The organism is Streptomyces antimicrobicus, from assembly GCF_020532625.1.
Taxonomy (GTDB): Bacteria; Actinomycetota; Actinomycetes; order Streptomycetales; family Streptomycetaceae; genus Streptomyces; species Streptomyces antimicrobicus.
Genome location: NZ_JAJAUY010000020.1, coordinates 1 through 55,914, shown reverse-complemented (window position 1 = coordinate 55,914; position 55,914 = coordinate 1). Strand labels below are relative to the sequence as shown.

57 protein-coding genes and 1 pseudogene (1 of these 58 only partly in view) are annotated in these 55,914 nt (G+C 73.2%); 36 read left to right on the top strand and 22 right to left on the bottom strand.

Annotated features, from left to right (window positions below; all coding sequences use genetic code 11):
• From ftsZ to LG632_RS08170, 6 genes are all read left to right on the top strand, one after another.
• A protein-coding gene (gene ftsZ, locus LG632_RS08195) for a cell division protein FtsZ (RefSeq protein ID WP_226726184.1) crosses the window boundary here: on the top strand, positions 1-561 show its end. 657 nt of this gene lie to the left of the window's left edge; the window shows 561 of its 1,218 coding nt (coding positions 658-1,218); its start codon lies beyond the left edge, outside the window; its stop codon occupies positions 559-561.
• Entirely contained in the window at positions 558-1,310 is a 753-nt protein-coding gene (pgeF, locus tag LG632_RS08190) for a peptidoglycan editing factor PgeF (protein WP_226726183.1), read from the top strand. Before ftsZ ends, pgeF begins: the two co-directional genes overlap by 4 nt.
• Positions 1,297-2,016, top strand: coding sequence for a YggS family pyridoxal phosphate-dependent enzyme (locus tag LG632_RS08185; RefSeq protein ID WP_226726182.1), 720 nt, complete (start codon positions 1,297-1,299; stop codon positions 2,014-2,016). Before pgeF ends, LG632_RS08185 begins: the two co-directional genes overlap by 14 nt.
• 149 nt (positions 2,017-2,165) lie before the next feature.
• Positions 2,166-2,783 carry a cell division protein SepF gene (locus tag LG632_RS08180; protein WP_226726181.1) on the top strand — a complete coding sequence of 206 codons (618 nt, stop codon included), beginning with the start codon at positions 2,166-2,168 and terminating at the stop codon, positions 2,781-2,783.
• A 37-nt stretch (positions 2,784-2,820) separates the two neighbouring features.
• The gene (locus tag LG632_RS08175) at positions 2,821-3,117 is read left to right on the top strand and encodes a YggT family protein (RefSeq protein WP_125642321.1); all 297 of its coding nucleotides are present in this window, start codon (positions 2,821-2,823) and stop codon (positions 3,115-3,117) included.
• A gap of 49 nt (positions 3,118-3,166) precedes the next feature.
• On the top strand, positions 3,167-4,285 hold the full coding sequence (locus LG632_RS08170; protein WP_226726180.1) for a DivIVA domain-containing protein: 1,119 nt from the start codon (positions 3,167-3,169) through the stop codon (positions 4,283-4,285).
• Between the two features lie 76 nt (positions 4,286-4,361).
• Here LG632_RS08170 and LG632_RS08165 read toward each other — a convergent pair whose 3' ends face one another.
• A complete protein-coding gene (locus tag LG632_RS08165; RefSeq protein WP_226726179.1) occupies positions 4,362-4,835 on the bottom strand; it encodes a hypothetical protein in 474 nt (157 codons plus the stop codon).
• A gap of 248 nt (positions 4,836-5,083) precedes the next feature.
• The gene (gene ileS, locus LG632_RS08160; protein WP_226726178.1) at positions 5,084-8,239 is read right to left on the bottom strand and encodes an isoleucine--tRNA ligase; all 3,156 of its coding nucleotides are present in this window, start codon (positions 8,237-8,239) and stop codon (positions 5,084-5,086) included.
• Between the two features lie 556 nt (positions 8,240-8,795).
• Here ileS and LG632_RS08155 point away from each other — a divergent pair.
• From LG632_RS08155 to LG632_RS08135, 5 genes are all read left to right on the top strand, one after another.
• Positions 8,796-10,250, top strand: coding sequence for a TraR/DksA family transcriptional regulator (locus LG632_RS08155; RefSeq protein WP_226726177.1), 1,455 nt, complete (start codon positions 8,796-8,798; stop codon positions 10,248-10,250).
• A 57-nt stretch (positions 10,251-10,307) separates the two neighbouring features.
• Complete coding sequence (lspA, locus tag LG632_RS08150) at positions 10,308-10,874, top strand: signal peptidase II (RefSeq protein ID WP_226726176.1); 567 nt, start codon at positions 10,308-10,310, stop codon at positions 10,872-10,874.
• Between the two features lie 104 nt (positions 10,875-10,978).
• Positions 10,979-11,920 (top strand): RluA family pseudouridine synthase, encoded by a 942-nt coding sequence (locus tag LG632_RS08145; protein WP_226726175.1) that lies wholly within the window; start codon positions 10,979-10,981, stop codon positions 11,918-11,920.
• Positions 11,917-12,387: a GNAT family N-acetyltransferase gene (locus tag LG632_RS08140; RefSeq protein ID WP_226726174.1), complete on the top strand. Its 471-nt coding sequence runs from the start codon at positions 11,917-11,919 to the stop codon at positions 12,385-12,387. The genes LG632_RS08145 and LG632_RS08140 overlap by 4 nt, the downstream gene beginning before the upstream one ends.
• Before the next feature lie 46 nt (positions 12,388-12,433).
• Positions 12,434-14,023: a Na+/H+ antiporter gene (locus tag LG632_RS08135; RefSeq protein WP_226726173.1), complete on the top strand. Its 1,590-nt coding sequence runs from the start codon at positions 12,434-12,436 to the stop codon at positions 14,021-14,023.
• Positions 14,024-14,025: 2 nt separating this feature from the next.
• On the opposite strand, the gene LG632_RS08130 is transcribed toward LG632_RS08135, so the two are convergent.
• Positions 14,026-15,111 carry a mechanosensitive ion channel family protein gene (locus tag LG632_RS08130; RefSeq protein ID WP_226726195.1) on the bottom strand — a complete coding sequence of 362 codons (1,086 nt, stop codon included), beginning with the start codon at positions 15,109-15,111 and terminating at the stop codon, positions 14,026-14,028.
• Positions 15,112-15,159: 48 nt separating this feature from the next.
• Here LG632_RS08130 and LG632_RS08125 point away from each other — a divergent pair, with 48 nt between their 5' ends.
• A complete protein-coding gene (locus tag LG632_RS08125; RefSeq protein ID WP_226726172.1) occupies positions 15,160-15,738 on the top strand; it encodes a dienelactone hydrolase family protein in 579 nt (192 codons plus the stop codon).
• Positions 15,739-15,836: 98 nt separating this feature from the next.
• Here LG632_RS08125 and LG632_RS08120 read toward each other — a convergent pair whose 3' ends face one another.
• From LG632_RS08120 to LG632_RS08100, 5 genes are all read right to left on the bottom strand, one after another.
• Entirely contained in the window at positions 15,837-16,835 is a 999-nt protein-coding gene (locus tag LG632_RS08120; protein ID WP_226726171.1) for a zinc metalloprotease, read from the bottom strand.
• A 189-nt stretch (positions 16,836-17,024) separates the two neighbouring features.
• Entirely contained in the window at positions 17,025-18,680 is a 1,656-nt protein-coding gene (locus tag LG632_RS08115) for an alkaline phosphatase D family protein (RefSeq protein ID WP_226726170.1), read from the bottom strand.
• A gap of 115 nt (positions 18,681-18,795) precedes the next feature.
• Positions 18,796-19,590 (bottom strand): DsbA family protein, encoded by a 795-nt coding sequence (locus LG632_RS08110; RefSeq protein ID WP_226726169.1) that lies wholly within the window; start codon positions 19,588-19,590, stop codon positions 18,796-18,798.
• Between the two features lie 49 nt (positions 19,591-19,639).
• Complete coding sequence (locus tag LG632_RS08105) at positions 19,640-20,335, bottom strand: hypothetical protein (RefSeq protein ID WP_226726168.1); 696 nt, start codon at positions 20,333-20,335, stop codon at positions 19,640-19,642.
• Between the two features lie 107 nt (positions 20,336-20,442).
• Positions 20,443-21,777: a DUF2252 domain-containing protein gene (locus LG632_RS08100; protein ID WP_226726194.1), complete on the bottom strand. Its 1,335-nt coding sequence runs from the start codon at positions 21,775-21,777 to the stop codon at positions 20,443-20,445.
• Positions 21,778-21,959: 182 nt separating this feature from the next.
• Between LG632_RS08100 and dnaE the strand changes: the two genes are divergently transcribed.
• Positions 21,960-25,499 (top strand): DNA polymerase III subunit alpha, encoded by a 3,540-nt coding sequence (dnaE, locus tag LG632_RS08095; protein WP_226726167.1) that lies wholly within the window; start codon positions 21,960-21,962, stop codon positions 25,497-25,499.
• A 65-nt stretch (positions 25,500-25,564) separates the two neighbouring features.
• Here the strand turns inward: dnaE and LG632_RS08090 are convergent, their stop codons facing one another.
• A complete protein-coding gene (locus LG632_RS08090) occupies positions 25,565-25,732 on the bottom strand; it encodes a hypothetical protein (RefSeq protein WP_226726166.1) in 168 nt (55 codons plus the stop codon).
• 199 nt (positions 25,733-25,931) lie between these two features.
• Here LG632_RS08090 and LG632_RS08085 point away from each other — a divergent pair, with 199 nt between their 5' ends.
• From LG632_RS08085 to LG632_RS08070, 4 genes are read left to right on the top strand one after another with little or no spacing between them, the layout of a single operon-like run.
• Positions 25,932-27,251, top strand: coding sequence for an NYN domain-containing protein (locus LG632_RS08085; protein ID WP_226726165.1), 1,320 nt, complete (start codon positions 25,932-25,934; stop codon positions 27,249-27,251).
• 19 nt (positions 27,252-27,270) lie between these two features.
• A complete protein-coding gene (locus LG632_RS08080; protein WP_226726164.1) occupies positions 27,271-28,299 on the top strand; it encodes an ABC transporter ATP-binding protein in 1,029 nt (342 codons plus the stop codon).
• Positions 28,296-29,075, top strand: coding sequence for an ABC transporter permease (locus LG632_RS08075; RefSeq protein ID WP_226726163.1), 780 nt, complete (start codon positions 28,296-28,298; stop codon positions 29,073-29,075). Before LG632_RS08080 ends, LG632_RS08075 begins: the two co-directional genes overlap by 4 nt.
• 34 nt (positions 29,076-29,109) lie before the next feature.
• Positions 29,110-29,766, top strand: coding sequence for a DUF2567 domain-containing protein (locus LG632_RS08070; RefSeq protein WP_226726162.1), 657 nt, complete (start codon positions 29,110-29,112; stop codon positions 29,764-29,766).
• A gap of 32 nt (positions 29,767-29,798) precedes the next feature.
• Here the strand turns inward: LG632_RS08070 and ybaK are convergent, their stop codons facing one another.
• From ybaK to LG632_RS08055, 3 genes are all read right to left on the bottom strand, one after another.
• Entirely contained in the window at positions 29,799-30,293 is a 495-nt protein-coding gene (gene ybaK, locus LG632_RS08065) for a Cys-tRNA(Pro) deacylase (RefSeq protein ID WP_226726161.1), read from the bottom strand.
• Positions 30,294-30,370: 77 nt separating this feature from the next.
• Entirely contained in the window at positions 30,371-31,111 is a 741-nt protein-coding gene (locus LG632_RS08060; RefSeq protein ID WP_226726160.1) for an LON peptidase substrate-binding domain-containing protein, read from the bottom strand.
• Positions 31,112-31,156: 45 nt separating this feature from the next.
• Complete coding sequence (locus tag LG632_RS08055; protein WP_226726159.1) at positions 31,157-32,758, bottom strand: oxidoreductase; 1,602 nt, start codon at positions 32,756-32,758, stop codon at positions 31,157-31,159.
• Between the two features lie 126 nt (positions 32,759-32,884).
• Here LG632_RS08055 and hisD point away from each other — a divergent pair, with 126 nt between their 5' ends.
• The 8 genes from hisD to hisF are packed head-to-tail and all read left to right on the top strand — an operon-like array spanning position 32,885 to position 38,601.
• Entirely contained in the window at positions 32,885-34,207 is a 1,323-nt protein-coding gene (gene hisD / locus LG632_RS08050; RefSeq protein WP_226726158.1) for a histidinol dehydrogenase, read from the top strand.
• Entirely contained in the window at positions 34,204-35,316 is a 1,113-nt protein-coding gene (locus tag LG632_RS08045) for a histidinol-phosphate transaminase (protein WP_226726157.1), read from the top strand. The genes hisD and LG632_RS08045 overlap by 4 nt, the downstream gene beginning before the upstream one ends.
• A complete protein-coding gene (gene hisB, locus LG632_RS08040; RefSeq protein WP_030209395.1) occupies positions 35,313-35,906 on the top strand; it encodes an imidazoleglycerol-phosphate dehydratase HisB in 594 nt (197 codons plus the stop codon). Before LG632_RS08045 ends, hisB begins: the two co-directional genes overlap by 4 nt.
• Before the next feature lie 2 nt (positions 35,907-35,908).
• Entirely contained in the window at positions 35,909-36,076 is a 168-nt protein-coding gene (locus LG632_RS08035) for a CG2302 family histidine operon protein (RefSeq protein WP_226726156.1), read from the top strand.
• On the top strand, positions 36,073-36,708 hold the full coding sequence (gene hisH, locus LG632_RS08030) for an imidazole glycerol phosphate synthase subunit HisH (RefSeq protein WP_226726155.1): 636 nt from the start codon (positions 36,073-36,075) through the stop codon (positions 36,706-36,708). Before LG632_RS08035 ends, hisH begins: the two co-directional genes overlap by 4 nt.
• On the top strand, positions 36,708-37,445 hold the full coding sequence (gene priA, locus LG632_RS08025; protein ID WP_226726154.1) for a bifunctional 1-(5-phosphoribosyl)-5-((5-phosphoribosylamino)methylideneamino)imidazole-4-carboxamide isomerase/phosphoribosylanthranilate isomerase PriA: 738 nt from the start codon (positions 36,708-36,710) through the stop codon (positions 37,443-37,445). Before hisH ends, priA begins: the two co-directional genes overlap by 1 nt.
• Positions 37,442-37,849, top strand: a complete 408-nt coding sequence (locus LG632_RS08020; protein WP_226726153.1) for a RidA family protein — start codon at positions 37,442-37,444, stop codon at positions 37,847-37,849. Before priA ends, LG632_RS08020 begins: the two co-directional genes overlap by 4 nt.
• On the top strand, positions 37,846-38,601 hold the full coding sequence (hisF, locus tag LG632_RS08015) for an imidazole glycerol phosphate synthase subunit HisF (RefSeq protein ID WP_226726152.1): 756 nt from the start codon (positions 37,846-37,848) through the stop codon (positions 38,599-38,601). Before LG632_RS08020 ends, hisF begins: the two co-directional genes overlap by 4 nt.
• 15 nt (positions 38,602-38,616) lie before the next feature.
• Here the strand turns inward: hisF and LG632_RS08010 are convergent, their stop codons facing one another.
• From LG632_RS08010 to LG632_RS07995, 4 genes are all read right to left on the bottom strand, one after another.
• Entirely contained in the window at positions 38,617-38,976 is a 360-nt protein-coding gene (locus LG632_RS08010) for a hypothetical protein (protein ID WP_226726151.1), read from the bottom strand.
• The gene (locus tag LG632_RS08005; RefSeq protein WP_226726150.1) at positions 38,973-39,512 is read right to left on the bottom strand and encodes a DUF6232 family protein; all 540 of its coding nucleotides are present in this window, start codon (positions 39,510-39,512) and stop codon (positions 38,973-38,975) included. The genes LG632_RS08010 and LG632_RS08005 overlap by 4 nt, the downstream gene beginning before the upstream one ends.
• A 317-nt stretch (positions 39,513-39,829) precedes the next feature.
• On the bottom strand, positions 39,830-40,030 hold the full coding sequence (locus tag LG632_RS08000; RefSeq protein WP_226726193.1) for a DUF4253 domain-containing protein: 201 nt from the start codon (positions 40,028-40,030) through the stop codon (positions 39,830-39,832).
• A 287-nt stretch (positions 40,031-40,317) separates the two neighbouring features.
• A complete protein-coding gene (locus tag LG632_RS07995) occupies positions 40,318-40,950 on the bottom strand; it encodes a TIGR03085 family metal-binding protein (RefSeq protein ID WP_226726149.1) in 633 nt (210 codons plus the stop codon).
• A gap of 93 nt (positions 40,951-41,043) precedes the next feature.
• On the opposite strand from LG632_RS07995, the gene hisI reads away from it, so the two are divergent.
• The 11 genes from hisI (at position 41,044) to lgt (ending at position 49,904) form a co-directional block, all read left to right on the top strand.
• Positions 41,044-41,430, top strand: coding sequence for a phosphoribosyl-AMP cyclohydrolase (gene hisI, locus LG632_RS07990; protein ID WP_226726148.1), 387 nt, complete (start codon positions 41,044-41,046; stop codon positions 41,428-41,430).
• 14 nt (positions 41,431-41,444) lie between these two features.
• Positions 41,445-42,947, top strand: coding sequence for an anthranilate synthase component I (locus LG632_RS07985; RefSeq protein ID WP_226726147.1), 1,503 nt, complete (start codon positions 41,445-41,447; stop codon positions 42,945-42,947).
• Positions 42,948-43,051: 104 nt separating this feature from the next.
• Complete coding sequence (locus LG632_RS07980; RefSeq protein ID WP_226726146.1) at positions 43,052-43,705, top strand: TIGR02234 family membrane protein; 654 nt, start codon at positions 43,052-43,054, stop codon at positions 43,703-43,705.
• Between the two features lie 82 nt (positions 43,706-43,787).
• Positions 43,788-44,036: an HGxxPAAW family protein gene (locus LG632_RS07975; protein WP_226726145.1), complete on the top strand. Its 249-nt coding sequence runs from the start codon at positions 43,788-43,790 to the stop codon at positions 44,034-44,036.
• A gap of 112 nt (positions 44,037-44,148) precedes the next feature.
• Positions 44,149-44,634 (top strand): DUF2752 domain-containing protein, encoded by a 486-nt coding sequence (locus LG632_RS07970; RefSeq protein ID WP_226726144.1) that lies wholly within the window; start codon positions 44,149-44,151, stop codon positions 44,632-44,634.
• A gap of 137 nt (positions 44,635-44,771) precedes the next feature.
• Positions 44,772-45,581, top strand: coding sequence for an indole-3-glycerol phosphate synthase TrpC (gene trpC / locus LG632_RS07965; protein WP_226726143.1), 810 nt, complete (start codon positions 44,772-44,774; stop codon positions 45,579-45,581).
• 50 nt (positions 45,582-45,631) lie between these two features.
• On the top strand, positions 45,632-45,832 hold the full coding sequence (trpM, locus tag LG632_RS07960) for a tryptophan biosynthesis modulator TrpM (RefSeq protein WP_226726192.1): 201 nt from the start codon (positions 45,632-45,634) through the stop codon (positions 45,830-45,832).
• A 109-nt stretch (positions 45,833-45,941) separates the two neighbouring features.
• Positions 45,942-47,189, top strand: coding sequence for a tryptophan synthase subunit beta (gene trpB, locus LG632_RS07955; protein ID WP_226726142.1), 1,248 nt, complete (start codon positions 45,942-45,944; stop codon positions 47,187-47,189).
• Positions 47,186-47,995, top strand: coding sequence for a tryptophan synthase subunit alpha (gene trpA / locus LG632_RS07950; RefSeq protein WP_226726141.1), 810 nt, complete (start codon positions 47,186-47,188; stop codon positions 47,993-47,995). The genes trpB and trpA overlap by 4 nt, the downstream gene beginning before the upstream one ends.
• 95 nt (positions 47,996-48,090) lie before the next feature.
• Complete coding sequence (locus LG632_RS07945; protein WP_226726140.1) at positions 48,091-48,891, top strand: DsbA family protein; 801 nt, start codon at positions 48,091-48,093, stop codon at positions 48,889-48,891.
• Between the two features lie 68 nt (positions 48,892-48,959).
• On the top strand, positions 48,960-49,904 hold the full coding sequence (gene lgt / locus LG632_RS07940) for a prolipoprotein diacylglyceryl transferase (protein ID WP_226726139.1): 945 nt from the start codon (positions 48,960-48,962) through the stop codon (positions 49,902-49,904).
• A 52-nt stretch (positions 49,905-49,956) separates the two neighbouring features.
• Here lgt and LG632_RS07935 read toward each other — a convergent pair whose 3' ends face one another.
• The 6 genes and pseudogenes from LG632_RS07935 to LG632_RS07910 form a co-directional block, all read right to left on the bottom strand.
• Positions 49,957-50,778 carry an HpcH/HpaI aldolase/citrate lyase family protein gene (locus LG632_RS07935; protein WP_226726138.1) on the bottom strand — a complete coding sequence of 274 codons (822 nt, stop codon included), beginning with the start codon at positions 50,776-50,778 and terminating at the stop codon, positions 49,957-49,959.
• The gene (locus LG632_RS07930) at positions 50,775-52,082 is read right to left on the bottom strand and encodes a CaiB/BaiF CoA transferase family protein (RefSeq protein ID WP_226726137.1); all 1,308 of its coding nucleotides are present in this window, start codon (positions 52,080-52,082) and stop codon (positions 50,775-50,777) included. The genes LG632_RS07935 and LG632_RS07930 overlap by 4 nt, the downstream gene beginning before the upstream one ends.
• Positions 52,079-52,990 carry a ribokinase gene (gene rbsK / locus LG632_RS07925; protein WP_226726136.1) on the bottom strand — a complete coding sequence of 304 codons (912 nt, stop codon included), beginning with the start codon at positions 52,988-52,990 and terminating at the stop codon, positions 52,079-52,081. Before rbsK ends, LG632_RS07930 begins: the two co-directional genes overlap by 4 nt.
• A complete protein-coding gene (locus LG632_RS07920; protein WP_226726135.1) occupies positions 52,987-54,405 on the bottom strand; it encodes an ADP-ribosylglycohydrolase family protein in 1,419 nt (472 codons plus the stop codon). The genes rbsK and LG632_RS07920 overlap by 4 nt, the downstream gene beginning before the upstream one ends.
• Positions 54,402-55,547: an ADP-ribosylglycohydrolase family protein gene (locus LG632_RS07915; protein WP_226726134.1), complete on the bottom strand. Its 1,146-nt coding sequence runs from the start codon at positions 55,545-55,547 to the stop codon at positions 54,402-54,404. The genes LG632_RS07920 and LG632_RS07915 overlap by 4 nt, the downstream gene beginning before the upstream one ends.
• Positions 55,548-55,557: 10 nt before the next feature.
• Positions 55,558-55,914, bottom strand: a pseudogene (locus LG632_RS07910) (ADP-ribosylglycohydrolase family protein); the annotation flags it as partial.

Below are 55,914 nucleotides of genomic sequence, written 5' to 3'. Positions count from 1 at the left end.
TCGGCGCTCATGGGCATCGGCTCGGCCCGCGGGGACGACCGCGCGGTGGCCGCCGCCGAGATGGCGATCTCCTCGCCGCTGCTGGAGGCCTCCATCGACGGCGCCCGCGGTGTGCTGCTGTCCATCTCCGGCGGATCCGACCTCGGTCTCTTCGAGATCAACGAGGCCGCCCAGCTGGTCAGCGAGGCCGCCCACCCCGAGGCGAACATCATCTTCGGCGCCGTCATCGACGACGCCCTCGGCGACGAGGTGCGCGTCACCGTCATCGCCGCCGGCTTCGACGGCGGCCAGCCCCCGGCCCGCCGGGACAACGTCATCGGCGCCGCGTCCACCAAGCGCGAGGAGCCCCCGGCTCCGGCCCGCACGCCCGAGCCGGTCCGGCCGGCGTTCGGCGGACTGGGCACCGTGACCCCCCGCGAGGAGCCCCCGGCCCCGGCCGAGCCGGCCCCGGTCGCCGAGGTCCCGGTCGCTCCGGCCACCACCGCCCCGCAGATCCCGACCACCCGGCCGTACCAGGACAGCCCGGCCGAGGAACTGGATGTTCCGGACTTCTTGAAGTGACGATAGGACAGCAGCACACCGTGGACGGCGCGCACTTCGCCTTCACCGACAGGTGGGGCGGGGTGAGCGCCGTTCCGTACGAGGAGCTCAACCTCGGCGGAGCGGTCGGTGACGACCCCGCCTCCGTACAGGAGAACCGGGCGCGTGCCGCCCGGTTCCTGGGCCTCGACCCGGACCGCGTCGTCTGGATGAACCAGGTGCACGGCCGGGACGTGGCCGTGGTCGACGGCCCCTGGCCGCTCGGCGCAGAGGTCCCCGCCGTCGACGCGGTGGTGACCGCCCGCCGGGGGCTCGCCCTCGCGGTCCTCACCGCCGACTGCGTACCGGTCCTGATGGCCGACCCCGTCGCCGGGGTCGCGGCCGCCGCCCACGCCGGCCGGCCCGGACTGGTCGCCGGAGTGGTCCCCGCCGCCGTGGCGGCGATGGTCTCGCTCGGCGCCGAGCCCGCCCGGATCGTGGCCCGTACCGGCCCGGCGGTCTGCGGGCGCTGCTACGAAGTGCCCGAGGAGATGCGGGCCGCGGTCGCCGAGGTGGTCCCCGCCGCGTACGGCGAGACCAGCTGGGGCACCCCCGCCGTCGACGTGGTCGCCGGGGTGCACGCGCAGCTCGCGGGGCTGGGGGTGGTGGACACCTCTTTCTCCCCCGTCTGCACGCTGGAGTCGCGGGACCACTTCTCGTACCGCCGTGACCGGGTGACCGGGCGGCTTGCCGGATATGTCTGGTTGGACCCAAGTGATGACGGATCGTAAGGCCGAACTCGCCGCGAACCTGGCGGTGGTGGAGGAGCGCATCGCGTCCGCGTGCGCCGCGGCCGGGCGGGCGCGGGACGAGGTGACGCTCATCGTCGTCACCAAGACCTACCCCGCGAGCGACGTACGTCTGCTGGCGGACCTGGGGGTCCGTCATGTGGCGGAGAATCGCGACCAGGACGCCGCGCCGAAGGCGGCGGCCTGCGCGGATCTGCCGCTCACCTGGCACTTCGTCGGTCAGTTGCAGACCAACAAGGTCCGTTCCGTGGCGGGATATGCGCATGTCGTGCAGTCCGTCGACCGGTCCCGGCTGGTGACCGCCCTCTCGGGCGCCGCGCAGAAGGCCGGCCGGGAGCTCGGGTGCCTGGTGCAGATCGCGCTCGACGCCGAGTCGGGGGAGCGGGGCGAGCGCGGCGGCGCGGCGCCCGACCTGCTCGGGGAGTTGGCGGACCAGGTGGCCGCGGCCCCCGGACTGCGGCTCGACGGCCTGATGACCGTCGCGCCCCTGGCCGGACCGTACGCGGGGCGCGAACAGGCCGCCTTCGAGCGCCTGATGGAATTGTCATCCCGCCTGCGCGCGGACCATCCGGCTGCCACGATGGTGTCGGCCGGTATGAGCTCCGACCTGGAACAGGCGGTCATGGCGGGTGCGACACATGTGCGCGTCGGTACTGCGGTACTCGGCGCGAGACCCCGGCTCGGGTAACGTCGCGAAGAAAGTCGGACCACAGCAGAAAATATGGTCATTCCCGCTGACGGGCGGGGCGGACCGCGTGGATCGTGGGCAGTTGGTGACTTTGGTGACAACGGACATCGGCGGCAGGGCGATCCACCCCAGAGCGGAGGACTCGGAGAATGGCCGGCGCGATGCGCAAGATGGCGGTCTACCTCGGCCTCGTGGAGGACGACCGGTACGACAACCCCGGATACGACCCCGATGACGAGTTCGAGCCCGAACCGGAACCCGAGCGGGTCCGGGAGCGGGACCGCCGGCCCCAGCCGGTGCACCAACCGCCCGTAACGGACGAACCGGTACGAGCCGTTCAGCCTCCCGCGCAGCGCGACCCCGTTCCGTTGTCGGTAGAAAACGGACGACCCGCCCGAATCGCCCCCGTGGCATCCATCACACCTGAACGCCCGAACCTGGAGAAGAACGCCCCCGTGATCATGCCCAAGGTCGTGTCCGAGCGGGAGCCGTACCGCATCACGACGCTTCACCCCCGGACCTACAACGAGGCCCGTACCATCGGGGAACACTTCCGTGAGGGCACTCCGGTGATCATGAACCTGACCGAGATGGACGACACGGACGCCAAGCGTCTGGTCGACTTCGCGGCCGGTCTCGTGTTCGGTCTGCACGGCAGCATTGAGCGCGTGACACAGAAGGTGTTTCTGCTGTCTCCTGCTAACGTCGATGTCACGGCGGAGGACAAGGCCCGCATTGCGGAGGGCGGGTTCTTCAACCAGAGCTGAACCGGATCACGAGGGCAAGGGGAGAGGGAAGCACGGGATGGGCGTCGCACTGCAGGTGGTCTACATCGCTTTGGTGTGCTTCCTCATCGTGCTGATCTTCCGGCTGGTCATGGACTACGTCTTCCAGTTCGCGCGGTCATGGCAACCCGGGAAGGCGATGGTGGTCGTTCTTGAGGCCACCTACACTGTCACCGATCCACCGCTGAAGCTTCTGCGGCGGTTCATCCCGCCGCTACGCCTCGGGGGCGTGGCACTCGACCTGTCCTTCTTCGTTCTGATGATCATCGTTTACATCTTGATCAGTCTCGTGAGCACAGCTGCGAGAAGCGTGTGAACGATTTGGTCTTGCCGACTGCCGACGACTACGTAGAGGTGAAGAAGACATGCCGCTGACCCCCGAGGACGTGCGGAACAAGCAGTTCACGACCGTCCGCCTCCGAGAAGGCTACGACGAGGACGAGGTCGATGCCTTTCTCGACGAGGTCGAGGCCGAACTGACGCGCCTGCTGCGCGAGAACGAGGACCTGCGGGCGAAGCTGGCCGCCGCGACGCGCGCCGCCGCCCAGAACCAGCAGCAGCAGGGTATGCGCAAGCCGGAGCCGCAGGACCAGCGCGGTCCGGGCGCCCCGGTGCCGGCCGCCATATCCGGCCCGCCGCAGCAGCCCCAGATGGGTCCGCCGCAGCTGCCGGGCGGCGCGCCCCAGCTGCCGGCCGGTCCCGGTGGTCACGGTCCGCAGGGTCACGGTCCCCAGGGCCCCGGCCCGATGGGCGGCCCCATGCAGCACAGCATGGGTGGTCAGAACCAGCTCGGCCAGCCGATGGGTCAGCCCATGGGGCAGCCCATGGGTCAGCAGATGCAGCCGATGGGCCAGCCCATGGGCATGCCGCAGCAGGGCCCCGGTGGCGACAGCGCCGCGCGCGTCCTCTCCCTCGCCCAGCAGACCGCCGACCAGGCGATCGCGGAGGCCCGTTCCGAGGCCAACAAGATCGTCGGCGAGGCCCGTTCGCGCGCCGAGGGCCTGGAGCGCGACGCGCGCGCCAAGGCCGACGCCCTGGAGCGGGACGCCCAGGAGAAGCACCGCGTCGCGATGGGCTCCCTGGAGTCCGCCCGCGCCACGCTGGAGCGCAAGGTCGAGGACCTGCGGGGCTTCGAGCGCGAGTACCGGACGCGTCTGAAGTCCTACCTGGAGTCGCAGCTGCGCCAGCTGGAGACCCAGGCCGACGACTCCCTCGCCCCGCCGCGCACTCCGGCCACCGCCTCGCTGCCGCCGTCCCCGGCGCCGTCGATGGCCCCGGCCGGTGCCATGGGCCACAGCATGGGCGGCCCGTCCCCGATGGGTGCCCCGTCCCCGATGGGCGGCGGTCCCTCCTACGGTGGCCAGCAGCAGATGTCCCCGGCGATGACCCAGCCGATGGCTCCGGTCCGGCCGGCCGCGCCGCAGCCGATGCAGCAGGCGCCCTCGCCGATGCGGGGCTTCCTGATCGACGAGGACGACAACTGATCGACCGATCGATCCTCGGTCGACCTTCTGGGCCGGGCCCGGTTCCCTGCGGGGTACCGGGCCCGGCCCATGTCCGTCACCGGGAGCCCGACCCCGGGTCCGGCCAGAGCGAGCCGACGCGGGCGCTCCCGGTGGGCGTGAGGACGTAGTCGGCGGGTCCGGAGCCGGTGAGCCGGAACGTGCTCATGGTGTCCGGGCCGGTGAAGCAGAAGACGGTGCCGTCGGCCGGGTCGAAGCACAGGGCCGCCGTGCCGTCCGGGGCGGGCCCCAGCCGGCGGGAACCGGAATCGGTCCGGTGCACGTGCAGCGCGGTGGGCGTGGCGTGCAGGACGGACCCGTCGGGCAGCGGGGCCGCGCCCCTGACCGGGCGGTCGGCGTCGTGCGGCCACCACGCGGGCCGGTGGACGGTCAGGGTCACGGGCTCGCCGGGCCGCCCGACGATGTGCTGTTCGCCACAGGGGGAGTGGTGGACCCAGTGCAGACGGTCGGGCGCCTCGGCGAACATCAGGGTCATCCGGGTCCGGTCGCGCACCGGGATCTGGTGGCGCACCTCGGGGAAGGCCTTCTCCCACGGCTGACGCGCAGGAACGTCAGATGTCCATTGCGCACCTTTTCCGGTATTTCTGCGACATGCATAAACGTCCCCGTTCTCGGCCAGGAAAAAGGCCCGCTCCGCTCCGGATCCGACAATGGCCGCCCCTTTGATCCGCTGTTCCATGGGCCGATCCTTTCGGAACGCACGACGGCCCGGCAGCCCCCGAAAGGGTTGCCGGGCCGTGCGGGACGTGCTGACGCCTTTTACGCCTTGCGCAGGCGGAAGGCCAGGCCGAGGGCCTCGTCCGTGAACGTGTCGCCGTAGCTGTCGTCGGCCGCGCCCGAGGCGAAGTCCGTGGCCAGGACCTCGTCCGCGATCAGCGCCGCGTGGTCGGTCAGGGCCGCGGTCAGCTCGGCGTCCGAGGCGGTCCAGCGCAGGGCGATGCGGTCCGCGACGTCCAGGCCGGAGTTCTTCCGGGCCTCCTGGATCAGCCGGATCGCGTCACGGGCCAGGCCCGCCAGCCGCAGCTCCGGGGTGATCTCCAGGTCCAGGGCCACCGTGGCGCCCGAGTCGGAGGCGACGGACCAGCCCTCGCGCGGGGTCTCGGTGATGATGACCTCCTCCGGGGAGAGGGTCACCGTCTCGCCGTTCACCTCGACCGTGGCCTCGCCGGAGCGCAGCGCCAGCGACAGCGCCGCCGCGTCGGCCGCGGCCACCGCCTTCGCCACGTCCTGCACGCCCTTGCCGAACCGCTTGCCCAGCGCGCGGAAGTTGGCCTTGGCGGTGGTGTCGACCAGCGAACCGCCGACCTCCGACAGCGAGGCCAGCGAGGAGACGTTCAGCTCCTCGGTGATCTGCGCCTGCAGTTCGGGCGAGAGCGCCTCGAAGCCGGCCGCCGCGACCAGCGCCCGCGACAGGGGCTGCCGGGTCTTCACGCCCGACTCGGCGCGGGTGGCGCGGCCCAGCTCCACCAGGCGGCGGACCAGCAGCATCTGCTGCGACAGCACCGGGTCCACCAGCGCCGCGTCGGCCTGCGGCCACGACGACAGGTGCACGGACTCCGGCGCCTCCGGCGTGACCGGCACGACCATGTCCTGCCACACCCGCTCGGTGATGAACGGGGTCAGCGGGGCCATCAGCCGGGTGACCGTCTCCACCACGTCGTGCAGGGTGCGCAGCGCCGCCGCGTCGCCCTGCCAGAACCGCCGACGCGAGCGCCGCACGTACCAGTTGGACAGGTCGTCCACGAAGGCCGACAGCAGCTTGCCCGCGCGCTGGGTGTCGTAGGCCTCCATCGCCTCGGTGACCTCGGTGACCAGCACGCCGAGCTCCGACAGCAGCCAGCGGTCCAGCACCGTACGGTCGGCCGGGGCCGGATCGGCCGCCGACGGCGCCCAGTTGGCGGTGCGCGCGTACAGGGCCTGGAAGGCGACGGTGTTCCAGTACGTCAGCAGGGTCTTGCGGACGACCTCCTGGATCGTGCCGTGGCCCACGCGCCGCGCCGCCCACGGGGAACCGCCGGCCGCCATGAACCACCGCACCGCGTCGGCGCCGTGCTGGTCCATCAGCGGGATCGGCTGGAGGATGTTGCCCAGGTGCTTGGACATCTTGCGGCCGTCCTCGGCGAGGATGTGGCCGAGGCAGACGACGTTCTCGTACGAGGACTTGTCGAAGACCAGGGTGCCGACCGCCATCAGCGTGTAGAACCAGCCGCGGGTCTGGTCGATGGCCTCCGAGATGAACTGCGCCGGGTAGCGCGTCTCGAAGAGCTCCTTGTTCTTGTACGGGTAGCCGTACTGCGCGAACGGCATCGAGCCCGAGTCGTACCAGGCGTCGATGACCTCGGGCACGCGCACCGCGGTGTGCGCGCAGCCGGCGCCGGTGCAGGGGAAGGTGACCTCGTCGATGAACGGGCGGTGCGGGTCCAGGCCCGAGTGGTCCTGGCCGGACAGCTCCGACAGCTCCGCGCGCGAGCCGACACAGGTCAGGTGGCCGTCCTCGCAGCGCCAGATCGGCAGCGGGGTGCCCCAGTAGCGGTTGCGGGACAGCGCCCAGTCGATGTTGTTGTTCAGCCAGTCGCCGAACCGGCCCTGCTTGACCGACTCCGGGTACCAGTTGGTCTTCTCGTTCTCCCGCAGCATCGCGTCCTTGACGGCGGTGGTGCGGATGTACCAGGACGGCTGCGCGTAGTAGAGCAGCGCGGTGTGGCAGCGCCAGCAGTGCGGGTAGCTGTGCTCGTAGGCGATGTGCTTGAAGAGCAGGCCGCGGGCGTCGAGGTCGGCGGTCAGCTTCTCGTCGGCCTTCTTGAAGAAGACGCCGCCCACCAGCGGGACCTCCTCGCCGAAGGTGCCGTCCGGGCGGACCGGGTTCACCACGGGCAGGCCGTAGGCGCGGCAGACGGCGAGGTCGTCGGCGCCGAAGGCCGGGGCCTGGTGGACCAGACCGGTGCCGTCCTCGGTGGTGACGTACTCGGCGTTGACCACGAAGTGGGCCGGGGCCTCGAAGGGGACCAGCTCGAACGGGCGCCGGTAGGTCCAGCGCTCCATCTCCTTGCCGGTGAAGCTCCGGCCGGTGGCCTCCCAGCCCTCGCCGAGCGCCTTCTCCAGCAGCGGCTGCGCCACGACGATCTTCTCGGTGCCGTCGGTGGCGACGACGTACGTGACCTCGGGGTGCGCGGCCACGGCGGTGTTGGAGACCAGGGTCCAGGGGGTGGTCGTCCAGACCAGCAGCGAGGCCTCGCCGGCCAGCGGGCCGGAGGTCAGCGGGAAGCGGACGTAGACCGAGGGGTCGACGACCGTCTCGTAGCCCTGGGCGAGCTCGTGGTCGGACAGGCCGGTGCCGCAGCGGGGGCACCAGGGGGCGACGCGGTGGTCCTGGACCAGCAGGCCCTTGTCGAAGATCTGCTTCAGCGACCACCACACGGACTCGACGTACTCCGGGTCCATGGTCCGGTAGGCGTCGTCCAGGTCCACCCAGTAGCCCATGCGGGTGGTCAGCTCGGCGAAGGCGTCGGTGTGGCGGGTCACGGACTCGCGGCACTTGGCGTTGAACTCGGCGATGCCGTACGCCTCGATGTCCTGCTTGCCGTTGAAGCCGAGCTCCTTCTCGACGGCGAGCTCCACGGGCAGGCCGTGACAGTCCCAGCCGGCCTTGCGGGCGACGTGGTAGCCGCGCATGGTGCGGAAGCGCGGGAAGACGTCCTTGAAGACGCGGGCCTCGATGTGGTGGGCGCCGGGCATGCCGTTGGCGGTCGGGGGGCCCTCGTAGAAGACCCACTCCGGGCGGCCCTCGGACTGCTCCAGGGTCTTGGCGAAGGTCTTGTTGTCCTGCCAGAACTCCAGGACGGCGTGTTCCAGGGCGGGCAGGTCCACCTGGGCGGGTACCGGGCGGTACTGCGGCGGGTTCGGCTGCGTACTCATCGGCTGTGGTCTTCCTCCGGCGGTGTCGGGTCCGTCCGGAGGGACGAGAGGCCGCATTCCTGCGCGGCTCCCGCGGTACCACCCTCCTTGGCCGCCGGACGGGTCCGGTGGCCCCCTCATTAGGGCTGCGAGCCGGTTCTACTGGCCCTCGGCGGGTGCCTGGGCGTTCTTCCGGCGGCTCCGGGGTGATGCTTCACGTCGCGCTCGCCCCCGGGCTCTCACCGTCCCCGGGTCGCTCCTGGCTGCGTCCGACGCTACTCGTCCCCATCCATGCCTTTCGCTGGGCCCAGTGTACGGGCCGGGGCGGAGCTCGGCAGACCGGTTTTCGCGGGGCGCCGGGGTGGTGCGTGCGGGGCGTGCGGGTGACCCGGACGGTCAGATGCGCCCGTACGGGCTCCGGCATGCCCCGGGTGGCGGATTACCGGGCGCGGAGCTGGGCACAACGGATGCAGGTTGGCCTCTGCGGGTGCGCGCCCCGTTGCCGCGGGGTGGGAGTCGATTTATCGTCCCAGCACGATTCGCGAGCAAGATCACAATATGTGAAGGGGCCGCGGCCATGGTGGCGAAGAAGACGGCATCCACAAGATCGACGACCACCAAGGCCTCCGGCGGGGGCTCGAAGGCCTCGGCCGGGGCCACGGCTGACAAGAAGGCGGCGAGCAAGGTGACCACCACGGCCGAGAAGGCCCCCGCCAAGAAGGCGACCTCGCCCAAGGCCGCCCCCGGCGCCGCCACGAGAACCGCGCCGAAGGCCGCGGCCGGGACCAGGACGGCCGCCGGGAAGACGACGAAGAAGGCCGCGACGAAGAAGGCCGCGGTCAAGAAGGCCGTGGCCAAGAAGTCCGCAGCGACCAAGGCCGTGGCCAAGAAGTCCCCGGCGACCAAGACCGTGGCCAAGAAGGCCGCGGCGGCCAAGGCCGCGACCAAGAAGGCTCCGGCGAAGAAGGTCGCTGCCGAGAAGGCTCCGGCCAAGAAGGCTCCGGCGAAGAAGGCCGCTGCCGAGAAGGCTCCGGCCAGGAAGGCGGTCGTGGCCAAGAAGGCGGCCGCCGAGAAGGCCCCGGTCAAGGCTGCCGTCAAGAAGGCGGCCAAGAAGGCGGCCGAGAAGGCCGTGGCCGGGCCGGGCGGCGCGGCTGCGGCGCTGGCCGAGCCGGTGCTGCCCGAGGTCGTGACCGGGGCGGTGGCGGCCCGCAAGACGCTGGCGCACGCGCCGGCCACGCACGCGGCCGACTTCGCCGAGGTCCACGACCTCGCGGTCACCGGCGGCACCGCCGCCCGCAAGACCCTGGCCCACGCCCCCGAGCCGCCGCCGGCCAAGGCCGGCAGGGCCACGGCGGCGTGGGCGGCGGCCCCCAAGGCGGCCGCCCGGACGGCCCCGGCCAAGAAGCCGGCCGGCAGGAAGGCACCGGCCAGGAGCACCAGGACGGTCAAGGCGACGGCCAACGCCAAGGAGGCCGAGGCCGAGGGGGCGGCGTCCGCCGCCGAGGGGTCCACCGAACAGACGGGAGCGGGGAACGTGGTAGCCAAGAAGAACACCGGTTCGGGCACGTCGAGGAAGGCCGCCGCGGCCGCGAGCAGCGGCCTGCCCAAGACGCGCGCGGTCCTCTCGGTCCCGCCCGGCGAGCTCGCCGTACGCGAGGGCGAGGAGCCCTGGACCGCGCAGGAGGTGGCCGAGGCCCGCACCGAGCTGCAGGCCGAGGTCGACCGGCTGCGCGCCGAGCTGCACGCCTCGGAGGAGGCCATCTCCGGCCTCATGCGCGACTCCGGGGACGGCGCCGGCGACGACCAGGCCGACACCGGCACCAAGAACATCACCCGCGAGCACGAACTGGCCCTCGCCTCGAACGCCCGCGAGATGCTGGAGCAGACCGAGCGGGCCCTGGAACGGCTGGACGCGGGGACCTACGGCCTGTGCGAGAGCTGCGGCCGACCCATCGGCAAGGCCAGGATGCAGGCCTTCCCGCGAGCCACCTTGTGCGTGGAGTGCAAGCAGAAGCAGGAGCGGCGACACTGACCCCGGCCGTCTGACGTACCCTCGTCCTCAGTTGTCGAGCTAGTTCGAGGGACTCACGTGGCAGAGGCGGAGCGCATCATCGATACGCCGGAGGTCGGGGACGACACGCAGCCGCAGCCGGTGACCGCGGAGCCCAGGGGGCGCCGGCGGATCACGGCGCTGCTCGTGGTGGCCCTGCTGGCGTACCTCCTCGACCTCGGCAGCAAGATGCTGGTGGTCGCCAAGCTGGAGCACCAGCCGCCGATCCGGATCGTCGGGGACCTGCTGAAGTTCGAGGCGATCCGCAACCCGGGTGCCGCCTTCGGCTTCGGCGAGGCCTTCACGATCATCTTCACCATCATCGCGGCCACCGTGATCGTGGTGATCGTACGGCTGGCCCGCAAGCTCTACAGCCTGCCCTGGGCCATCGCCCTCGGCCTGCTGCTCGGTGGTGCGCTCGGCAATCTGACCGACCGGATCTTCCGCTCGCCCGGCGTCTTCCGCGGGGCCGTCGTGGACTTCATCGCGCCCTCGCACTTCGCCGTCTTCAACCTCGCCGACTCGGCGATCGTGTGCGGCGGCATCCTGATCGTGCTGCTGTCGTTCCGCGGTCTGGACCCGGACGGCACCGTCCACAAGGACTGACCGCGAGGACCGACGAGGGACGACGGGCGCCGGCGAGGGCCTGCGGGCCGCGGCCAGGGCCGGCGCGGGACGGGGCCGGCGGGGAAGTCCGGCATACTCGACGGGTGAGTACGATTCCCGAGATCCGCACCCTGCCCGTTCCCGACGGCCTCGAAGGCGAGCGCGTCGACGCCGCCATCGCCCGTATGTTCGGATTTTCCCGGACCAAGGCCGCCGAGCTCGCCGCCTCGGGCAAGGTCTCGGTCGACGGCAGCGTCGTCGGGAAGTCCGAGCGCGTGCACGGCGGCGCCTGGCTGGAGGTCGAGATGCCCGCGCCGCCGCGGCCCGTCGAGATCGTCGCCGAGCCCGTCGAGGGCATGGAGATCGTCCACGACGACGAGGACATCGTCGTGATCATGAAGCCGGTGGGTGTCGCCGCCCACCCCAGCCCCGGCTGGACCGGCACCACCGTCATCGGCGGCCTGGCCGCCGCCGGCTACCGGATCTCCACCTCCGGCGCCGCCGAGCGCCAGGGCATCGTGCACCGCCTCGACGTCGGCACCTCCGGCCTGATGGTCGTCGCCAAGTCCGAGCGCGCGTACACCTCGCTCAAGCACCAGTTCCGCGAGCGCATCGTGGACAAGCGCTACCACACCCTGGTCCAGGGCCACCCGGACCCGATGAGCGGCACCATCGACGCGCCCATCGGCCGCCACCCCAGCGCCGACTACAAGTGGGCCGTCACCTCCGACGGCAAGCCCTCGATCACCCACTACGACCTGATCGAGGCCTTCCGCGCCGCCTCGCTGCTCGACATCAAGCTGGAGACCGGCCGCACGCACCAGATCCGCGTGCACATGTCCGCCCACCGGCACCCCTGCGTCGGCGACCTCACCTACGGCGCCGACCCGACCATCGCCAAGCGGCTGAAGCTGACCCGCCAGTGGCTGCACGCGGTCCGGCTCGGCTTCGAGCACCCGGCGGACGGCCGGTGGGTGGAGTTCGAGAGCGGTTACCCGGCCGACCTCCAGCACGCCCTGGACGTCATCCGGGCGGAGAGCGAGTGACCGCCCCCTACGGGATCCGGGTGGCCCGCAGCGAGGCGGACCGCGCGGCGTGCTTCGCCGTCCGCACCGAGGTCTTCGTCGTCGAGCAGCGGGTGCCGGAGTCGATCGAGTACGACGCCTACGACGCCGGGGCGGTGCACGTCCTGGCCGTGGACCGCGACGGCAGCCCGATCGGCACCGGCCGGCTGCTGCACGGCGCGCCCGCCGAGGCCAAGACGGGCTCGGCCGGGGTCGGCTCGCTCGGCCGGCTGGCCGTGCTCAGGTCCGCCCGGGGCACCGGCGTGGGCGCCGCCCTCGTCCGGGCGATCGAGGCGGAGGCGGCCCGGCTGGGCCTGACCGCCGTGGACCTGGGCGCGCAGGTCCACGCCCTGGGCTTCTACGAGGCGCTCGGCTACGTGGCGTACGGCCCGGAGTTCGAGGAGGCGGGCATCGCCCACCGCGCCATGCGCCGCACCCTGACCCCGTAGCCGGGCCTTACCCCCGTACGAGGGCGGACCTGGCACCCTGGGGCGGATGGATCAGCTCGCCCTGTTCTTCGTGCTGCTGCTCGGCGCCGTGGTCACCGTGCCGCTCGGCGACCGGCTCCGGCTGCCCGCGCCGGTCCTGATGACCCTCGGCGGGATGGTGCTGGCGCTGGTGCCGGCGGTGCCCAACGTCGACTTCCCGCCCGAGCTCATCCTGCCGCTGGTGCTCCCGCCGCTGCTGTACGCCTCCGCCCAGCGGACCTCCTGGCGGCAGTTCGCCGCCAACCTCCGGCCCATCCTGCTGCTCGCCGTGGCGCTGGTCTTCGTCACCACCGCCGCCGTCGCCGCGGTCGCCCACGCCGTGGTGCCCGGTCTGCCGATCGCCGCGGCCGTCGCCCTCGGCGCGCTGGTGGCCCCGCCCGACCCGGTCGCGGCCACCGCCGTCGCCGGCTCGCTCGGGCTGCCCCGGCGGCTGGTGTCGATCTTGGAGGGCGAGGGGCTCTTCAACGACGTGACGGCCATCGTGCTCTACCACGTGGCGGTGGCCGCCGCCGTCAGCGGCACCTTCTCCTGGCCGGACGCGCTCGCCGACTTCGTGCTCTCGGCCGTGGTCGCCGTGGTGGTCGGACTCGCCCTCGGCTGGGCCACGAACGCGCTGATGGGGCGGCTGGGCGACGCCGCGCTGCAGATCGGGCTGACCCTGCTCGTCCCGTTCGTGGCGTACGCCGTGGCCGAGGAGCTGGGCGGCTCGGGCGTGCTCGCCGTGCTGACCACGGCGCTGTTCCTGGCGGAGTACGCCAACGACGCCGACGACGTGCTGGGCCGGCTGGCCGGGCACACCTTCTGGGAGGTCGTCGACATGCTCGTCACGGGTGTGGCGTTCGGCCTCATCGGCCTGGAGCTGCACCACGTCTTCGGCACCGCGGAGGGCCGCGCGTGGGCCATGACCGGCTGGGCGGCGGCGGTGGTGGCCACCGTGGTCGGGGTGCGGCTGGTGTGGCTGCTGCCCGCCTCGTGGCTGGCCCGCCGGCTGCACACCCGGCGCGACTACGCCGAGGAGATCCCGCTCAGCTGGCGGGAGAGCGTGATCATGTGGTGGTCCGGCATGCGCGGGGTCGCCTCGGTGGCCCTGGCCCTCGCCCTGCCGTACACGGTCGACGGCGGCGCGCCCTACCCGGACCGGGACGAGGCGGTCTTCATCGCGTTCGCCGTCATCATGACCACCCTGGTCGTCCAGGGCCTGACCCTGCCCTGGCTGGTGCGCCGGCTCGGCGTGGTCGCCGACACCGGCGCCGAGCAGGCCTTCCGGCGGGAGCTGGCGCTGCGGGCCGCCAAGGCCGCCAAGCGCAGGCTGAAGGAGATCGAGCAGGTCGAGGACCTCCCCGAGGACCTGCTGGAGCAGCTCCACCGCCGGGCGTACGACGTCGGCGCCCGGATCAGCCCCGACCTGGTCGACGAGGAGCGCCGCGAGGCGTACGCCGGGCGGGTCCGGCGGCTGCGCCACATCCAGCGCATCCAGCGCGAGATGATGTCCGCCGCCCGCCACGAGGTGCTCGCCGCCCGCAGCGAGCCCGGCGCCGACCCCGAGATCGTGGACCGGGTCCTGCGGCACCTGGACGTGCGCAGCCTGCGGCTGTGAGCTCAGCCGGCGGGTCCGGTCCCGCTGACCGGCGCCGCGGCGTCGTCGGCCGCGGGTGGCGGGAGGGCGCGGGAGAGCGCGACGCGCGGCAGGGCGTACGGATGCTCCGCGCAGAGCCAGCCGATGAGCTGCTCGCGCACCGCGCAGCGCACCGTCCACAGGTCGTCGCCGTCCCCGGCCGAGACCACCGCGCGCACCTCCATGGTGTGCGGGCCGGTGTCGGTCACCGCCAGGGTGCCGGTGCGGCCGTCCCACTCCGGGATCGCGGCCAGGACCTGCGTGAGCCGCTCCCGCATCAGCGCCACCGGGGCGGTGTGGTCCAGGTGCAGGAACACCGTGCCGGTCATCTGCGCGCCGCCGCGCGACCAGTTCTCGTACGGCTTGCCGGTGAAGTAGGAGACCGGCATGGTGATGCGCCGCTCGTCCCAGGTCCGGACGGTCAGGAAGGTCAGGGTGATCTCCTCGACCCGCCCCCACTCCTTGTCCACCACGACCGTGTCCCCGATCCGGACGGTGTCGCCGAAGGCGATCTGCAGGCCGGCGAAGACGTTGCCGAGCGTGGACTGCGCGGCGATGCCCGCCACGATGCCCAGCAGTCCGGCGGAGGCCAGGACCGAGGCGCCCGCCGTCCGCATCGTGGGGAAGGTCAGCAGCATCGCCGCCAGCGCCACCACCACGACCACCGCCATCACCACCCGGTGGATCAGCGTCACCTGGGTCCGCACCCGGCGGACCCGGGCCTCGTCCGGGGTGGCGGCCGCCCACCGCACGTAGACCGTGTCCACGGCGGCGTTCACGACGCGCACCAGCAGCCAGGCCGCGGCGGCGATCAGGACCAGGGTCAGGGCGTGCCCGACCGCCGCGCCGTGCCGGGGCAGCAGTCCGGACTGCCGGTACGACCCGCGCAGCAGCGCGGTGCCGAGCACCAGTTGGAACGGCACCCGGCAGCGGCGCAGCAGTCCCCACAGCGGGGTCTCGCTGTGTGCGGCGTCCACCCGGCGCAGCACCAGGTCGAGCAGCCGGCCGACGAGCAGGGTGAGTACGACCGTCCCACCGATCACGATCAGCGGGCGCAGTACGGTCTCCATCTCCATGCCTGTGAACGTAACCGAAGGGGGTCGGCGGAAACTGGCACGATGGGAGGCATGGACATCATGCTCTTCCATTCGACGTACGGGCTGCGGCCCGCAGTGCAGGACGCGGCCGCCCGGCTGCGCGCCGCCGGGCACACGGTCGTGGTGCCGGACCTGTTCGAGGGACGCACCTTCGACACCGTCGAGGAGGGCATGGCGTTCCGGGACGAGGTCGGCCGGGACGAACTGCTGAAGCGGGCGGTCCTGGCCGCCGCCCCGTACTCCGACCGGGGGCTGGTGTACGCGGGCTTCTCGTTCGGCGGCTCCGTGGCCCAGCAGCTCGCCCTCGCCGACGAGAAGACGCGCGGGCTGCTCCTGCTGCACGGCACGGCCGACATCGCCGACGACACGGCGGTGGACGAACTGCCCGTCCAGCTGCACGTGGCCGACCCGGACCCGTTCGAGCCGCACGACTGGCTGACCGCCTGGTACCTGCGGATGCGGCGGGCCGGGGCGGACGTGGAGGTGCACCGCTACCCCGGAGCCGGTCACCTGTTCACGGATCCGGAGCTCGCGGACTTCGACAAGGAGGCCGCGGAGCAGGCCTGGGCGGCGGCGCTGGCCTTCCTCGACAGCCTGTAAGGAGCCTCGGCCGCAGGACGCCGAAGGGCACGGCCCGGCGCGCGCCGGACCGTGCCCCTGTCTGCACCGCCGAGCCGCTCCAGCGGCCCGAAGGGCACTCAGCCCGCGCGGTAGGCGCTCCACATGGTCTTCATGCGGGAGACCTGGCCGGCGGTGAACTGGTACATGCACGCGTCGTACGTGTAGTCCATGAAGTTGTGGATCGGGTCCACGCCCGCCTTGCTGGCGCAGGAGTCGCGGCCGGTCGGGCACTCGTACGCGGCGCTCTTCTCGGCCGGGGTGTCGGAGACGGAGTCACCGCTTCCGTTGCAGCCGCCCTGGAAGGTGTGGTACAGGCCCATCCAGTGGCCGACCTCGTGGGTGGCGGTGTCGCCCTCGTTGTAGTTGGCGGCCGCGCCGCCGGGCAGCGAGGAGTCGAGCAGGACGACGCCGTCCATCTTGGGCTGCGAGGCGTAGGAGCTCGGGAAGGTCGCCCAGCCGAGCAGGCCGCCGCCGAGGTTGGCCGTGTAGATGTTCAGCGCGTTGGCGCCGCCCTTGCGCAGGGCGTTCTTCATGTCCTTCTCGGCCTGGCTGCCGCTGCCGACGTTGTACCAGGTCGAGTTGTCCGTGTAGTCGGTGGAGACCAGCTGGAACTGGTAGCCCGAGTCCACGTTGCCGGTGCCCTGGCCGGCGTACGCGGCGTTCAGGACGGCGATCTGGTTGTTGATGTCGGTGGCCGTCAGCTTGCCGGTCGTGCCGGAGTGGATGACGTGGAAGTACACCGGGATGGTGGTCGCCGTGGCGCCGGTCGCACCGGCCATGCGCAGCCCGTCCAGCTTCTGGGGGGTGAGCTGGGAGAGCTTCTTCTTCAGGTCGGCGTCCATGGCCTGGACCTGAGCCTCGGTCACCTCGTTGGGCTCGGCGGCGTGGCCGCCCTGCGGCTTGGCGACACGGGCGTTGGCGGAAGCCCCGGACTCGGCGCACTGCTCGGCGCCCGTGGGGGCGGCCGCGACGGTGGCGGGCGCGGAGAGCGGGGCGAACGTCAGGGCGCCGGTCAGTGCGGCAGCGCCCAGCAGACGGCGGCGGAGCAGGGGGGATATGCGGGCAGAAGCGCGCACGTGGAACTCCTCGCAAGCGTGGTGGGGGCGGAGGGTTTTCCTCACGCTGGCGCGAAGCTTATGTGTGTATGACATGCGCTGGTCAAGGCTTGTGCGTAAAAGATTTGTTGCCGAAGACGCACAAGGGGCACCTGGTGTTTGCCCAGATGCCCCTTCGAGCCGAAGAATTGACACTCCGTCAGTAAATGATCACACCGGGCGGTAGACCCGCTCCACCTTCTGGGTGCCGTTCAGCGTGCGGTACGACCGGCTCCACGCCGAGGTGGCGTTCTGCTGGGTCTTGTCCGACACGACGTAGTAGTCCATCTGGGACGCCTGGGCCGTCACGTCCAGCACGCCGTAGCCGTGCGCGTCCATGTCGAGCCACTTCACGTGCCAGTTGGCCGCCTTGACGGCCGCCTCGGCGACCAGGGAGGCGGTGTCGGCCGGCACGTGCAGGAGGTCGTCGATGTTGTCGGAGGTCACCGACGTCACGACGAACTCGGTGGCGGCCGTGCCCGATCCCGGGTACGTCGCCATGTTCATCGGCACCTCGTTGGCCCAGGCCATGTGGATGTCGCCGGTGAGGAACACCGTGTTCCGGATGCCCCGGTCCTTGAGGTGGTTCAGCAGCTCCTTGCGGTCGTCGGTGTACCCGTCCCACTGGTCCACGTTGACCGCGAGCCCGCCCTCGGGCAGGCCGAGCAGCTTGGCCAGCGGGCCCAGCAGGTGCGCGGGCAGCGAGCCGAAGGCCACCGGCGAGATCATCACCGACGTGCCGACCAGCTTCCAGGTGGCGTCGGACGAGGCCAGCCCCGACTTGAGCCAGTCGAGCTGGGCGCGGCCGGTGATGGTGCGCTCGGGGTCGTCCACCGAGCCGTTGCCGAACTTGGTCTGCTGCGAGCGGAAGCTGCGCAGGTCGAGCAGGTGCAGATCGGCCAGGTTGCCGAAACGCAGCCGGCGGTAGACGGTGCCCGCGACGGAGGGGCGCACCGGCATCCACTCGAAGTAGGCCTGCTTGGCGGCGGCTGCCCGGGCCGCCCACTCGCCCTCGCCGCCCGCGGTGTGGTTCTCGGCGCCGCCCGACCAGGCGTCGTTGGCGAACTCGTGGTCGTCCCAGATCGCCACGACCGGGTGGGCGGCGTGCAGGGCCTGGAGGTCGGGGTCCGTCTTGTAGCGGCCGTGCCGGATGCGGTAGTCGGCCAGGGTGGTGATCTCGTGGCGGGGCTCGTGCTGGCGTACGGCGTACTTCGCCTCGGGGTACCCGCCGCTCTGGTACTCGTAGATGTAGTCGCCCAGGTGCAGGACCGCGTCCAGGTCGGTGCGGGCGGCCAGGTGGCGGTAGGCGGAGAAGTAGCCCGACTCCCAGTTGGCGCAGGAGACCACGCCGAAGCGGACTCCCGGCGTGCTCGCGTCGTGCGCGGCGGTGGTGCGGGTGCGCCCGACCGGCGAGACGGTGCCGCCCGCGGTGAACCGGTAGAAGTAGGTGGTCTGCGGGCGCAGTCCGCGCACGTCGGCCTTGACGGTGTGGTCGGTGGCCGCGCCGGCGGTCACGGTGCCCCGCGCGACGATCCGGGTGAAGCCCTTGTCCTCGGCGACCTCCCAGGCCACTTCGGTGTCCGGGCCCTTGCCCGAGCCGGGCAGGGCGTCGGCGGTGGGGGTCACCCGGGTCCACAGCAGGACGCCGTCGGGCAGCGGGTCGCCCGAGGCGGTGCCGTGCAGGAACGCGGGCGCGGTCGCGGCCGCGTGGGCGGGCCCCGCCAGGGCGGCGGCGAGCGGGGCGAGCGCGGCGGTGGCGGCGGCGGCCTTGACGACCGAACGGCGGCGCGGCGACGCGCTGGGTGAAGAAGGGAGTTGACTGGTCACGACCAAGAACATTACTGACCGGTACGGTTCCAGGAACACCCCCGTGCAGGCGACGGGCGGGCGAACTCCAGGAGTTCGCCCGCCCGTTGGTCCGGACCTGGGAAATCGGCCCAGGTCAGCCCTGCAGCGCCTTGTCGATCGCCTCGGTGAACGCCTGCGCGGTCGACGGGGTCTCGATCTTCTTCCCGTCCATCTTCAAGGTCGGGGTGCCCGTCACGCCCGACTTGTTGAAGGCCTTGGACATCTCCAGCGCCCAGCGGTCGTAGGTGCCGTTCTCGACGGCCGCCTTGAACTCGGCGTTGCCCTTCAGGGCCGGGACCTGGTCGGCGATCTTGAGCAGGTAGTCGTCCTTGGCGAACTTGTCGTCCGTCTCGCTCGGGTGGTTCTCCGCGGAGTACAGGGCGTTCTTGTACGCCAGGAACGCGTCGGGGCCGACGTTCAGCGCGGCGCCCAGGGCGCTCAGCGCGTTCTTCGAACCCTCGCCCTTGGCGGCGTTGTCGATGAAGGTCGCGCCGACGTACTGCAGCTTGAACTTGCCGGCTTCCACGTCCTTCTTGACCTGCTCGCCGACCGCCTGCTCGAACGCGGCGCACGCCGGGCAGCGCGAGTCCTCGTACAGCTCCAGCGTCTTCTTCGCCTCCGGCTTGCCGATGACGACGGTGGTGCCGTTCTCGCCCTCGGTGTTCTTCGGCTTGACCAGCTCCGCCGTGGCGGCCTTCTCCCAGTGGCCCGGCTCGTTCGCCTTGACGACGGCGAAGGCGATGCCGCCGGCCAGGGCCAGACCGGCGACGACCGAGACGCCGGCGACGAGCTGGCGGCGGACCTTGGCCTTCTTCGCCTGGGCCTCGCGCTCGGCGCGCAGCCGCTCGCGGGCGGCCGCCTTGTTGGCCTGGCTGTTACGTGCGCTCATGGTGGTTCTCCGTGGGGTGCTCTGACGGTGGAAAAAAGGGGGGACTGTCCTACGCGGGGGCCCGGCCGAGGCCGAGCACCCCCGCGGGCGGTCCCCGCCGCCCCACGGAGTGGGCGGGGAAACGGGTGCGCGGCCGCGGCGCCGCCGAGGTGCCCCGCGCCGCGCGCGGCGCCGGCCGGACCGCCGGGGCGACCGCCGCCACGGCCAGCCGCAGCGGCCGGAACGCGAAGGCGGCCACCGCCCGCAGCACCTGCCCGAGCGCCCGCTCGCCGTGCCGCAGCCACAGCGCCGCCAGCAGCCCGACCGAGACGTGCGCCCCCAGCAGCAGCCAGGGGGTCCACGGGCCGGGGGAGGTGAGCAGCGCCGCCGCGTCGGCGGGCCCCGCGACGTCGGACAGCGGTCCGCCGACCGGGGCGCCGCCGCACAGCTCCTCCAGGCCGATGGCGCGCAGCGGGCCGGAGACCGGCCCGCCCGCCGGCCCGTAGCAGACGTGCTGGCCGGAGGTGAACACCGTGTCGGCGGCCAGCTCCAGCGGGACCAGGGCCCCGGCGATCGGGCCGAAGCCGCGCTCCCGGCCGGCCAGCGCGAAGGCGATCACGAAGACCCCGGCGAAGGCGCCGGTGACCAGCGCGGGCGGCAGCGGCACCCGGGACATCAGGACGTGCGACCCGGCCGAGAGCAGCACGACCACCGCGCTGAACAGCGCGGCCCGCAACGCCCTGAGCCCGGTCCCTGATATGTCCATCGCCGCGAGTGTGCCACGGGAGCCTGTGAATCCGTGCCCCAGGTCCCGCACCGGCGGCCGCATCCGGCCGGGAACCGGCCCCGGCGGCGCCTGCCGCAACGGCCGGCTCAGCGGACGAGCCGGCCGTTGCGGAAGAGGTCCACGAAGATCTGGTGGTCGGCGCGGGCCCGCGCCCCGTACGCGTGGGCGAAGTCGACCAGCAGCGGGGCGAAGCCCTCCTCGTCGGCGGCGATCGCCGCGTGGATGGCGCGCTCGGTGGAGAACGGGACCAGCGACTGGCCGCTCTGGTCCTCGTCGGCACAGGCGTGCATGGTCGCCGTGGCCCGGCCGAGGTCGGCGACCACGGCCGCGATCGCCTCCGGGTCGTCGAGGTCCGACCAGTCCAGGTCGACCGCGTAGGGCGAGACCTCCGCCACCAGCTGGCCGGCCCCGTCGAGCTCGGTCCAGCCCAGCCACGGGTCGGCGTGCGCCTGCAGGGCCCGCTGGGAGATCACCGTGCGGTGGCCCTCGTGCCGGAAGTACTCCCGCACCGCCCGGTCGGTGACGTGCCGGGACACGGCCGGGGTCTGGGCCTGCTTGACGTAGATCACGACGTCGTTCTCCAGGGCGTCGCTGTGCCCCTCCAGCAGGATGTTGTACGAGGGCAGGCCGGCCGAGCCGATGCCCACGCCCCGGCGGCCGACCACGTCCTTGACCCGGTAGGAGTCCGGGCGCACCAGGGACTCCTCCGGCAGGGTCTCCAGGTACCCGTCGAAGGCGGCGAGCACCTTGTAGCGGGTGGCCGCGTCCAGCTCGACCGCGCCGCCGCCGGCCGAGAAGCGGCGCTCGTGGTCGCGGATCTCCGTCATCGAGTCCAGCAGCGCGAAGCGGGTCCGCGAGCGGGCCGCGCGCAGGGCGTCCAGGAGGGCGCCCTCGGCGGTGTCCAGGGTGAAGGAGGACAGCTCGGACCCGTCACCGTGCTCGGCGCCGGTGGCCAGGTGGTGGATCCGCTCCCGGTAGGCGGCCGCGTAGACGCGCACCAGGCCGCTGATCTGCTCGTCGCTGAGCGCCTTGGTGTAGCCGATCAGGGCGATCGAGGCCGCGAAGCGCTTGAGGTCCCAGGTGAAGGGGCCGACGTAGGCCTCGTCGAAGTCGTTGACGTTGAAGATCAGCCGGCCGTGGGAGTCCATGTACGTGCCGAAGTTCTCGGCGTGCAGATCGCCGTGGATCCACACCCGGCCCGTCCGGTCGTCCAGGTACGGGCCGCCGTGGCGCTCCCGCTCCAGGTCGGCGTAGAAGAGGCAGGCCGTGCCCCGGTAGAAGGCGAAGGCCGAGGCCGCCATCTTGCGGAACTTGACCTGGAAGGCGGCGGGGTCGGCCGCGAGCAGCTCGCCGAATGCGGTGTCGAACACATCGAGTATCTGCTCGGCGCGCTGCTCGTTCGTCGTCTCGGGGACCGCCATGGCGGGTGCCTCCTGGTGCACGGGCTGGTACAGGTTCTGACCGGCGGGACGCCGGTGGAGGTTCTCCTGGTTCTGCAACGGCCCGACCGTACCGCTCGGTGCCCCGGCTCTGTCACTCGTGGGACGTAGGATTCGAAGCTGCCCCGCCTCCCGGCCACCGACCACCCCAGGAGTCCGCCGCCGTGACCAAGACGCCGTTCACGCACCTGCACGTCCACACCCAGTACTCGCTGCTGGACGGTGCCGCGCGGCTGAAGGACATGTTCGCAGCCTGCAATGAAATGGGCATGACGCACATCGCCATGTCCGACCACGGCAACCTGCACGGGGCGTACGACTTCTTCCACAGCGCCCAGAAGGCCGGCGTCACCCCGATCATCGGCATCGAGGCGTACGTCGCCCCCGAGTCCCGGCGCAACAAGCGCAGGATCACCTGGGGCCAGCCGCACCAGAAGCGGGACGACGTCTCCGGTTCCGGTGGTTACACCCACAAGACGATCTGGGCGGCGAACAACACCGGCCTGCACAACCTCTTCCGGCTGTCCTCCGACGCCTACGCCGAGGGCTGGCTGACCAAGTGGCCCCGGATGGACAAGGAGACCATCGCCCAGTGGTCCGAGGGCCTGATCGCCTCCACCGGCTGCCCCTCCGGCGAGGTGCAGACGCGGCTGCGCCTGGGTCAGTTCGACGAGGCGATCAAGGCGGCCTCCGACTACAAGGACATCTTCGGCGAGGGCCGGTACTTCCTGGAGCTGATGGACCACGGCATCGAGATCGAGCGCCGGGTCCGCGACGGCCTGCTGGAGATCGGCAAGAAGCTCGGCATCCCGCCGCTGGTGACGAACGACTCCCACTACACCTACGCCCACGAGGCCGGCGCGCACGACGCGCTGCTGTGCATCCAGACCGGCAAGAACCTCTCCGACCCGGACCGCTTCAAGTTCGACGGCACCGGCTACTACCTGAAGTCCACGGAGGAGATGTACGCCATCGACTCCTCCGACGCCTGGCAGGAGGGCTGCGCCAACACCCGGCTGGTGGCGGAGCAGGTCGACACCGAGGGCATGTTCACCTTCCGCAACCTGATGCCGAAGTTCGACATCCCGGAGGGCTACACCGAGGTCACCTGGTTCCGCGAGGAGACCATGCGGGGCATGCACCGCCGCTTCCCCGGCGGCATCCCCGAGGACCGCATGAAGCAGGTCGAGTACGAGATGGACACGATCATCTCGATGGGCTTCCCGGGATACTTCCTCGTGGTCGCCGACTTCATCATGTGGGCCAAGAACCAGGGCATCGCGGTCGGCCCCGGCCGAGGCTCCGCGGCCGGCTCGATCGTCGCCTACGCCCTCGGCATCACCGACCTCGACCCGATCCCCCACGGCCTGATCTTCGAGCGGTTCCTCAACCCCGAGCGCATCTCGATGCCCGACGTCGACATCGACTTCGACGAGCGCCGGCGCGTCGAGGTGATCAGGTACGTGACCGAGAAGTACGGCGCCGACAAGGTCGCCATGATCGGCACCTACGGCACCATCAAGGCCAAGAACGCGATCAAGGACTCGGCGCGCGTCCTGGGTTACCCGTACGCCATGGGCGACCGGATCACCAAGGCCATGCCCGCCGACGTCCTCGGCAAGGGCATCCCGCTGTCCGGCATCACCGACCCCAGCCACCCGCGGTACTCCGAGGCGGGCGAGGTCCGGGCGATGTACGAGAACGAGCCGGACGTGAAGAAGGTCATCGACACCGCCCGCGGTGTGGAGGGCCTGGTCCGCCAGATGGGCGTGCACGCCGCCGGTGTGATCATGTCCAGCGAGAAGATCACCGACCACGTGCCCGTCTGGGTGCGGCACACGGACGGCGTGACCATCACCCAGTGGGACTACCCGAGCTGCGAGGCGCTCGGCCTGCTGAAGATGGACTTCCTGGGCCTGCGCAACCTCACGATCATGGACGACGCCGTCAAGATGGTGAAGGCCAACAAGGGGATCGACATCGACCTCCTGGCCCTCCCGCTCGACGACCCCAAGACCTTCGAGCTGCTCCAGCGCGGTGACACCCTCGGCGTCTTCCAGTTCGACGGCGGCCCCATGCGCTCGCTGCTGCGCCTGATGAAGCCCGACAACTTCGAAGACATCTCCGCCGTGTCCGCCCTGTACCGGCCGGGCCCGATGGGCATGAACTCCCACACGAACTACGCGCTGCGCAAGAACAAGCAGCAGGAGATCACCCCCATCCACCCGGAGCTGGAGGAGCCGCTGCGGGAGGTCCTGGACGTCACCTACGGCCTGATCGTCTACCAGGAGCAGGTGCAGAAGGCCGCCCAGATCATCGCCGGCTACTCGCTCGGCGAGGCCGACATCCTGCGCCGCGTCATGGGCAAGAAGAAGCCCGAGGAGCTGGCCAAGAACTTCACGATCTTCCAGGCCGGCGCCCGGAAGAACGGCTACTCCGACGAAGCCATCCAGGCGCTGTGGGACGTGCTGGTCCCGTTCGCCGGCTACGCCTTCAACAAGGCGCACTCCGCCGCGTACGGCCTGGTGTCGTACTGGACGGCGTACCTGAAGGCCAACCACCCGGCCGAGTACATGGCCGGCCTGCTGACCTCGGTCAAGGACGACAAGGACAAGTCCGCGGTCTACCTGAACGAGTGCCGCCGCATGGGCATCAAGGTGCTCCCGCCGAACGTGAACGAGTCGGAGTCGAACTTCGCCGCCCAGGGCGACGACGTGATCCTCTTCGGCCTCACCGCCGTGCGCAACGTCGGCCAGAACGTCGTGGACTCGATCATCAAGACCAGGAAGTCGAAGGGGAAGTACAGCTCCTTCCCCGACTTCCTGGACAAGGTCGAGGCCGTGGTCTGCAACAAGCGGACCATCGAGTCGCTGATCAAGGCCGGCGCCTTCGACGAGATGGGCCACACCCGCAAGGGCCTGGTCGCCCAGCACGAACCGATGATCGACAACGTGGTCTCGGTCAAGCGCAAGGAGGCCGAGGGGCAGTTCGACCTGTTCGGCGGCATGGGGGACGAGGAGAGCAGCGAGCCGGGCTTCGGACTCGACGTGGAGTTCTCCGACGTGGAGTGGGAGAAGTCCTACCTGCTCGCCCAGGAGCGCGAGATGCTCGGCCTCTACGTCTCCGACCATCCGCTGTTCGGGCTGGAGCACGTGCTGTCGGACAAGACGGACGCGGGGATCTCCCAGCTCACCGGCGGTGAGCACGCCGACGGCGCGGTCGTCACCATCGGCGGCATCATCTCGGGTCTCCAGCGCAAGATGACCAAGCAGGGCAACGCCTGGGCGATCGCCACGGTGGAGGACCTGGCCGGCTCGATCGAGTGCATGTTCTTCCCGGCCACCTACCAGCTGGTCTCCACCCAGTTGGTCGAGGACGCCGTCGTCTTCGTCAAGGGGCGCCTGGACAAGCGCGAGGACGTGCCCCGGCTGGTCGCGATGGAGCTGATGGTCCCCGACCTGTCGTCCGCGGGCACGAACGCGCCGGTGGTCCTCACCATCCCCACCGTCAAGGTCACTCCTCCGATGGTCACCCGGCTCGGCGAGATCCTCAGCCACCACAAGGGCAACACCGAGGTCCGGATCAAGCTCCAGGGGCCGCGCTCGACCACCGTGCTGCGGCTGGACCGGCACCGGGTGCAGCCCGACCCGGCCCTGTTCGGCGACCTGAAGGTGCTGCTCGGGCCCTCCTGCCTGGCGGGCTGAACGCACGGGACGCCCCCGGCCGGTGCCGGGGGCGTCCTGCGTCGAGCGTCGTTGCGGAGCCGGCCTCAGTTGTGGCCGAACCTCTTCTCCTTGCGCTTGTGCGCCATGTCCATCGGGCTCGGGCCCGAGGAGTGACTCTCGGACGAGGTCTCCGACTGACCCTTGCTCATGTCCTGCTGAGACCGGGGCTGCTGCTTCTGGGAGGGCTGCTGGCGGTTCTTGTTCTTGGCCATGGGGGAGCCTCCTGGGAAGGTTGTAGGGGCCAGGGCCGCCTTCACCCTCACATACCGCCCCGGAGCGCGCATTTTGGATCTTTACCGCGCGTAGCAGGTGGAACCCTTGGTTCCGCCACGCCGGTGATCGAGTTCCGGCCGCCGACACCCCGGCGTTCGGGCAGACTCGGGGGCAACCAAGACCGCTCCCCGAAAGAGGGTGGATCGCGTGGACCGCTGCGTCGTCCTGGTGGACGCCGGCTATCTGCTGGGCGCCGCCGCCAGTCTGCTCGCCGGGGAGCCCTCCCGCTCCCGCATCACCGTCGACCACGCCGCCCTCATCCAGGGCCTGCGCGAGCGGGCCGAGGCCGACACCGAGCAGCCGCTGCTGCGCATCTACTGGTTCGACGGGGCACCCGACCGGGTGCCCCAGCCCGAGCACCGGCGGCTGCGCGTGATGTCCCGGGTCACCGTCCGGCTGGGTGCCCTGACCCGCAGCGACGGCCGCTGGGCCCAGAAGGGCGTGGACGCGGCCATGCACGCCGAGCTCACCGAACTCGCGCGCAACCGGGCCTGCTCCGACGTCGTCCTGGTCACCGGCGACGGGGACCTCCTGCCGGGGCTGATGTCGGCCAAGGAGCACGGCGTCGCCGTGCACCTGTGGGCCGTCCAGGCCGCCGACGGCGACTACAACCAGTCCGAGGACCTGGTGGCCGAGGCCGACGAACGGCGGGTCCTGGACCGGGCCTGGATCACCCGGGCCGTCCGGGCCAAGGACCTGAGCGGACTGTGCCCGCCCCCGCCCGCGCCCCGGCCCGAGATCGCGGCCATCCTGTCGGCCCCGCTGCCGGAAGCGGCCCTCGCCGAGGCCGCGCGCAACGGCTCGGTGCCGGTCGGACCCGGCGTCACCGGCGTACCGGTGGGGCCGCCCCGGAGCACCGCCCCGGACGACGGACCGGGCGACCCGGCCACCCCGGCGCCGGCCCCGGGCCCCGGCAGCAGAGTGCCCACCCCCAAGGACCTGGCCGGCCTGCGCGCGCCCGGCACCGGAGCCGCGCCCGCCCCCGCGCCGACCGCCGCCGGCAGCGCCCTGCGGTGGTCCTCCGACAAGGGCTGGATCGACCGGCCCGGCCCGCTCGGCGAACCGGCCGAGACCGCCTCCCTGCCGACCCTGGCCCAGCTGACCAGCGCGGAGCAGCGCTGGGCCGACCGGGAGGAGGACATCACCACCGTCGGCGGCGACCCCTTCGAGGTCGGCCAGGTGTTCGCCCGGCGCTGGATGGAACGCCTGCCGGAGACCGGCCACCTGCAGAAACTGGCCACCCTCTACCCGCGCATCCCGCACCGGATCGACGGCGAGCTGCTGCGCTACGCCGCCCGGTTCGGCCTGCTCGCGCACAAGGACGACCAGATCGACGAACACGACCGGTACGCCATCCGGGCCGGCTTCTGGCGGGAGATCGACGTCCGGGCCGCGGCAGATCACGTGGCCGCCGCACCGGGCGTCCCGGCCACCCCGGCGGCCGGGGAGGCGCCGTAACCCCGTAGGCTGCTCCCTCGTGAGTACGGGCACAGCACAGGCGGGGCACACCGCGGCAGGAGCCACGGGCGACGCTGTCTGCGTGGTGCGTGACCTGGTCAAGACCTACCCCGCGGTGCGGGCCGGGCGCGGCGCGCCGGCCCTGCCGGAGACCCGGGCGACCGACGGGATCTCCCTGGACGTCCGGCGCGGCGAGATCTTCGGCCTGCTCGGCCCGAACGGGGCCGGCAAGTCCACCCTGGTACGCCAGCTGACCGGCCTGCTGCGGCCCGACTCCGGCACGGTCGAGCTCCTCGGCCACGACCTCGTGCGCCACCCCGAGCGGGCGGCCCGGCTGCTGGCCTACCTCGGGCAGGAGTCCACCGCCCTGGACGAGCTCACGGTGGCCCTGGCCGCCGAGACCACCGGGCGGCTGCGGGGCCTGCGGGCCCGCGAGGCGCGGGCCGCGCGGGACGAGGTCCTGGAGGAGCTGGCCCTGACGCCGCTCGCCCACAAGCCCCTGAAGAAGCTGTCCGGCGGCCAGCGCCGGCTCGCCTGCTTCGCGGCGGCCCTGGTCGGCGAGCGCCCCGTGCTCGTCCTGGACGAGCCCACGACCGGCATGGACCCGGTGGCCCGGCGCGCGGTGTGGTCCGCCGTGGACCGGCGGCGCGCGCAGTGCGGGGCCACGGTGCTGCTGGTCACCCACAACGTGATCGAGGCGGAGACGGTCCTGGACCGGGTCGCCGTCGTGGACCGCGGCAAGGTCATCGCCTGCGACACCCCGGCCGGGCTGAAGGCCCTGGTCTCCGACGAGGTCCGGCTGGACCTGGTGTGGCGCCAGGCGCCGCCGCTGGACGTCCCCGAGGTCGCCGCCCTGCGGCCGAAGGCCACCGAGGCGGGCCGCCGCTGGCTGCTCCGCCTGCCCCAGGACCAGGCCCGCGCGGCGGTCGCCGCGGTGACCGGCGGCCCCGCCTTCGCCGCCCTGGACGACTTCACCCTGGCCACGCCGAGCCTGGAGGACGTCTACCTGGCCCTCGGCGGCCGGACGAAGGGTTTGGTAAGGACATGACCGACCAGTGCGTGGCCCCGGCGGCGCCCCTGGCGCCCCGGGCGCGGCTGTGGCCCGCGCTCGGGGCCGTCTACCGGGCGCAGCTGTCGCGGGCCCGGGTGGCGCGGATCCCGCTGCTGTTCGTGGCCACCTTCCAGTCCGTCGGGATCATGGTCCTGATGCGGGGCGTGGTGGACGGCGGGTCCGAGGCGCGGGCCGTCGTCGCCGGCTCCTCCGTGCTCGTCGTCGCCTTCGTCGCGCTGAACCTGCTCGCCCAGTACTTCGGCCAGCTCAGGGCCGGCGGCGGCCTCGACCACTACGCCACCCTGCCGGTGCCGCCCGCCTCCGTGGTGCTCGGCGCGGCGGCCGCCTACGCCTCCTTCACCCTGCCCGGGACCCTCGTCACCGCCGTCTTCGGCTGCCTGCTCTTCGGCCTGCCCATGGGCGGTCTGTGGATCCTGCTGCTGGTGGTCCCGCTGGCCGGCGCCGCCCTGGCCGGGCTCGGCGCCGCCCTCGGACTGCTCGCCCCGCGCCAGGAACTGGCCACGCTCGCCGGTCAGCTCGGCATGTCCGCCGCGCTGCTGCTCGGCGTCCTGCCGCCCGAGCGGATGCCCGAACTCGTCGTGCGGGCCCGCGACCTGCTGCCCTCCACCTACGGCGTGGAGGCCTTCGCCCGGACCTTCGCCGCCTCGCCCGACTGGGGCGCGGTCGCCCTGGACCTCGCCGTCTGCGGGGCCGTCGGCGTGCTCTCGCTGGCCCTCGCCACCTGGGCGTACCGCCGGGCGGCGGTCCGCTGACGCCCCGCCCGGCGCCACCTGGCACGATGTGGGGGTGACCGAAGCCGTGACCCCGCCGCAGCCGTCCCCCGCCGCACCCGAGCCGACGCCCGAGCAGAACCCCGGGCGGATCACGGCGGCCGACGTCCGCGACGGCGCGGCCGTGGCCCTCGCCGTCGGGGTCTGCGGCCTCCTGCTCGGGGTGCTGTGGGCGTGGCTCGCCCCGCGCATGCGGTTCGTCTCCAACGGACAGGCCGTCTTCCTGGCCGACACCGAGAGCGAGGCCCGCATCGGGGCCGACGGCACCTTCCTGCTGCTCGGCGCCGGCCTGGGCCTGCTCAGCGCGGTCGCCGTCTTCCTGTGGCGCCGCCGCGGCGGGGTCCCGCTGGTCGTCGGGCTGGCCCTGGGCTCGGTCTTCGCCTCGTTGCTCGGCTGGCGCCTGGGGATGCGGCTCGGCCCGTCCCGCGACCTCGCCGCGGCCGCCGCCGAGGCGGGCAAGGGCGTCCCCTTCGACGCGCCGCTGCAGCTGCTGGCGTACGGCGTGCTGCTGGCCTGGCCGATGGTGGCGGTCGCCGCCCACCTGGCCATGACGGCCCTGTGGACCCCGCGCGACCCGGCGCCCGGCCACGAGCTGCCGCCGTACGGCGCCGGCTACCCGCCGCCGCATGTGCACGGCGGCCCGGTCCCGGCGGACAGCGAGCCCCCGCGCTGATCGGGGCGGGCGGGGCGGCGCCCGCCCGGCCGTCAGCCGCGGGCGATCGGGGCCAGCACGGCACCCGTCAGGGCCGCCAGGTCCGTCGGGGCCAGCTCGACCTCCAGCCCCCGCCGCCCCGCCGAGACGCACACCGTCGCCAGGTCCGCCGCCGAGGCGTCCAGGACCGTACGCAGCCGCTTGCGCTGGCCGAGCGGGGAGATGCCGCCGCGGACGTAGCCGGTGGTGCGCTCCGCCAGCGCCGGGTCCGCCATCGCGGCCCGCTTGCCGCCGACCGCCGAGGCCAGCGCCTTGAGGTCCAGCGAACCCGACACCGGCACCACCGCCACGGTCAGTTCGCCGTCCACGTCCGCGACCAGCGTCTTGAAGACCTGCGCGGGGGAGACCCCGAGGGCCTCGGCCGCCTCCTGCCCGTAGCTGGGGTGGGCCGGGTCGTGCGCGTAGGAGTGCACCGTGTGGGCGACCCCCGCCGCCGTGACCGCGGTCAGCGCGGGCGTGCCCGCCGCGGCCTGTCGCTTCTTCGCCATCCGAGGCTCTCGCTCCCGTCGGTCCGGCCGGGGCCGGGACCCGGCCGCAAGCCGGGTCCGGGTCAGGGCCGGTCAGGTCAGTTGGGGTGGGTCGGGGTCCGGGTCAGGTCCGTCATCGGCAGCGACGGCAGGTGCCGGATCACGGCGGTCTCGGCCCGCAGCAGCTTCAGCTCCTCCGCCAGCCGGGTCGCCGTGTCCGGCGCCTGGAGCAGCCGCTGCTTCGACGGGACGTCCAGCACGGCCGCCGCCGCGACCAGGTACGACACCACACTCGGCTCGTCCGGCAGCTCCGAGGCCGACGCCAGCGAGCGCTCCCGCGCCCCGGCCAGCCGCTGCTGGTAGGCGCGGAAGGCCCGCAGCACCCCCTCGGCCAGCGCGCCCGCGCCGTCGCCGGGATCCTCGGCGAGCTCCTCCAGCTCGGCCGTCAGGAACGGCCCGGACGCGTCCACCGACAGCAGCCGCACCCGGGTGGTGCCGGTGGCCAGCACCTCGAAGCTGCCGTCCTCGCGCTCCCGGATGGTCGCGGCGTCCGCGATGCAGCCCACCCGGTGGAACGCCTGGATGGGGTCGGGGCCGAAGCCGGCCGCGGGCCCCTTCTCCGGCAGGGCGGTCTGGTCGGGCATCCCCGGCGCCGTCGGCGCCACCTCACGGCCGTCGCGGATCGCGACGACGGCGAACCGGCGGGGTTCCTCGTCGCCCGTCCGCAGCAACTCGCGCATCATGGCGCGATAACGCTCCTCGAAGACGTTCAGCGGGAGCACGAGTCCCGGGAACAGCACCGAGTTCAGCGGGAACAGGGGCAGGCGAACGGTGGTCACGACGCACAGGGTAATGGGCCCGCGACCCGCCGAGCCCCTCGCGGTCTACCCCCGGCGCAGCAGCCGGGACGCCCCCGCCGCCACCGTCGTCGCCAGGATCCACCCCAGCATGACCAGGGCCGAGCCCGCCCACTGCCACGGTCCGGTCAGCCGCCAGAACCCCTGCTGGCCGAGGTCGACCACCGGCAGCAGCAGGTCGAGGGCGAACAGCGTCGGGTTCCACTCGGGCGACTCGCCCGGCTTGATCGCGGAGGGCCGGTGGCCGGAGAACAGCAGCGCCCCCGCCGCCCACAGCACCGCCATCCACATGGCCGCCCGGCCGGGCCGGTACCCGTAGGCCACCGTCCAGTCCTGGAGGTACCCCCACAGCTTGGCCGCCGGTGGCAGCGTGCGCCGGCGGCGGCGCTGCTTGGCCAGCAGCACCTCCCGGGCGTCGGCGTCCTCGCCGCTGGCCCGCAGCACGCTCGCCAGCCGCTCGTAGGGCTCCGGCGAGTACTCCGGCGTCGCCGCCTCCAGCCAGGCCAGCCGGCGGCCCAGCGGGAAGTGGCCGCGCGGGGCGAGGTTCTCGTAGACGAACCCCTCGATCGACAGCCGGCCCGGACCCGGCCAGCTCGTCGACAGGTCGACCAGCTTGACCACCTTCGCCCCGGACACCACCACCCGGCCGCGCTCCGGCCCCTCCCCGACGAAGCGGAACTCGGGGGTCTGGATCCGCCGCAGCGACACCTCCTGGTCCTCGTCGAGCACGAACCGGGCCCCGTAGAAGTCGACCGCGTCCCCGAACCGCCCGTCGTCCAGCCGCAGCCCGCCCCGGCACTCGAACGGCCGGACCCGCCCGCCCCGGACCGGCGCCGGGGTCTGGCCCAGCCCGAACGGGGGAGTGGAGGTCGGGTCGCCGCCGGTCGCGTCCAGGGCGACCGAGGTCAGGTACAGGGTCCGCTCGACGGTCAGCTGCGGCGCGTTCAGCGCACGCCGGCCGTACGGATTGGCCAGCCGCGCCCCGCGCAGGCTCATCGACACCCCGACCTTCGCCCCGCGCAGGCTGACCTCGCCGTGCGTGGTCAGCAGCTCGGCCTGGAAGTCCTGGGCCACCGACATCCCGTCGGCCGACAGCGCCTTGCCCTTGCTGTCGCGCTCCAGCACGGCCTGGCTGATCAGCAGGTCCGTGCCGATCTGCGCGTCCGTCAGGCGGATCCCGCGCGCCACCCGGCAGCGCGGCAGGTGCAGGTCGCCCTCGGTGTGCAGCCTGGCCGCGTCCAGCCGGGGGATCGCACAGCTGATCATGCGCAGGGTGCCGAACCGGGTCTCGGAGAGCTGCACCTCGCGGTCGAAGCGGCAGGACTGGAGTTCGACGTACGGGTCGACGGTGCCGCCCGAGAGGTCCAGCCGACCGGTGATCCGGGCCCCGCGCAGCTTCAGCGAGGACACCCGGCCCGGCAGCGGCGGCGGGCCGTGGAGCAGCAGCAGGCCCACAACGTCCGCGCGGACGGTGCGCTCCGGGCCCCAGACCCGGTCCGACATCGGGTCGTCCTGCGCCGGGATCCGGCTGCTGAGATCGCATACGCGACCGAACCGGAAGGCCTCCCACATCCGCCGCTCGGCATCCGTCAGGTCCGCCGGCTGCACGTCGGTGCGCACCTCGGTCATGGCGGTCCCCCCTCCGCTCGTCACCCCGTGTACTCGAACGCTAATGCCCGGCAGTGACAGCCGGGGCGCGTATCAGCCAGTGATACGGAGAGACGGTGGTGGGAGGCGGTCTGAGAGAATTGGGGCGTGATCTCTCGTATCGACCTGCGCGGTGACGCCCTCCCCGAGGGCGGCGCCCTGCGCGACCTGCTGCCCCGTGCCGAGTTCGACGTGGAAGCCGCCCTGGAGAAGGTGCGGCCCATCTGCGAGGACGTCCATCATCGGGGCACGGCGGCGCTGATCGAGTACGCGCAGAAGTTCGACGGGGTCACCCTGGAGCAGGTACGGGTGCCCGTCCGGGCCCTGCACGACGCCCTGGAGCAGCTGGACCCCGCGGTCCGCGCGGCCCTGGAGGAGTCGATCCGGCGCGCCCGGACCGTCCACGCCCAGCAGCGCCGCGCCGAGCACACCACCCAGGTGGTCCCCGGCGGCACCGTGACCGAGAAGTGGGTCCCGGTCGGACGCGTCGGCCTGTACGCCCCCGGCGGCCGGTCCGTGTACCCCTCGTCCGTGGTGATGAACGTGGTCCCCGCCCAGGAGGCCGGCGTCGAGTCCGTCGCGCTCGCCTCCCCGCCGCAGGCGGAGTTCGGCGGCCTGCCGCACCCGACCATCCTGGCCGCGTGCGCGCTGCTCGGCGTGGACGAGGTGTACGCCGCCGGCGGCGCCCAGGCGGTGGCGATGTTCGCGTACGGGACCGAGGAGTGCGCCCCGACGAACATGGTGACGGGCCCCGGCAACGTCTGGGTGGCCGCCGCCAAGCGCTACTTCACCGGGAAGATCGGCATCGACACCGAGGCCGGCCCGACCGAGATCGCGATCCTCGCGGACTCCACCGCCGACCCGGTGCACGTCGCCGCCGACCTGATCAGCCAGGCCGAGCACGACCCGCTGGCCGCCGCCGTCCTGGTCACCGACTCCGAGGAGCTGGCCAAGGCCGTCGAGACCGAGCTGGAGACCCAGGTCGCCGCCACCAAGCACGTCGAGGACCGCATCAAGCCGGCCCTGGCCGGCAAGCAGTCCGCGATCGTCCTGGTCGACGACCTGGAGGCGGGCCTGCGCGTGGTCGACGCGTACGGCGCCGAGCACCTGGAGGTCCAGACCGCCGACGCCGCCGCGTGGGCCGCCCGGGTCCGCAACGCCGGCGCGATCTTCGTCGGCCCCTGGGCCCCGGTCTCCCTCGGCGACTACTGCGCCGGCTCCAACCACGTCCTGCCCACCGGCGGCTGCGCCTGCCACTCCTCGGGCCTGTCCGTGCAGTCCTTCCTGCGCGGCATCCACATCGTCGACTACACGCGCGACGCCCTCGCCGAGGTCACCCACCACGTGGTGACGCTGGCCGAGGCCGAGGACCTGCCGGCGCACGGCGCGGCCCTCAAGGCCCGCTTCGGATGGAAGGTGCCGACGGCATGACCGGTTTCGGCCTCGACGACCTCCCCCTGCGCGACGAGCTGCGCGGCAAGTCCCCGTACGGCGCCCCCCAGCTCGACGTGCCCGTGCAGCTGAACACCAACGAGAACCCGTACGAGCTGCCCGAGCCGCTCGTACGGCGGATCGCCGAGCGCGTCGCCGAGGCGGCCCGCACCCTCAACCGCTACCCCGACCGGGACGCGGTGGAGCTGCGCACCGAGCTCGCCGCGTACCTGACCCGCACCGGCAAGCACCCGGTCGGCAAGGAGAACGTCTGGGCGGCCAACGGCTCCAACGAGGTCCTCCAGCAGCTGCTGCAGGCCTTCGGCGGGCCCGGCCGCACCGCGATCGGCTTCGAGCCCTCGTACTCCATGCACGCGCTCATCGCCCGCGGCACCGGCACCGGCTGGATCTCCGGTCCCCGCCGGGAGGACTTCACGATCGACGTGGCCGCGGCCCGGCGGGCCATCGCCGAGCACGCGCCCGACGTCGTCTTCATCACCTCCCCGAACAACCCCACCGGCACCGCCGTCGACGCGGGGACGGTCCTCGCCCTGTACGAGGCCGCGCAGGCCGCCAAGCCCTCGCTGGTGGTCGTGGACGAGGCGTACGTGGAGTTCTCCCACCGGGACTCCCTGCTGCCCCTCATCGAGGGCCGGCCGAACCTGGTGGTCTCCCGGACCATGTCCAAGGCCTTCGGCGCGGCCGGCCTGCGCCTGGGCTACCTCGCCGCCCACCCGGCCGTCGTGGACGCCGTCCAGCTGGTGCGCCTGCCGTACCACCTGTCGGCCGTCACCCAGGCCACGGCCCTGGCCGCGCTGGAGCACACCGACACCCTGCTCGGCTACGTCGAGCAGCTCAAGGCCGAGCGCGACCGGCTGGTCGCCGAACTGCGCGCCATCGGCTACGAGGTGACCGAGTCCGACGCGAACTTCGTGCAGTTCGGGCGGTTCGAGGACTCGCACACCGCCTGGCAGCGGATCCTCGACCAGGGCGTCCTGGTCCGGGACAACGGCGTACCGGGGTGGCTGCGGGTCACCGCCGGCACCCCGCAGGAGAACGACGCGTTCCTGGAAGCGGTTCGCGCACTGAAGAAGGAGCAGCAGGCATGAGCCGCATCGGACGGGTGGAACGCACCACCAAGGAGACCTCGGTCCTGGTCGAGATAGACCTCGACGGCACCGGCAAGGTCGACGTGTCGACCGGCGTCGGCTTCTACGACCACATGCTCGACCAGCTCGGCCGCCACGGCCTGTTCGACCTGACCGTCAAGACCGACGGCGACCTGCACATCGACTCGCACCACACCATCGAGGACACCGCCCTGGCCCTGGGCGCCGCCTTCAAGCAGGCCCTCGGCGACAAGGTCGGCATCTACCGCTTCGGCAACTGCACCGTGCCGCTGGACGAGTCCCTCGCCCAGGTCACCGTCGACCTCTCCGGCCGCCCGTACCTCGTGCACACCGAGCCCGAGAACATGGCGCCGATGATCGGCGCGTACGACACGACGATGACGCGGCACATCCTGGAGTCCTTCGTCGCGCAGGCGCAGATCGCCCTGCACGTCCACGTCCCGTACGGCCGCAACGCGCACCACATCGTGGAGTGCCAGTTCAAGGCGCTGGCCCGGGCCCTGCGCTACGCCAGCGAGCGCGACCCGCGGGCCGCCGGCATCCTGCCCTCGACGAAGGGCGCCCTGTAGTCGTGAACGGCCTGTCCACCGTCCTGATCGTCGTCGGCCTGTTCCTGGCCGGCGGCGTCTACTCCTTCCACAAGCAGCAGCTGCCCAAGTCGGTGGTCCTGCTGCTCGCCATCGGCTCCGCGATGTGTCTGGTCGCCGGGGTCCTGCGCATCCGAGGAATCTGGGAATGAGCAAGAAAGTAGTCGTCTTCGACTACGGCTTCGGCAACGTCCGCTCCGCCGAACGCGCCCTCGCACGGGTCGGCGCGGACGTGGAGATCACCCGCGACTACGACCAGGCGATGGACGCCGACGGCCTCCTGGTCCCCGGCGTCGGCGCCTTCGCCGCCTGCATGCAGGGCCTCAAGGCCGCGCGCGGCGACTGGATCGTCGGCCGCCGGCTCTCCGGCGGCCGTCCGGTCCTGGGCATCTGCGTCGGCATGCAGATCCTCTTCGAGCGGGGCATCGAGCACGGCGTGGAGACCGAGGGCCTCGACGAGTGGCCCGGCACGGTCGAGCCGCTGCGCGCCCCGGTCGTCCCGCACATGGGCTGGAACACCGTCCGCGCCCCCGAGGACAGCCAGGCCTTCGCCGGGCTGGACGCCGACGCCCGCTTCTACTTCGTCCACTCCTACGCCGTGCGGGACTGGACCCTGGAGATCGGCAACCCCAACATCCGGGCCCCCAAGGTCACCTGGGCCACGCACGGCGAGCCGTTCGTCGCCGCCGTCGAGAACGGCGCCCTGTGGGCGACGCAGTTCCACCCGGAGAAGTCCGGGGACGCCGGCGCCCAGCTCCTCACCAACTGGATCGAGACCCTGTGATGACCGCGACCGCGAAGACGCTCGAACTCCTGCCCGCCGTGGACGTCCGCGACGGCCAGGCGGTCCGCCTCGTGCACGGCGAGTCCGGCACCGAGACCTCCTACGGCTCCCCGCTCCAGGCGGCCCTGGCCTGGCAGTCCGCCGGCGCCGAGTGGCTGCACCTGGTCGACCTCGACGCCGCCTTCGGCACCGGGGACAACCGCGCCCTGGTCGCCGAGATCACCCGGGCCATGGACATCAAGGTGGAACTGTCCGGCGGCATCCGCGACGACGCCACGCTCGCCGCCGCCCTGGCCACCGGCTGCACCCGGGTCAACCTGGGCACCGCCGCGCTGGAGACCCCCGAGTGGGTCGCCAAGGTCATCGCCGAGCACGGCGACAGGATCGCCGTCGGCCTGGACGTCGTCGGCACCACCCTCAAGGGCCGCGGCTGGACCAGCGAGGGCGGCGACCTCTACGAGACCCTGGCCCGGCTGGACTCCGAGGGCTGCGCCCGGTACGTCGTCACCGACATCGGCAAGGACGGCACCCTGACCGGCCCCAACCTGGAGCTGCTGCGGAGCGTCTGCGCCGCCACCGACAAGCCGGTCGTCGCCTCCGGCGGCGTCTCCTCGCTGGACGACCTGCGGGCGCTGTCCGGGCTGGTCGGCGAGGGCGTCGAGGGCGCGATCGTCGGCAAGGCGCTGTACGCCAAGGCCTTCACCCTTCAGGAGGCGCTGGAGGTGGTCTCCGCATGAGCGCGCCCGACAACGGCGTCCGGCGGATCTCCTCCGGCGGCCCCTGGGAGGACGTGATCGCCTACTCCCGCGCGGTCGAGCTGCCCGGCGGCCTGGTGCTGGTCTCCGGCTGCACCTCCGTGGTCGACGGGGCCGTGGCCTACGGCAACCCGTACGAGCAGACGATCAACGCCTTCAACGTGGCCCTCGGGGCCCTCGCCCAGGTCGGACTGGGCGCGGAGCACGTGGTCCGCACCCGGATGTACCTCACCCACGCCCGGGACGTCGACGAGGTGGGCCGCGCCCACAAGGAGCTCTTCGACGCGGCCCGCCCGGCCAGCACGATGGTGATCGTGGCCGGGCTGGTCGACCCCAACCTGGTCGTCGAGGTCGAGGTCGAGGCGTACCGAGGAGGTGCGGCATGACGCTGGCGGTACGGGTGATCCCCTGCCTGGACGTGGACAACGGCCGGGTGGTCAAGGGCGTCAACTTCCAGAACCTGCGCGACGCCGGTGACCCGGTGGAGATGGCCAAGCTCTACGACGCCGAGGGCGCCGACGAGCTCACCTTCCTGGACATCACCGCCTCCTCCGGGGACCGAGAGACCACCTACGACGTGGTGCGCCGCACCGCCGAGCAGGTGTTCATCCCGCTCACCGTGGGCGGCGGCGTCCGCACCGCCGAGGACGTGGACAAGCTGCTGCGGGCCGGCGCCGACAAGGTCGGGGTGAACACGGCGGCCATCGCCCGCCCGGAGCTGATCCAGGAGATCGCCGAGCGGTTCGGCCGGCAGGTGCTGGTCCTGTCGGTCGACGCCCGCCGCACGCCGTCGGGCTCGTTCGAGGTCACCACGCACGGCGGCCGCCGGGGCACCGGCATCGACGCCGTCGAGTGGGCGCACCGGGCGGCCGAGCTGGGCGCCGGGGAGATCCTGCTGAACTCGATGGACGCCGACGGCACCAAGGACGGCTACGACATCGAGATGATCGCGGCGGTCCGCAAGCACGTGAGCGTCCCGGTGATCGCCTCGGGCGGCGCCGGCAGGCTCGGCGACTTCGCGCCGGCGGTCGCCGCCGGCGCGGACGCGGTGCTGGCGGCCTCCGTCTTCCACTTCGGCGACCTGCGCATCGGCCAGGTCAAGGACGCCCTGCGCGAGGCCGGCCACCCGGTGCGCTGACCCCGGGGCCGCCGCTCAGGCGGGGCCCAGCAGGGCGATGATCCCGTTGACCAGGTCCACGACGGGCTGGCCGAGGGCCGCGGTGGTGGCCGCGACCCCGGCCACCCGCCGCAGCGCCCGCCGGCGCTCCGGGACGGGGCGGGCGGCGGAAGCGATCACGGGCAGGGCCTCGGCGAGCTCCTCCTGGTCCTCGGCCGCGATCTCGTCCCGGTGCTGCCTCAGCAGCTCCAGGAGCTGCTCGACGGCCGCCCGCTGGTCGTCGGGCAGCTCCCGCGACACCGGCGGGGACCAGTGGTGCTGGATGCCGACGTTGTGGTGCCCGCCGTGCAGGTTGACCACGTCTCCGTAGTGGTACGAGCTGCCCTCGGCCGTCACTTGGCCACCCCCGTGTGCCCCGACCCGCCGTAGATGTTCACGCTGTCCCCCAGGTGGTAGTTCTTCGGATTGATGCTCAACCGCTCGACCCGTACGGAGAACTCCGTCTCCGGATGTTCGATGGCGTGCACGATCAGCCCGACCAGCTGCCGCAGCTGCTCCTTCTCCGGCAGGGTCACCAGCGCCGTGGAGGGACCGGAGGTCTCCACGCCGAGGGCGTGCCGGGAGGGGGTGGCGAGCCGGGCGACCAGCGTGATGACCAGGCCGATCGCCGCCATGCCGCCGATGATCCACAGCCCGTCGGCGTTCTCGTCGCGCTCGGAGTACGACGAGGTGCTCTCGTTCGCGGTCTGCAGCAGCACGAACACCACCACCGTCCCGCCCAGCCACTTGAGGAACGACACGAACGCCCCCCACCGGTCGGGACGCAGGGTGAAGGTGTGCACCCGGGCGATGTTGTGCAGCGGGTACGCCGCCTCGCCCACCCACAGCAGCCGCCTGCTCACCTCCAGCTGCACCCCGTCGTGGGACCGCATCGGCGGCGGCACCGGCGGAGGCGGCGGTGCCGCAGGAGGCGGAGCGGCCGGAGGTCTGGACGGAGGTGGCGGTGTGACCGGAGTGGATTCCATGGCGCCCCCGTAACGCGCTCGACTGGCGTGAACCGGACGACCCATTAAGCAGGCCAGGGCGGGGCCGGACAAGCGTGCGTTCAGGCCAACTCCGGCCGCGACCGCAAAAGGTGGGGGGCGCCAGGCCCAGCCGAACCCGACGATCACGGGGTCCTCCGCGTCACCACCGGCCGGGCAGCGACGCGCCGGCTCTTGAGGCCGTCATACGTCGGCCGCGAAGCGGCTCAGTCCCACCACAGCGACCAGACCGTCGATCGGACCATGCCGTCGCCGGCGGTCCACGGGTCCTGCACGGTGTCGTGGCAGTAGCCCAGCAACTCCGTGGCCGCCTGCGCCGCTGCCCGAGGATCCAACGGCGGTCTGTCGACGACCAGCTCCAGGTACGCACCCTGGGCGAGGAAGAGCTGGGCGAGCCCCGGCCCCAGATGCCTTCCTCACCGGACGCCCAGTGCGACACCCCTGGCAGCGGCTGCGCGAGCACCGGGCACACCCGCGCCACTCGTCCCACACGCCACGCACCCGGTTCCGGGCCACCGACACGCCGACCACCTCGACGCCTGCAGCGGTAGTGGCCCGCTGCAGAAGCGCCGAGGGCAAGCGTGCGCGCAAGAGGTGAAAAAGCTCGTCGGCGGAAAGGCGCGGCCGAGGGAGGAACGTGTTCATGATGTCCGGACCCTACGGTCCGCCCCCTCACGACGCACTCCGACCGTTCCTAGATCCCCAGCCTGGCCGTGGTCAGCCGGGCCACGGCCTCCTTGTCGCCGTCCAGTTCCACCGCGGCGGCGTCCTGGCGGCCGAAGCAGAACAGGGTCAGCTCGCCGGGCTCACCGGTCACCGTGACCACCGGGGTGCCCTTGTGCGCCACCACCGTCTGGCCGTCGGGGCGGCGCAGCACCAGGCCCACCGGCGAGCGCCGGCCGGTCAGCCGGGCCAGCTTCTCCAGCCGGGACCACAGCGCGGCCGAGAAGACCGGGTCCAGCTCGCGCGGCGTCCAGTCGGGCTGGGCCCGGCGCACGTCCTCGGCGTGGACGTAGAACTCCACCGCGTTCGCCGCCTCGTCGATCTGCTTCAGCGCGTACGGCGACAGCCGCGGCGGCCCGGTGCGGATCAGCTGGATCAGCTCCTCGTACGGCTTGGCCGCGTACTGCGCCATCGCCTGGTCCAGCCGGGTCTTGAGCACGTTCAGCAGCAGCCCGCCGGCCGCGTCCGGGCGCCGCTCGCGCACCACCACGTGCGCGGCGAGATCACGGCAGGTCCAGCCCTGGCACAGCGTGGGCGCCTCCGGCCCGGCCGCCTCCAACAGGTCCGCCAGCAGCAGGCGTTCGCGCTTCGCATGGGTCGACATGCCGGCAAGCCTACGTCCGGGGACCCGCCGCTGCGTGCCCATCAGGCGGACAGCGGCCCGTCGCGCCCCCGTGATCGCGGCACAATGGCCCTCATGAGTACGTCCCCCCGCCCCAGCGGGCCCCGCAGCGCCCTCGACCCGGCCATCGCCGCCCGCCTCAAGCGTTCCCCGGACGGCCTGGTGCCCGCCATCGCCCAGCAGTACGACACCGGCGAGGTGCTCATGCTCGGCTGGATGGACGACGAGGCGCTGCACCGCACCCTGACCACCGGCCGCTGCACCTACTGGTCCCGCAGCCGCGGGGAGTACTGGGTCAAGGGGGACACGTCCGGCCACGTCCAGCACGTGAAGTCCGTCGCCCTCGACTGCGACGCCGACACCGTGCTCGTGAAGGTCGACCAGGTCGGCGCGGCCTGCCACACCGGGGCCCGCACCTGCTTCGACGCCGACGTCCTCCCGCTGACCGCCGACGCCGAATAGGTAGGCCCCACCCCATGGATCTCGAGACGTTCCGCAAACTCGCGGCCGACCGCCGTGTCATCCCCGTCAGCCGCAAGCTGCTGGCGGACGGGGACACCCCCGTCGGGCTCTACCGCAAGCTGGCCGCCGAACGCCCCGGCACCTTCCTGCTGGAGTCCGCCGAGAACGGGCGCTCCTGGTCCCGCTACTCCTTCATCGGGGTCCGGTCCGACGCCACCTTGACCGTCCGGGACGGCCAGGCCCACTGGATCGGCACCGCCCCCGTCGGCGTCCCCACCGACGGCGACCCGCTCGACGCCCTGCGGGCCACCGTGCAGGCGCTGCACACCCCGCGCGACCTGGCCGGGTTCTTCGACGGGGTGGTGCCCCCGTTCACCGGCGGCATGGTCGGCTACCTCGGTTACGACATCGTCCGCCGCCTGGAGCGCATCGGCGACCACGGCCGTGACGACCTGCGGCTCCCCGAGCTGACCATGCTCCTCACCTCCGACCTGGCGGTCCTCGACCACTGGGACGGCACGGTCCTGCTGATCGCCAACGCGATCAACCACAACGCCCTCGACACCGGGGTCGACGAGGCCTACGCCGACGCGGTGGCCCGGCTCGACGCCATGGAGGCCGACCTCGCGCGGCCCGCCCCGTACACCCCGACGCCGCTGCCGGCCTCCGAGCTGCCGGAGTTCAGCGCGCTGTGGGGCGGCGAGGCCTATCAGGCGGCCGTGGAGGACATCAAGGAGCGCATCCGCGCCGGCGAGGCCTTCCAGGTGGTGCCCTCGCAGCGGTTCGAGACCCCCTGCGCGGCCTCCGCGCTGGACGTCTACCGGGTCCTGCGGGCCACCAACCCGTCCCCCTACATGTACCTCTTCCGCTTCGAGAACGGCTTCGACGTCGTCGGCTCCAGCCCCGAGGCGCTGGTGAAGGTCGAGGACGGGCGGGCCATGGTGCACCCCATCGCCGGCACCCGGCACCGCGGCGCCACCCCGCAGGAGGACCACGACCTCGCCGAGGAGCTGCTCGCCGACCCCAAGGAGCGCGCCGAGCACCTGATGCTGGTCGACCTCGGCCGCAACGACCTGGGCCGGGTCTGCGAGCCGGGCTCCGTCGAGGTGGTCGACTTCATGTCGATCGAGCGGTACTCGCACGTCATGCACATCGTCTCCACCGTGACCGGCCGGATCGCGGAGGGCAAGACGGCCTTCGACGTGCTCACGGCCTGCTTCCCCGCCGGCACCCTCTCCGGCGCGCCCAAGCCGCGGGCCATGCAGATCATCGAGGAGCTGGAGCCCTCCCGCCGCGGTCTGTACGGCGGCTGCGTCGGCTACCTCGACTTCGCGGGGGACTCCGACACCGCCATCGCCATCCGCACCGCGCTGCTGCGCGACGGCACGGCGTACGTCCAGGCCGGCGCCGGTGTGGTCGCCGACTCCCGGCCGGAGGCGGAGGACCAGGAGTGCCGCAACAAGGCGGCCGCGGTGCTGCGCGCCGTCGGCGCCGCCAACCGGCTGCACGGCGCCTGAACCACCCGCCCGCGTCCGGCGCCCGGGCCCGTTCGGGTGCCGGGCGTCCGCCCGGGGCCGCCCCCGGCGGACACCGGGCCGGGGCCTGGGGGGACACTGGGTACGTGAGCGCCGTACCCCCACCCCGAACCGATGACTCCCGGCCCGCCGCCGCCCGCTCCGGGCGGCGCAGCGTGGCCGCCGCCCTGCTGCTCGGCGCCCTCGGCGCCACCGTGGTCCTGCTGGCCTCGGGGCGCACCTGGGCCCGTGGCACCGCCGACGTCGGCGGCGGCTCGTTGCCGCTCGCGGCCGACGGCCGGATGGTGACCGGGGTGCCGGCGGCCCTGGCGATCGTGGGGCTCGCGGCCCTGGTCGCCGTCTTCGCCGTGCGCGGCAAGGGCCGGCTGCTGGTGGCCGGCCTGCTGGCGCTCAGCGGGCTCGGCGCGGCGGTGGCGGCCGTCGCCGGGGCCTCGGACCGGCAGGCGCTGGACCACGAGGCGGCCCGTACGACCGCCGACGCGGCCGCCACGGTGGCCGGACTCACCCATACGGCGTGGCCGTACGTCACGGCCTGCGGCGCCGTCCTGATCCTGGCCTCCGGGCTGCTGGCCCTGCGCTTCGGCCGGTCCTGGCCCGCCATGGGCGGGCGCTACGAGCGGGCCGGCGGGCCGCGCACCGGGCGGCCGGCCCCCGTGGACCCGGACCGGCCCGAGGACCTGTGGAAGGCCCTGGACCGCGGCGAGGACCCCACCCGCCGCGGCGAGGGGCCCACCCACTGACGACCGTCACCGCAGGGTGCGGAAGAATGTTTTCCGAGCGTTCCACACAGCGCGCGTTCGACAGAGCAACGAGGAGCTATTCATGGCGGGCAGCAACCACGGACACACCCCGGCCGCCTGGACCGGTGTCATCATCGCCTTCATCGGTTTCTGCGTCTCCGGCGCCTTCATGGTGCTGGCGAACCCGCTCGGGTTCTGGGCGGGCCTGGTCGTCGTCGCCCTCGGTGGTGTCGTCGGCCTGGCGATGAAGGCCGCGGGCATGGGTGCCAAGAAGCCCGTCCACGACGACCTCGCCAAGGCCATCGCCGCCACGAAGGCCGCGCAGGCCTGACGGCTCGCGTGAGGATCACGGACGGCTCGCGTACGGGCGTTCGTACGAAGTCGCCCAGGAGGCGCGGCCCGGTCGGGCCGCGCCTTTCGTGCCGTACGGGGAGAATCAGCGCGTGACCGACCCTCGTCCCGCTCGCGGTGCCGCCCCCGGTGCCGCCGCCCCCGGTCCCACCGCTCCCGGTGCCGCCGCGGCCCCGCCCGGCCGGGCCCGGCGGCTGGCCGCCCCGGCCCTGACCGCCGCGGCCGTGGCCGGCGCGTTCGCCTACGTGGGCCTGGTCGATCCGAACGAACCCGGCCACTACCCGGTCTGTCCGATGTTCCGGCTGACCGGAATCCTGTGCCCCGGATGCGGCGGACTGCGCAGCGCGCACGCGTTCGCCCACGGCGATCCGGTCACGGCCCTCGGGGACAACGCGCTCGCCGTCACGGCGTACGTCGCCTTCGCCGGCTACCTCGTCCTGTGGCTGGTTCGTGCCGCCCAGGGCCGCCCGGCACCGCGTCCGGCGCTGCGGCCCTGGCACTGGTGGGTGCTGGGCGGTGCGGCCCTGGCCTTCACCGTCGTCCGGAACCTGCCCGTCGGATCGGCCCTGGCTCCCTGAGCCTCGTAGGAACCTCCGATTCCGAATGTCCAGCCAGTGGGACGCCGTCAACCACGTGCGGAGCGCGACGCCCCACGCGGATACGATGTGACTGCTGACCTTGAACCAGCCGACCGACCCGGAAGGGGGCCGCTCGCGTGAGTGTGCTCGACGAGATCATCGAAGGGGTCCGCGAAGACCTTGCCGAACGGCAGGCCCGCGTGAGCCTCGACGAGCTCAAGGAGCGTGCCGCCAAGGCGCCCCAGGCCAAGGACGGCGTCGCGGCCCTGCGGGGCGACGGCGTCAAGGTGATCTGTGAGGTCAAGCGGTCCAGCCCGTCCAAGGGCGCGCTGGCCGCGATCGCCGACCCGGCCGGGCTCGCCGCCGACTACGAGGCGGGCGGCGCGGCCGTCATCTCCGTCCTGACCGAGCAGCGCCGCTTCGGCGGCTCGCTGGCGGACCTGGAGGCCGTCCGCGCCCGCGTGGACATCCCGATCCTCCGCAAGGACTTCATCGTCACCGCGTACCAGCTGTGGGAGGCCCGTGCCTACGGCGCCGACCTCGCGCTGCTGATCGTGGCCGCCCTGGAGCAGGAGGCCCTCGTCTCCCTCATCGAGCGCGCCGAGTCCATCGGGCTCACCCCGCTCGTCGAGGTCCACGACGAGGAGGAGGTCGAGCGCGCGGTGGCCGCCGGCGCCCGGATCATCGGGGTCAACGCCCGCAACCTCAAGACCCTGGAGGTGGACCGCTCGACCTTCGAGCGCGTCGTTCCCGAGATCCCCGCGGGGATCGTCAAGGTCGCCGAGTCCGGCATCCGCGGCCCGCACGACCTGATCGCCTACGCCAACGAGGGCGCCGACGCCGTCCTGGTCGGCGAGTCCCTGGTCACCGGCCGTGACCCGAAGTCGGCCGTGGCCGACCTCGTCGCCGCCGGCGCCCACCCCGCCCTGCGGCACGGGCGGAGCTGAGACCGGTCGTGTCCGCCTCCCACCGCACCCGCCGCCGCACCCCGGGCGCCCTGCGCCCGGGGCCGGTCGGCGCGCGTACGGTGGCGGTGGCGGCCGGCCGCGACCCGCACGCCCCGCTCGCCCGCGGCTGCAAGCCGCGCGGCTGCCGGGCCCCGGCCCGGCGCGTGCTCGGCCGCCGCGTGCGGTACGTGATCGGCTCCGAGCCCGGCCAGGTCAACGGCATGCGATGGCGCCGCGGAGCCGCGCGGTAGCCGTCCCCCGCCCGCACCCGGTGCAGCCGCGCTGCAGCGGGGCGCGAGGGCCGCGGGACCTACGGCGCAATACGGTGCATCCAACCGTCGCTTCCGTAGGAGTACTGGCATGTCCAGCGAGTTCTTCATTCCGGACCCTGAGGGTCACGTTCCCGACGCCGCGGGCTACTTCGGCGACTTCGGCGGCAAGTTCATCCCCGAGGCGCTCGTCGCCGCCGTGGACGAGGTCGCCGTCGAGTACGACAAGGCCAAGGACGATCCGTCGTTCGTCGCCGAACTGGGCGACCTCCTGGTCAACTACACCGGCCGGCCCAGCGCCCTGACGGAGGTCCCGCGGTTCGCCGAGCACGCGGGCGGCGCGCGGATCTTCCTCAAGCGCGAGGACCTCAACCACACCGGCTCGCACAAGATCAACAACGTGCTGGGCCAGGCGCTGCTGACCAAGCGCATGGGCAAGACCCGCGTGATCGCCGAGACCGGAGCCGGCCAGCACGGCGTGGCCACCGCCACCGCCTGCGCCCTCTTCGGCCTCGACTGCACCATCTACATGGGCGAGATCGACACCCAGCGCCAGGCCCTCAACGTGGCCCGGATGCGGATGCTGGGCGCCGAGGTCGTGGCCGTGAAGTCCGGCTCGCGCACCCTGAAGGACGCCATCAACGAGGCGTTCCGCGACTGGGTCGCCAACGTCGACCGCACCCACTACCTCTTCGGCACCGTCGCCGGCCCGCACCCCTTCCCCGCGATGGTCCGCGACTTCCACCGGGTCATCGGCGTCGAGGCCCGCCGGCAGATCCTGGAGCGCGCCGGGCGCCTGCCCGACGCCGTCGCCGCCTGCGTCGGCGGCGGGTCCAACGCCATCGGCCTGTTCCACGCCTTCATCCCGGACACCGACGTCCGCCTGGTCGGCTTCGAGCCCGCCGGGCACGGCGTGGAGACCGGCGAGCACGCCGCCACCCTGACCGCCGGCGAGCCCGGCATCCTGCACGGCTCCCGCTCCTACGTCCTGCAGGACGAGGAGGGCCAGATCACCGAGCCGTACTCGATCTCGGCCGGCCTGGACTACCCGGGCATCGGCCCGGAGCACGCCTACCTCAAGAGCACCGGCCGCGGCGAGTACCGCGCGGTCACCGACGACGCCGCCATGCAGGCGCTGCGGCTGCTCTCGCGCACCGAGGGCATCATCCCCGCCATCGAGTCCGCGCACGCCCTCGCGGGCGCCCTCGACCTCGGCCGGGAACTGGGCAAGGACGGTCTGCTGATCGTCAACCTGTCCGGCCGCGGCGACAAGGACATGGACACCGCCGCCCGCTACTTCGGGCTGTACGACGGCGCTGCCGAGGGGGAGAGCAAGTGAGCGGGAACATCCAGCTGCTGAGCGACACGCTCGCCAAGGCCAAGTCCGAGAACCGCGCGGCCCTGGTCGCCTACCTCCCGGCCGGCTTCCCCACCGTCGAGGGCGGCATCGAGGCGGTCAAGGCCGTCCTCGCCGGCGGCGCCGACATCGTCGAGGTCGGCCTGCCCCACTCGGACCCGGTGCTCGACGGACCGGTCATCCAGACCGCCGACGACATCGCCCTGCGCGGCGGCGTCAAGATCGCCGACGTGCTGCGCACGGTCCGCGAGGCCCACGCCGCCACCGGCGCCCCGGTGCTGGTGATGACGTACTGGAACCCCATCGACCGCTACGGCGTCGAGCGCTTCACCGCCGAGCTGGCGGCGGCCGGCGGCGCCGGCTGCATCCTGCCCGACCTGCCGGTCCAGGAGTCCGCGCTGTGGCGCGAGCACGCCGAGAAGCACGGCCTGGCCACCGTCTTCGTCGTCGCCCCCTCCAGCAAGGACGAGCGCCTGGCGACCATCACCGCGGCCGGTACCGGCTTCGTCTACGCCGCCTCGCTGATGGGCGTCACCGGCACCCGCGCCTCCGTCGGCGCACAGGCCCGGGAACTGGTCGAGCGCACCCGCCGGACCACCGACACCCCGGTCTGCGTGGGCCTGGGCGTCTCCAACGCCGAGCAGGCCAAGGAGGTGGCCGGCTTCGCCGACGGGGTGATCGTCGGCTCCGCCTTCGTCAAGCTGCTGCTCGACGCGCCGGACCTGCCGACCGGGCTGGAGGCCGTACGGGCGCTGGCCGGCGAGCTCGCCGAGGGCGTCCGCCGCTGACGTACGACTGTTCCCCCCGGGAGGTTCTGTAGTCCGATCGGGTGGAAGTGGGAGCGGGGAGGCACGCGAGTGCCTCCCCGTTTCGTTTGCGGGACGTGAACGAGAAGAACCACGGTGCGAACCGCGAAGCGAAACGATCGGCCCGGGAGCGGCTCCAGCAGCAGCGCGAGCGGGAGAAGGCCCGGGACAAGCGGCGCCGGACCCTGATCGTGGCCGGGGCCGTCGTCGGCGTCCTGGGCCTGGCGGCCGTCGTCGGCGTGATCGCGGCGAACACCGGCAAGGACGGCGCCGCCGAAGCCGGTCCGGTCGTCGCCCCCTCCGGCGCCACGGGCAAGGACGCCCTGGCCATCCGGACCGGCAAGGACGGGGCCCCGTCCACGCTGGTGGTCTGGGAGGACTTCCGCTGCCCGGCCTGCAAGGTCTTCGAGGACACCTACCGCACGACGGTCCACGAGCTGGAGGCCAAGGGCCAGCTCAAGGTCGAGTACCACCTGGTCACCCTGATCGACGGCAACATGGGCGGCAGCGGCTCCCTGAAGGCGGCGAACGCGGCCGCCTGCGCCCAGGACGCCGGCAAGTTCTCCGCGTACCACGACGTCCTCTTCCAGAACCAGCCGCCCGAGACCGACGACGCCTACGCCAAGGACGCCAAGCTGATCGAGCTCGCCCGCAAGGTGGACGGACTGGTCACCCCCACGTTCGAGAAGTGCGTGGCGGACGGGGTGCACAACGCCTGGGTCGGCAAGTCGTACGAGGCCTTCCGCACCGGCAAGTTCCGGGGCACCCCCACCGTGCTGCTCAACGGCAAGGACGTCTTCGGCGACCAGGCCGATCCGCTCACCCCGCAGAAGCTCAAGGCGAAGGTCGAGGCGGCCGCCAAGGCGGGCGGCAGCTGACGTTTTGGTTTCAGCTTGCCGGGCGGGTTGCGGTGGCCACCGCCCGGCAAGGTAGCGTCGGTCCTGCCATGACACTTGCCTACATCCCCAGCCCGTCGACCGGCGTGGTCCACCTCGGACCGATCCCGCTGCGCGGCTACGCGTTCTGCATCATCCTCGGCGTCTTCGTCGCCGTCTGGCTCGGCAACAAGCGTTGGATCGCGCGCGGCGGCAAGCCGGGCACGGTCGCGGACATCGCCGTGTGGGCGGTCCCGTTCGGCCTGGTCGGCGGTCGCCTCTACCACGTGGTCACCGACTACCAGCTCTACTTCGGCGAGGGCCGCAACTGGGTCGACGCCTTCAAGATCTGGGAGGGCGGCCTCGGCATCTGGGGCGCCATCGCGCTCGGTGCGGTCGGCGCGTGGATCGGCTGCCGCCGCCGGGGCATCCCGCTCCCGGCCTGGGCGGACGCCCTGGCCCCCGGCATCGCGCTGGCCCAGGCGATCGGCCGCTGGGGCAACTGGTTCAACCAGGAGCTGTACGGCCGCGCCACCGACGTGCCCTGGGCGCTGAAGATCACCGACGGGCCGAACCGGGTCGCGGGCACCTACCACCCGACGTTCCTGTACGAGTCCCTGTGGTGCGTCGGCGTCGCGCTGCTGGTCATCTGGGCCGACCGCCGCTTCAAGCTGGGCCACGGCCGGGCGTTCGCGCTGTACGTGGCCGCGTACTGCGCCGGCCGCGGCTGGATCGAGTACATGCGCGTGGACGAGGCGCACCACGTCCTGGGCCTGCGCCTGAACGTCTGGACGGCCATCGTGGTCTTCGTCCTGGCGGTGACCTACTTCATCCTGTCGGCCAGGCTGCGCCCGGGCCGCGAAACCGTGGTCGAACCGGACCGCGACCCCCGGCCGACGGAGCCGGCGGACGGGACGAAGGCCGGGGCGAAGGCGGGGGCGAAGGCCGAGCCGGAGACCGAGGCCGGGGCCAAGGCCGCGCCGCAGCCGGCGCAGGACAAGCTCAAGAAGTCCTGACGGGCATCACGCAGGGGGCGTCGCGCGCAGCGGCGCCCCCTTCGCCGTGCCGCTACCGGGCGAGCTGACCGGCCCGCTCCGCCAGGAGCAGCGTCCGGTGGGCGGCGCCGACCACGGCCGGGTCGACGAAACGCCCGTCGGGCAGCGCCTGAGCGCCCGGCACCGCCTCGGCCGCGGTCACGATCTCCTCGGCGGCGGACACCTCCTCGGGCGCGGGCAGATAGGCCCGCTCGATCACCGGCAGCTGCCGCGGATGGATCGCGGCCCGACCCAGGAACCCCAGCGCCCGCCCGTGCGCGCAGGACGCCGCCAGCGCCTCCAGGTCCCGGACGTCGGGGAACACCGACTGCGCGGGCGGGGCCAGCCCCGCCGCCCGGGCCGCCGTCACCACCCGCGAGCGCGGCCAGTCCAGGCCCGCGTCCGCCGACACCCCCAGGTCCGCCCGCAGGTCCGCCTCGCCCAGCGTCAGCCCGCGCAGGGCCGGGTGCGCGCGGGCGATGTCGTACGCCCGCTCCACGCCCAGCGCCGACTCCAGCAGCGCGTACAGCGCCACCCCGCCCGAGCGGTCGGCCGCCGCGACGACCTGCTCCGGCCCGGTCACCTTCGGCAGCCGCAGGCCCGCGAGCCCGCGCAGCCCGGCCAACGCGGACAGGTCCGCCCCGGCCCACGGCGAGTCCAGGGCGTTCACCCGCACGTGCACCGGCACCGGCGGCCGGTCCGCCAGCAGCTGCGCCGTCGCCGCGCGGGCGTACTCCTTGCGGGAGGCCGGCACCGCGTCCTCCAGGTCCACGATCACCGCGTCGGCGCCCGCGGCGAGCGCCTTGGCGACCACCTCGGGCCGGTCGCCGGGCGCGTACAGCCAGGTCAGGATCACAGGACCCGGTCCTTGCGCAGGGCGGTGACCTCCGCCTCGGACAGGCCGAGCTCGGCGAGCACCGCGTCGGTGTCCGCGCCGTGCGGGCGGCCGGCCCAGCGGATCCCGCCGGGGGTCCCGGACAGCCGGAACAGCACGTTCTGCATCCGCAGCGGCCCGAGCTCGGGATCGTCGACCTCGGTCACCGTGCCCAGCGCGGCGAACTGCGGGTCGGCCAGCACGTCCCGGACGTCGTAGACCGGTGCCACGGCCGCCTGGGCCTCCTCGAAGGCGCCGACGACCTCCTCCGCCTTGTGGCGGGCGATCCACGCGCCGACCGCCTCGTCCAGCACGTGCGCGTGGGCCGCCCGGCCCGAGCCCGTCGCGAACCACGGCTCCCGCGCCAGCTCCGGCCGCCCCACCAACCGCACCACCCGCTCGGCCACCGAGGTCGCCGAGGCGGAGACGGCCAGCCAGCGGTCGTCGGCGGAGCGGTAGGTGTTGCGGGGGGCGTTGTTCGGGGACCGGTTGCCGGTGCGCGGCTGGACGTAGCCGAGCTGGTCGTACCACAGCGGCTGGGGCCCGAGCACGGTGAGCACCGGCTCGATGATCGCCAGGTCCACGACCTGGCCGTGCCCGGTGCGCTCACGGCCGGCCAGCGCGGTCATCACGGCGTAGGCGGCGGTGAGCGCGGCGATGGAGTCGGCGAGCCCGAAGGGCGGCAGGGTCGGCGGCCCGTCCGGCTCGCCGGTGAGCGCGGCGAAGCCGCTCATCGCCTCGGCGAGGGTGCCGAAGCCGGGGCGGTGGGCGTACGGGCCGCTCTGCCCGAAGCCGGTCACCCGGGCCAGGACCAGGCGGGGGTTGGCCGCGCTCAGCTCCTCCCAGCCCAGGCCCCAGCGCTCCAGGGTGCCCGGGCGGAAGTTCTCGATCACCACGTCCGCCCCCGCGGCCAGCCGCAGCAGCACGTCCCGGCCGCCGGGCGCGGACAGGTCCAGGGTGATCGTGCGCTTGTTCCGCCCGAGCAGCTTCCACCACAGGCCGACGCCGTCCTTGGCGGGGCCGTGGCCCCGGGAGGGGTCCGGCCGGTCCGGGTGCTCGACCTTGACCACCTCGGCGCCGAAGTCGCCGAGCAGGGTCGCCGCCAGCGGACCGGCGAAGAGCGTGGCGAGGTCCAGCACCCGCAGCCCGGCGAGCGGGCCGGCCGGCGGCGGGGCGTCGGGAGTGCCGGAGGAGGGGGCGGAGGCCGGGGAGGCGGAGGAGACAGGGGAGGCGGGGGAGGCAGAGGAGGCGGGGGAGGTCGGGGAGGCGGCGCCGGAGCTCGTCATGACGCGTCGCCGACCCGCGCGGCCCAGGCGGCGTCGACCTCGGCCCGGGCGGGCATCGAGGCCTGGGCGCCGGGCCGCTGGACGGACAGCGAGGCCGCCGCACAGGCCCAGCCCAGCGCCTCCCGCTCCGGCCGGCCCTCGCCGAGGGCGACGGCGAGCGCGCCCACGAACGTGTCGCCGGCGGCGGTGGTGTCCACCGCCCGCACCCGGGGCGCGGGCACGGTGAACGGCTCCCGGCCGCGCGCCGCGTACAGCACACCGGCGGAGCCGAGCGTGACGGCCACCGCGGGCACCTCCTGCAGCAGGGCCTCGGCGGCCTGACGCACGTCGGTGAGGCCGGTGAGGGCCGCCGCCTCGTGCTCGTTGGGCACCAGCAGATCGGTGGCGGCCAGCAGCCCGGGCGGCAGCGGCTGGGCGGGCGCCGGGGTCAGCACCGTCCGCACGCCGTGGGCGCGGGCGGCCCGGGCCCCCGCGCCGACCACCTCCAGCGGCACCTCCAGCTGGAGCAGCAGCGTGTCGGCGGCGGCGATCCGGGCCTCGTCGCCGTCCTCCAGGGCGGTCAGGCGGGCGTTGGCGCCGGGCACGACGACGATGCTGTTGCCGCCCTCGTCGTCCACGGTGATGTGGGCGGTGCCGCTGGCGCCCTCGACGGTGCGCAGGGCGGCCGTGTCGACCCCGGCGGCACCGAGGGACGAGCGCAGCCGCAGCCCGAACTCGTCGGCGCCGACCGCCCCGATCATCGCCACCCGGCCGCCGCACCGGGCGGCGGCCACGGCCTGGTTGGCCCCCTTGCCGCCGGGGACCGTGCGGAACTCCCGGCCGGTCACGGTCTCGCCGAGGCGGGGCGCCTTGGCGACGTAGGCGACGAGGTCCATGTTCGTACTGCCGAGCACGGCGATGGCCGTCATGAGCGGGCTGCCTCCTGTGCGGTGAGGTGGGCGAGGGTGTCGAAGCCGATGCCGTCGAAGCCGGCCACGGTGGTCGCCAGCCGGTTCTTCAGGGGCGCGGTCCAGCGCTCGGGGATCCGGGCCGGGGAGCCGGCCAGCAGGCCGGCGAGGGAACCGGCCGTGGCGCCGTTGGAGTCGGTGTCCCAGCCGCCCGACACGGCCCGGCACACCGACCCGGTGAAGTCGCCGTCGGCGTGGGTGAGGGCGGCGGCGAGCAGGGCGGTGTTGGGCACGGCGTGCACCCAGTGGTAGTGCCCGTAACAGGCGTGCAGCCGGTCCACGACGGTGTCGAAGCCGGCGGGACCGGCGGGGGCCCGCTCGGCGGCGTCGATGCCCGAGCGGACCGCCTCGGCCAGGCGCGAGCGGGACGGCACGACGGCGAGGCCGGCCCGCAGCGCGGTGTGCACGTCGCCGTCGCCGCCCGCGGCCGCGGCCAGGGCGGCGGCGGCGAACGCGGCGGCGTGGACGCCGGCGGCGGTGTGCGTGAGGGCGGCGTCGCGGCAGGCCTGCGCGGCGGCGCGGGCGGGGTCGCCGGGATTGGTCCAGCCGTGCACGTCGGCGCGGATGAGAGCGCCGATCCACTCGCGGAACGGATTGCGGTGGCGGGCGGTGAGCGGGGGTTCGAGGCCGAGCAGCAGGTTGCGGTACGCGATCCGCTCGGCGGTGAACGCCCGCCCGGCGGGCAGCTCGTCCAGCCAGAGCCGGGCGACGTCGGCGGTGGTGAAGTCCTTGCCGTGGCGCTGGAGCAGGAGGAGGTTCAGCAGGGCGTAGTCGAGATCGTCGTCCTCGGGCGTGCCGTCGAGGTTCTCGGCGAGGGAGGTGGCGGCGGACCGCCGGTTCCACGGATGCGCCGCCAGCACCTCCGCGGGGACCCCGCGGGCGGTGAACCAGTCGTCGAGCGGCCAGTTCCCGGCGGCCCGCGCCAACGCCCGCACCCCGTCGAGCCCCACCTTCTCCACCGGCTTGCCGAGCACGCACCCGACGGCCCGCCCGAGCCAGGCGGCCTCCAGCCGGGCCACGAGCTCCTCGTACGCCCCGGCGTCCTCCCGGCGGGCGGGGACGGCCGGCAGACCGCGGCGGCCGGGAAGGGCGGTCGGGTCGGGGAGGTGGTCCGGCTCGTCCGGTTGCAGCGGTGACGGGACGGCGTCCAGCTCGTCCAGCAGGTCCAGGGCCAAGGCGCGCAGCGCCGGCGGGGCCGGCTCGGGGGAGGCCCCGCCGCTGCCGGGCGCCGGGCCGCCGCCGGCGGCGACCCACCGTGCCCACACCCGCGCCGCCGCCTCGCCCCGCCCGTCCTCGCGGGCCTGCCGGACCTCGTGCCCGAGCAGGTCCTCGGGCTGGACCCAGGTCATCCGCACGGGCGCGGTGCCGGTGGTCATCGGGGGTCCGCCAGGGCCGCGAAGGCCGCCGCGTGGGCGGCGTGGCGGGTGCGGTCGAGGGCGAAGACCTCGCGCGCGACGGCGGCCAGTGCCGCCGCCGGCGCGTGCAGGTCCAGCCGGCTCGCCTCGGCGACCTGCTTCGCCCAGGTGGCGGGCACGGCGTCGGCGCCGCCCAGCGCCCCGGCCAGCGCCCCCGCCATCGTCGCGATCGAGTCGCAGTCCCGTCCGTAGTTCACCGCTCCCAGCACCGCCCCCTCGTACCGGCCGTCCGCCACGAGCAACATCCCGAGCGCCACCGGAAGTTCCTCGACGGCGTGCAGCCGGGAGGGGCGGCGCGCGCCGAGCGACGGGTTCCGGTAGTCCGGCCCCACCGTGTCGTACGGTGCGACGGCCGCCCGCAGCGGCCCCAGCGCCGACTCCACGTCCCGGTACCGCGCCGCCGCCTCCGCGACCGCCTCGATCGCCGCGCGGGTGCCGTCCTTGGCCAGCGACAGGGCGGTGTCCACCACGGACGCCGCCGTGGCGTCCGGCGCGCAGGCCGCCGCCACGGCAGCCGCGAACACCCCCGCGGCCTCGCGGCCGTACGACGACTGGTGGGCGCCGGCGATGTCGAGGGCCTCGGCGTAGGCTCCGGCCGGATTGCCGGCGTTGACGACGCCGACCGGGGCCATGTACATCGCCGCGCCGCAGTTGACGATGTTTCCGGTGCCGGCCTCCCGCGGGTCCACGTGCCCGTAGTGCAGCCGGGCGACCAGCCACTTCTCGGCGAGGAAGATCCGTTGGAGCGGCAGTGCCTCCGCCTCCAGCTCCGGGATCCACCGGGGGGTCGTCATGAGGTCGGGGACGAGGTGCTCGGCGACGGCGTAGGCGTCGAGGTGGTCGCGGACCCGTTCGTAGACGCGGACCAGGGCGTGGGTCATCAACGTGTCGTCGGTGACGTGCCCGTCGCCCTTGTGGTACGGCGCGATGGGGCGGGCCGTGCGCCAGTCCTCGTGCCACGGGCCGACGATGCCGTGCACGCGGCCGCCGTGCCGTTCCACGATCTGGTCGGGGGACCAGCCCTCCACCGGTCCGCCGAGCGCGTCGCCGACGGCGGCACCGACGAGGCAGCCGGCCGCGCGGTCCTCCAGAGTGAGCGTCATGTCCGAATCATCCCTTGGGTGAGGTCAGTTCCGAGCGAGCGAGCAGCCCGGCGAGTTCGACGAGGTCGGTGCCGGCGAGGCGGGGCAGGGCGCAGCCGGAGAGGGTGCGGCAGGCCTCGCGCCAGGCCGCGGGGATCGCCGCCCCGCCACCGAGCGCGCCGGTGAGCGCCCCGGCCAGCGCGGGGGCGGAGTCCGCGACCCGCGACAGGCAGGCGGCGGCCGGGACGGCACCGGCGACGTCGCCCCGGGCGGCGGTGGCCAGGGCCAGGGCGACGGGCACGGTCTCGGCGGCGGCGATGCCGTAGCTGTAGACGTGGTCGACGATCTCGTGCTCCAGCACCGGCACGCGCGAGAACGCGGGGCCCCC

Bases quoted from the DNA above. Each gene is read 5' to 3' on its own strand.
- LG632_RS08100 (WP_226726194.1), bottom strand. From the start codon at position 21,777: ATGGCGGTCCCCGAGACGACGAACGAGCAGCGCGCCGAGCAGATACTC.
- hisF (WP_226726152.1), top strand. From the start codon at position 37,846: ATGACGCTGGCGGTACGGGTGATCCCCTGCCTGGACGTGGACAACGGC.
- LG632_RS08180 (WP_226726181.1), top strand. From the start codon at position 2,166: ATGGCCGGCGCGATGCGCAAGATGGCGGTCTACCTCGGCCTCGTGGAG.
- LG632_RS08155 (WP_226726177.1), top strand. From the start codon at position 8,796: ATGGTGGCGAAGAAGACGGCATCCACAAGATCGACGACCACCAAGGCC.
- priA (WP_226726154.1), top strand. From the start codon at position 36,708: ATGACCGCGACCGCGAAGACGCTCGAACTCCTGCCCGCCGTGGACGTC.
- LG632_RS08135 (WP_226726173.1), top strand. From the start codon at position 12,434: ATGGATCAGCTCGCCCTGTTCTTCGTGCTGCTGCTCGGCGCCGTGGTC.
- LG632_RS08105 (WP_226726168.1), bottom strand. From the start codon at position 20,335: ATGGACATATCAGGGACCGGGCTCAGGGCGTTGCGGGCCGCGCTGTTC.
- LG632_RS07930 (WP_226726137.1), bottom strand. From the start codon at position 52,082: ATGACGAGCTCCGGCGCCGCCTCCCCGACCTCCCCCGCCTCCTCTGCC.
- trpB (WP_226726142.1), top strand. From the start codon at position 45,942: ATGTCCAGCGAGTTCTTCATTCCGGACCCTGAGGGTCACGTTCCCGAC.
- LG632_RS08075 (WP_226726163.1), top strand. From the start codon at position 28,296: ATGACCGACCAGTGCGTGGCCCCGGCGGCGCCCCTGGCGCCCCGGGCG.
- LG632_RS08175 (WP_125642321.1), top strand. From the start codon at position 2,821: ATGGGCGTCGCACTGCAGGTGGTCTACATCGCTTTGGTGTGCTTCCTC.
- LG632_RS07920 (WP_226726135.1), bottom strand. From the start codon at position 54,405: ATGACCACCGGCACCGCGCCCGTGCGGATGACCTGGGTCCAGCCCGAG.
- hisH (WP_226726155.1), top strand. From the start codon at position 36,073: ATGAGCAAGAAAGTAGTCGTCTTCGACTACGGCTTCGGCAACGTCCGC.
- LG632_RS08130 (WP_226726195.1), bottom strand. From the start codon at position 15,111: ATGGAGACCGTACTGCGCCCGCTGATCGTGATCGGTGGGACGGTCGTA.
- LG632_RS08055 (WP_226726159.1), bottom strand. From the start codon at position 32,758: ATGACCGAGGTGCGCACCGACGTGCAGCCGGCGGACCTGACGGATGCC.
- LG632_RS08020 (WP_226726153.1), top strand. From the start codon at position 37,442: ATGAGCGCGCCCGACAACGGCGTCCGGCGGATCTCCTCCGGCGGCCCC.
- LG632_RS07985 (WP_226726147.1), top strand. From the start codon at position 41,445: ATGGATCTCGAGACGTTCCGCAAACTCGCGGCCGACCGCCGTGTCATC.
- hisB (WP_030209395.1), top strand. From the start codon at position 35,313: ATGAGCCGCATCGGACGGGTGGAACGCACCACCAAGGAGACCTCGGTC.
- lgt (WP_226726139.1), top strand. From the start codon at position 48,960: ATGACACTTGCCTACATCCCCAGCCCGTCGACCGGCGTGGTCCACCTC.
- LG632_RS08185 (WP_226726182.1), top strand. From the start codon at position 1,297: ATGACGGATCGTAAGGCCGAACTCGCCGCGAACCTGGCGGTGGTGGAG.
- ileS (WP_226726178.1), bottom strand. From the start codon at position 8,239: ATGAGTACGCAGCCGAACCCGCCGCAGTACCGCCCGGTACCCGCCCAG.
- LG632_RS08110 (WP_226726169.1), bottom strand. From the start codon at position 19,590: ATGAGCGCACGTAACAGCCAGGCCAACAAGGCGGCCGCCCGCGAGCGG.
- LG632_RS07915 (WP_226726134.1), bottom strand. From the start codon at position 55,547: ATGACGCTCACTCTGGAGGACCGCGCGGCCGGCTGCCTCGTCGGTGCC.
- ybaK (WP_226726161.1), bottom strand. From the start codon at position 30,293: ATGGCGAAGAAGCGACAGGCCGCGGCGGGCACGCCCGCGCTGACCGCG.
- LG632_RS08170 (WP_226726180.1), top strand. From the start codon at position 3,167: ATGCCGCTGACCCCCGAGGACGTGCGGAACAAGCAGTTCACGACCGTC.
- hisI (WP_226726148.1), top strand. From the start codon at position 41,044: ATGAGTACGTCCCCCCGCCCCAGCGGGCCCCGCAGCGCCCTCGACCCG.
- rbsK (WP_226726136.1), bottom strand. From the start codon at position 52,990: ATGACGGCCATCGCCGTGCTCGGCAGTACGAACATGGACCTCGTCGCC.
- LG632_RS08045 (WP_226726157.1), top strand. From the start codon at position 34,204: ATGACCGGTTTCGGCCTCGACGACCTCCCCCTGCGCGACGAGCTGCGC.
- LG632_RS07995 (WP_226726149.1), bottom strand. From the start codon at position 40,950: ATGTCGACCCATGCGAAGCGCGAACGCCTGCTGCTGGCGGACCTGTTG.
- LG632_RS08090 (WP_226726166.1), bottom strand. From the start codon at position 25,732: ATGGCCAAGAACAAGAACCGCCAGCAGCCCTCCCAGAAGCAGCAGCCC.
- LG632_RS08005 (WP_226726150.1), bottom strand. From the start codon at position 39,512: ATGCGGTCCCACGACGGGGTGCAGCTGGAGGTGAGCAGGCGGCTGCTG.
- LG632_RS08125 (WP_226726172.1), top strand. From the start codon at position 15,160: ATGGGAGGCATGGACATCATGCTCTTCCATTCGACGTACGGGCTGCGG.
- LG632_RS07975 (WP_226726145.1), top strand. From the start codon at position 43,788: ATGGCGGGCAGCAACCACGGACACACCCCGGCCGCCTGGACCGGTGTC.